General features: G+C 57.7%; 61 protein-coding genes and 1 tRNA gene (2 of these 62 running past the window's edge). 28 read left to right on the plus strand and 34 right to left on the minus strand.

The genetic code is table 11. The annotated features are described in order from the left end of the window. Positions 1–207 carry the 3' end of an oxygen-dependent coproporphyrinogen oxidase gene (gene hemF / locus KZZ06_RS07020; RefSeq protein WP_219579350.1) on the plus strand. 687 nt of this gene lie to the left of the window's left edge, so the window shows 207 of its 894 coding nt (coding positions 688–894); the start codon falls outside the window, past its left edge; it ends in the stop codon at positions 205–207. Positions 208–296: 89 nt separating this feature from the next. Here hemF and hemC read toward each other — a convergent pair whose 3' ends face one another. Then, positions 297–1,250: a hydroxymethylbilane synthase gene (gene hemC / locus KZZ06_RS07025; RefSeq protein WP_219579351.1), complete on the minus strand. Its 954-nt coding sequence runs from the start codon at positions 1,248–1,250 to the stop codon at positions 297–299. Between the two features lie 110 nt (positions 1,251–1,360). Here hemC and hemE point away from each other — a divergent pair, with 110 nt between their 5' ends. The 15 genes from hemE (at position 1,361) to KZZ06_RS22705 (ending at position 17,780) form a co-directional block, all read left to right on the plus strand. Next, positions 1,361–2,410, plus strand: coding sequence for a uroporphyrinogen decarboxylase (gene hemE, locus KZZ06_RS07030; RefSeq protein WP_219579352.1), 1,050 nt, complete (start codon positions 1,361–1,363; stop codon positions 2,408–2,410). 62 nt (positions 2,411–2,472) lie between these two features. Next, positions 2,473–2,549: transfer RNA gene (locus KZZ06_RS07035), tRNA-Met, on the plus strand. Between the two features lie 405 nt (positions 2,550–2,954). Then, on the plus strand, positions 2,955–3,989 hold the full coding sequence (locus tag KZZ06_RS07040) for a TRAP transporter substrate-binding protein (protein WP_219579353.1): 1,035 nt from the start codon (positions 2,955–2,957) through the stop codon (positions 3,987–3,989). Between the two features lie 84 nt (positions 3,990–4,073). Further along, entirely contained in the window at positions 4,074–4,655 is a 582-nt protein-coding gene (locus KZZ06_RS07045; protein ID WP_219579354.1) for a TRAP transporter small permease, read from the plus strand. 1 nt (position 4,656) lies between these two features. Beyond that, positions 4,657–5,976, plus strand: a complete 1,320-nt coding sequence (locus KZZ06_RS07050) for a TRAP transporter large permease (protein ID WP_219579355.1) — start codon at positions 4,657–4,659, stop codon at positions 5,974–5,976. 81 nt (positions 5,977–6,057) lie between these two features. Further along, positions 6,058–7,872 carry a feruloyl-CoA synthase gene (locus tag KZZ06_RS07055; RefSeq protein WP_219579356.1) on the plus strand — a complete coding sequence of 605 codons (1,815 nt, stop codon included), beginning with the start codon at positions 6,058–6,060 and terminating at the stop codon, positions 7,870–7,872. Between the two features lie 86 nt (positions 7,873–7,958). Beyond that, positions 7,959–9,503 carry a benzoate-CoA ligase family protein gene (locus KZZ06_RS07060; protein WP_219579357.1) on the plus strand — a complete coding sequence of 515 codons (1,545 nt, stop codon included), beginning with the start codon at positions 7,959–7,961 and terminating at the stop codon, positions 9,501–9,503. Further along, the gene (locus tag KZZ06_RS07065; RefSeq protein WP_219579358.1) at positions 9,503–10,327 is read left to right on the plus strand and encodes an alpha/beta fold hydrolase; all 825 of its coding nucleotides are present in this window, start codon (positions 9,503–9,505) and stop codon (positions 10,325–10,327) included. Before KZZ06_RS07060 ends, KZZ06_RS07065 begins: the two co-directional genes overlap by 1 nt. A 10-nt stretch (positions 10,328–10,337) precedes the next feature. Then, on the plus strand, positions 10,338–10,772 hold the full coding sequence (locus tag KZZ06_RS07070) for a DUF309 domain-containing protein (protein ID WP_308340006.1): 435 nt from the start codon (positions 10,338–10,340) through the stop codon (positions 10,770–10,772). A 125-nt stretch (positions 10,773–10,897) separates the two neighbouring features. Next, the gene (gene boxC, locus KZZ06_RS07075; RefSeq protein WP_219579360.1) at positions 10,898–12,556 is read left to right on the plus strand and encodes a 2,3-epoxybenzoyl-CoA dihydrolase; all 1,659 of its coding nucleotides are present in this window, start codon (positions 10,898–10,900) and stop codon (positions 12,554–12,556) included. A 71-nt stretch (positions 12,557–12,627) separates the two neighbouring features. Continuing rightward, positions 12,628–14,079, plus strand: a complete 1,452-nt coding sequence (gene boxB / locus KZZ06_RS07080) for a benzoyl-CoA 2,3-epoxidase subunit BoxB (RefSeq protein ID WP_219579361.1) — start codon at positions 12,628–12,630, stop codon at positions 14,077–14,079. A 94-nt stretch (positions 14,080–14,173) separates the two neighbouring features. Further along, positions 14,174–15,352, plus strand: a complete 1,179-nt coding sequence (gene boxA, locus KZZ06_RS07085) for a benzoyl-CoA 2,3-epoxidase subunit BoxA (RefSeq protein WP_219579362.1) — start codon at positions 14,174–14,176, stop codon at positions 15,350–15,352. After that, positions 15,353–15,778, plus strand: coding sequence for a thioesterase family protein (locus KZZ06_RS07090; RefSeq protein WP_219579363.1), 426 nt, complete (start codon positions 15,353–15,355; stop codon positions 15,776–15,778). It abuts the gene before it with no gap. A gap of 77 nt (positions 15,779–15,855) precedes the next feature. Further along, positions 15,856–16,746, plus strand: coding sequence for a helix-turn-helix transcriptional regulator (locus tag KZZ06_RS07095; protein ID WP_219579364.1), 891 nt, complete (start codon positions 15,856–15,858; stop codon positions 16,744–16,746). 23 nt (positions 16,747–16,769) lie between these two features. Further along, positions 16,770–17,780 (plus strand): 3-hydroxyacyl-CoA dehydrogenase family protein, encoded by a 1,011-nt coding sequence (locus KZZ06_RS22705; protein WP_219579365.1) that lies wholly within the window; start codon positions 16,770–16,772, stop codon positions 17,778–17,780. Between the two features lie 60 nt (positions 17,781–17,840). Here KZZ06_RS22705 and KZZ06_RS07105 read toward each other — a convergent pair whose 3' ends face one another. From KZZ06_RS07105 to hmgA, 6 genes are all read right to left on the minus strand, one after another. Continuing rightward, entirely contained in the window at positions 17,841–19,508 is a 1,668-nt protein-coding gene (locus KZZ06_RS07105) for an ABC transporter substrate-binding protein (RefSeq protein ID WP_219579366.1), read from the minus strand. 357 nt (positions 19,509–19,865) lie between these two features. After that, a complete protein-coding gene (locus KZZ06_RS07110; RefSeq protein ID WP_219579367.1) occupies positions 19,866–20,060 on the minus strand; it encodes a DUF2783 domain-containing protein in 195 nt (64 codons plus the stop codon). Then, positions 20,057–21,661, minus strand: coding sequence for an FAD-dependent oxidoreductase (locus KZZ06_RS07115; protein ID WP_219579368.1), 1,605 nt, complete (start codon positions 21,659–21,661; stop codon positions 20,057–20,059). Before KZZ06_RS07115 ends, KZZ06_RS07110 begins: the two co-directional genes overlap by 4 nt. A gap of 7 nt (positions 21,662–21,668) precedes the next feature. Further along, positions 21,669–22,619 (minus strand): MBL fold metallo-hydrolase, encoded by a 951-nt coding sequence (locus tag KZZ06_RS07120; protein WP_219579369.1) that lies wholly within the window; start codon positions 22,617–22,619, stop codon positions 21,669–21,671. Between the two features lie 82 nt (positions 22,620–22,701). Further along, complete coding sequence (gene fahA / locus KZZ06_RS07125; RefSeq protein WP_219579370.1) at positions 22,702–23,955, minus strand: fumarylacetoacetase; 1,254 nt, start codon at positions 23,953–23,955, stop codon at positions 22,702–22,704. A gap of 46 nt (positions 23,956–24,001) precedes the next feature. Next, positions 24,002–25,315 carry a homogentisate 1,2-dioxygenase gene (gene hmgA, locus KZZ06_RS07130; RefSeq protein WP_219579891.1) on the minus strand — a complete coding sequence of 438 codons (1,314 nt, stop codon included), beginning with the start codon at positions 25,313–25,315 and terminating at the stop codon, positions 24,002–24,004. Between the two features lie 118 nt (positions 25,316–25,433). On the opposite strand from hmgA, the gene KZZ06_RS07135 reads away from it, so the two are divergent. After that, positions 25,434–25,883, plus strand: a complete 450-nt coding sequence (locus KZZ06_RS07135) for a MarR family winged helix-turn-helix transcriptional regulator (RefSeq protein ID WP_219579371.1) — start codon at positions 25,434–25,436, stop codon at positions 25,881–25,883. 26 nt (positions 25,884–25,909) lie between these two features. Continuing rightward, entirely contained in the window at positions 25,910–26,779 is an 870-nt protein-coding gene (locus tag KZZ06_RS07140) for a DMT family transporter (protein WP_219579372.1), read from the plus strand. On the opposite strand, the gene KZZ06_RS07145 is transcribed toward KZZ06_RS07140, so the two are convergent. The 10 genes from KZZ06_RS07145 to phnG all read right to left on the minus strand — a co-directional run bounded on the left by KZZ06_RS07145 (position 26,769) and on the right by phnG (position 34,500). Next, positions 26,769–27,578: a division plane positioning ATPase MipZ gene (locus KZZ06_RS07145; protein ID WP_219579373.1), complete on the minus strand. Its 810-nt coding sequence runs from the start codon at positions 27,576–27,578 to the stop codon at positions 26,769–26,771. The two genes, KZZ06_RS07140 and KZZ06_RS07145, sit on opposite strands and share 11 nt — an antisense overlap. Before the next feature lie 183 nt (positions 27,579–27,761). Further along, complete coding sequence (locus tag KZZ06_RS07150) at positions 27,762–28,031, minus strand: hypothetical protein (RefSeq protein ID WP_219579374.1); 270 nt, start codon at positions 28,029–28,031, stop codon at positions 27,762–27,764. A gap of 167 nt (positions 28,032–28,198) precedes the next feature. Further along, a complete protein-coding gene (locus KZZ06_RS07155; RefSeq protein WP_219579375.1) occupies positions 28,199–29,344 on the minus strand; it encodes an alpha-D-ribose 1-methylphosphonate 5-triphosphate diphosphatase in 1,146 nt (381 codons plus the stop codon). Between the two features lie 192 nt (positions 29,345–29,536). Further along, positions 29,537–30,079 carry a phosphonate metabolism protein/1,5-bisphosphokinase (PRPP-forming) PhnN gene (gene phnN, locus KZZ06_RS07160; RefSeq protein ID WP_219579376.1) on the minus strand — a complete coding sequence of 181 codons (543 nt, stop codon included), beginning with the start codon at positions 30,077–30,079 and terminating at the stop codon, positions 29,537–29,539. Continuing rightward, positions 30,076–30,759, minus strand: coding sequence for a phosphonate C-P lyase system protein PhnL (gene phnL / locus KZZ06_RS07165; RefSeq protein WP_219579377.1), 684 nt, complete (start codon positions 30,757–30,759; stop codon positions 30,076–30,078). The genes phnN and phnL overlap by 4 nt, the downstream gene beginning before the upstream one ends. A gap of 4 nt (positions 30,760–30,763) precedes the next feature. Then, positions 30,764–31,534: a phosphonate C-P lyase system protein PhnK gene (gene phnK, locus KZZ06_RS07170; RefSeq protein ID WP_219579378.1), complete on the minus strand. Its 771-nt coding sequence runs from the start codon at positions 31,532–31,534 to the stop codon at positions 30,764–30,766. Beyond that, positions 31,531–32,400, minus strand: a complete 870-nt coding sequence (locus KZZ06_RS07175; RefSeq protein WP_219579379.1) for an alpha-D-ribose 1-methylphosphonate 5-phosphate C-P-lyase PhnJ — start codon at positions 32,398–32,400, stop codon at positions 31,531–31,533. The genes phnK and KZZ06_RS07175 overlap by 4 nt, the downstream gene beginning before the upstream one ends. Beyond that, entirely contained in the window at positions 32,397–33,485 is a 1,089-nt protein-coding gene (locus KZZ06_RS07180) for a carbon-phosphorus lyase complex subunit PhnI (protein WP_219579380.1), read from the minus strand. The genes KZZ06_RS07175 and KZZ06_RS07180 overlap by 4 nt, the downstream gene beginning before the upstream one ends. Then, on the minus strand, positions 33,485–34,045 hold the full coding sequence (phnH, locus tag KZZ06_RS07185; protein WP_219579381.1) for a phosphonate C-P lyase system protein PhnH: 561 nt from the start codon (positions 34,043–34,045) through the stop codon (positions 33,485–33,487). Before phnH ends, KZZ06_RS07180 begins: the two co-directional genes overlap by 1 nt. After that, the gene (gene phnG, locus KZZ06_RS07190) at positions 34,045–34,500 is read right to left on the minus strand and encodes a phosphonate C-P lyase system protein PhnG (protein ID WP_219579382.1); all 456 of its coding nucleotides are present in this window, start codon (positions 34,498–34,500) and stop codon (positions 34,045–34,047) included. Before phnG ends, phnH begins: the two co-directional genes overlap by 1 nt. Positions 34,501–34,593: 93 nt before the next feature. Here phnG and phnF point away from each other — a divergent pair, with 93 nt between their 5' ends. Beyond that, on the plus strand, positions 34,594–35,307 hold the full coding sequence (gene phnF / locus KZZ06_RS07195) for a phosphonate metabolism transcriptional regulator PhnF (protein WP_219579383.1): 714 nt from the start codon (positions 34,594–34,596) through the stop codon (positions 35,305–35,307). 13 nt (positions 35,308–35,320) lie between these two features. On the opposite strand, the gene KZZ06_RS07200 is transcribed toward phnF, so the two are convergent. The 15 genes from KZZ06_RS07200 to KZZ06_RS07270 all read right to left on the minus strand — a co-directional run bounded on the left by KZZ06_RS07200 (position 35,321) and on the right by KZZ06_RS07270 (position 47,300). Continuing rightward, complete coding sequence (locus KZZ06_RS07200) at positions 35,321–35,935, minus strand: chloramphenicol acetyltransferase (protein ID WP_219579384.1); 615 nt, start codon at positions 35,933–35,935, stop codon at positions 35,321–35,323. Continuing rightward, entirely contained in the window at positions 35,935–37,233 is a 1,299-nt protein-coding gene (gene phnE, locus KZZ06_RS07205; protein WP_219579385.1) for a phosphonate ABC transporter, permease protein PhnE, read from the minus strand. The genes KZZ06_RS07200 and phnE (KZZ06_RS07205) overlap by 1 nt, the downstream gene beginning before the upstream one ends. After that, positions 37,230–38,051, minus strand: coding sequence for a phosphonate ABC transporter, permease protein PhnE (gene phnE / locus KZZ06_RS07210; RefSeq protein WP_257884280.1), 822 nt, complete (start codon positions 38,049–38,051; stop codon positions 37,230–37,232). Before phnE (KZZ06_RS07210) ends, phnE (KZZ06_RS07205) begins: the two co-directional genes overlap by 4 nt. Positions 38,052–38,182: 131 nt before the next feature. Beyond that, positions 38,183–39,091, minus strand: a complete 909-nt coding sequence (gene phnD, locus KZZ06_RS07215; protein WP_219579387.1) for a phosphonate ABC transporter substrate-binding protein — start codon at positions 39,089–39,091, stop codon at positions 38,183–38,185. A 59-nt stretch (positions 39,092–39,150) separates the two neighbouring features. Continuing rightward, positions 39,151–39,969 (minus strand): phosphonate ABC transporter ATP-binding protein, encoded by an 819-nt coding sequence (phnC, locus tag KZZ06_RS07220; RefSeq protein ID WP_219579388.1) that lies wholly within the window; start codon positions 39,967–39,969, stop codon positions 39,151–39,153. A gap of 395 nt (positions 39,970–40,364) precedes the next feature. Beyond that, positions 40,365–40,586: a 50S ribosomal protein L31 gene (rpmE, locus tag KZZ06_RS07225; protein WP_219579389.1), complete on the minus strand. Its 222-nt coding sequence runs from the start codon at positions 40,584–40,586 to the stop codon at positions 40,365–40,367. An 11-nt stretch (positions 40,587–40,597) separates the two neighbouring features. Then, positions 40,598–40,981 carry a 50S ribosomal protein L19 gene (gene rplS / locus KZZ06_RS07230; protein ID WP_093917553.1) on the minus strand — a complete coding sequence of 128 codons (384 nt, stop codon included), beginning with the start codon at positions 40,979–40,981 and terminating at the stop codon, positions 40,598–40,600. A 236-nt stretch (positions 40,982–41,217) separates the two neighbouring features. Next, a complete protein-coding gene (locus tag KZZ06_RS07235; RefSeq protein WP_219579390.1) occupies positions 41,218–42,177 on the minus strand; it encodes a phosphoribosylaminoimidazolesuccinocarboxamide synthase in 960 nt (319 codons plus the stop codon). Beyond that, positions 42,174–43,013: a tRNA (guanosine(37)-N1)-methyltransferase TrmD gene (gene trmD / locus KZZ06_RS07240; RefSeq protein WP_219579391.1), complete on the minus strand. Its 840-nt coding sequence runs from the start codon at positions 43,011–43,013 to the stop codon at positions 42,174–42,176. The genes KZZ06_RS07235 and trmD overlap by 4 nt, the downstream gene beginning before the upstream one ends. Positions 43,014–43,109: 96 nt before the next feature. Beyond that, positions 43,110–43,631, minus strand: coding sequence for a ribosome maturation factor RimM (gene rimM, locus KZZ06_RS07245; protein ID WP_219579392.1), 522 nt, complete (start codon positions 43,629–43,631; stop codon positions 43,110–43,112). A gap of 301 nt (positions 43,632–43,932) precedes the next feature. Beyond that, positions 43,933–44,334, minus strand: a complete 402-nt coding sequence (gene rpsP, locus KZZ06_RS07250) for a 30S ribosomal protein S16 (protein WP_219579393.1) — start codon at positions 44,332–44,334, stop codon at positions 43,933–43,935. 43 nt (positions 44,335–44,377) lie between these two features. Next, positions 44,378–44,674, minus strand: coding sequence for a chorismate mutase (locus KZZ06_RS07255; RefSeq protein ID WP_219579394.1), 297 nt, complete (start codon positions 44,672–44,674; stop codon positions 44,378–44,380). Beyond that, complete coding sequence (locus tag KZZ06_RS07260) at positions 44,674–45,006, minus strand: NIPSNAP family protein (RefSeq protein ID WP_219579395.1); 333 nt, start codon at positions 45,004–45,006, stop codon at positions 44,674–44,676. Before KZZ06_RS07260 ends, KZZ06_RS07255 begins: the two co-directional genes overlap by 1 nt. After that, positions 45,003–46,502, minus strand: coding sequence for a signal recognition particle protein (gene ffh, locus KZZ06_RS07265; protein ID WP_219579396.1), 1,500 nt, complete (start codon positions 46,500–46,502; stop codon positions 45,003–45,005). The genes KZZ06_RS07260 and ffh overlap by 4 nt, the downstream gene beginning before the upstream one ends. A 204-nt stretch (positions 46,503–46,706) precedes the next feature. After that, positions 46,707–47,300: an FMN-dependent NADH-azoreductase gene (locus KZZ06_RS07270; RefSeq protein ID WP_219579397.1), complete on the minus strand. Its 594-nt coding sequence runs from the start codon at positions 47,298–47,300 to the stop codon at positions 46,707–46,709. A gap of 131 nt (positions 47,301–47,431) precedes the next feature. Here KZZ06_RS07270 and KZZ06_RS07275 point away from each other — a divergent pair, with 131 nt between their 5' ends. Together KZZ06_RS07275 and KZZ06_RS07280 are read left to right on the plus strand one after the other, a co-directional pair. Further along, positions 47,432–48,307 carry a LysR family transcriptional regulator gene (locus KZZ06_RS07275; RefSeq protein WP_219579398.1) on the plus strand — a complete coding sequence of 292 codons (876 nt, stop codon included), beginning with the start codon at positions 47,432–47,434 and terminating at the stop codon, positions 48,305–48,307. Continuing rightward, a complete protein-coding gene (locus tag KZZ06_RS07280) occupies positions 48,307–49,209 on the plus strand; it encodes a DMT family transporter (protein WP_219579399.1) in 903 nt (300 codons plus the stop codon). The genes KZZ06_RS07275 and KZZ06_RS07280 overlap by 1 nt, the downstream gene beginning before the upstream one ends. Positions 49,210–49,415: 206 nt before the next feature. On the opposite strand, the gene KZZ06_RS07285 is transcribed toward KZZ06_RS07280, so the two are convergent. Then, positions 49,416–49,772 (minus strand): helix-turn-helix transcriptional regulator, encoded by a 357-nt coding sequence (locus KZZ06_RS07285; RefSeq protein ID WP_219579400.1) that lies wholly within the window; start codon positions 49,770–49,772, stop codon positions 49,416–49,418. 254 nt (positions 49,773–50,026) lie between these two features. Between KZZ06_RS07285 and KZZ06_RS07290 the strand changes: the two genes are divergently transcribed. From KZZ06_RS07290 to KZZ06_RS07310, 5 genes are all read left to right on the plus strand, one after another. Beyond that, complete coding sequence (locus tag KZZ06_RS07290; protein WP_219579401.1) at positions 50,027–50,356, plus strand: AtpZ/AtpI family protein; 330 nt, start codon at positions 50,027–50,029, stop codon at positions 50,354–50,356. A 1-nt stretch (position 50,357) separates the two neighbouring features. Beyond that, positions 50,358–51,116 (plus strand): F0F1 ATP synthase subunit A, encoded by a 759-nt coding sequence (locus KZZ06_RS07295; RefSeq protein WP_219579402.1) that lies wholly within the window; start codon positions 50,358–50,360, stop codon positions 51,114–51,116. Between the two features lie 67 nt (positions 51,117–51,183). After that, the gene (locus tag KZZ06_RS07300; protein ID WP_008227326.1) at positions 51,184–51,420 is read left to right on the plus strand and encodes a F0F1 ATP synthase subunit C; all 237 of its coding nucleotides are present in this window, start codon (positions 51,184–51,186) and stop codon (positions 51,418–51,420) included. Between the two features lie 86 nt (positions 51,421–51,506). After that, complete coding sequence (locus KZZ06_RS07305) at positions 51,507–52,058, plus strand: F0F1 ATP synthase subunit B' (RefSeq protein ID WP_219579403.1); 552 nt, start codon at positions 51,507–51,509, stop codon at positions 52,056–52,058. Between the two features lie 3 nt (positions 52,059–52,061). Beyond that, entirely contained in the window at positions 52,062–52,622 is a 561-nt protein-coding gene (locus tag KZZ06_RS07310; protein ID WP_219579404.1) for a F0F1 ATP synthase subunit B, read from the plus strand. A gap of 52 nt (positions 52,623–52,674) precedes the next feature. On the opposite strand, the gene KZZ06_RS07315 is transcribed toward KZZ06_RS07310, so the two are convergent. Further along, positions 52,675–53,445 carry an FCD domain-containing protein gene (locus tag KZZ06_RS07315; RefSeq protein WP_219579405.1) on the minus strand — a complete coding sequence of 257 codons (771 nt, stop codon included), beginning with the start codon at positions 53,443–53,445 and terminating at the stop codon, positions 52,675–52,677. Between the two features lie 106 nt (positions 53,446–53,551). Here KZZ06_RS07315 and KZZ06_RS22500 point away from each other — a divergent pair, with 106 nt between their 5' ends. Next, positions 53,552–53,959: a hypothetical protein gene (locus KZZ06_RS22500; RefSeq protein ID WP_257884250.1), complete on the plus strand. Its 408-nt coding sequence runs from the start codon at positions 53,552–53,554 to the stop codon at positions 53,957–53,959. Positions 53,960–54,076: 117 nt separating this feature from the next. Further along, positions 54,077–55,801, plus strand: partial view of a chromosome segregation protein SMC gene (gene smc / locus KZZ06_RS07325; protein WP_219579406.1) — the 5' end (the start) only. It continues 1,731 nt past the right edge of the window; only the first 1,725 of its 3,456 coding nucleotides appear in the window; its start codon is at positions 54,077–54,079; its stop codon lies off the right edge, out of view.

Consider the following 55,801-nt stretch of genomic DNA (forward strand, 5'->3'; position numbering starts at 1 on the left):
GCGTTTTTGCCTGCCTATGTTCCCTTGGTGGAAAAGCGCACAGCGCAGGGCTGGGATGACGCGGATAAGGATGCCCAGCTGGTGCATCGTGGGCTCTATGCTGAATACAATCTGGTCTATGATCGCGGGACGAAATTCGGGCTTGAGACCGGGCATGATGCCAATGCCGTATTGATGAGCCTACCGCCCCTGGCCAAATGGGTGTGATGGTCTGAGAGGGTGCAGGGGGCCAGCCCCCGTCCTTGCGGACTCCCCCGGGATTTATGACCATTTGGAATTGAGCTAGGGCCGGGGGATTAGCCTGCGGTGTGCCAATCGAAGAAATGCGGACCGGCTTGGGCGAGCAGGTCTTGGGCCAGATCGACGCCCATTTTTCCGCCATCCGAGATAGGGCCGCTGCGGGTGCCTGCGATCACTTCTGATCCATCGGGGCGCAAAACTTCGCCGCGCAGGTGCAGGGTGTCGCCGTCAAGTGTGGCGAGCCCTGCGATGGGCGTTTCGCAAGAACCATCCAGTGTGAGCAGGAAGGCGCGTTCTGCGGTCAGGCGTTGGCCTGTGGGGGTGTCGTGGATGGCGGCCAGCAACGCTTGGGTGTCCGCGTCACCTGCGCGACGTTCGATGCCAATCGCGCCTTGGGCGACGGCGGGCAGCATGTCGGTGTCGTCAATCGGGGTGGCGGGGACGTTTTCCATGCCCAGACGGTTTAGGCCCGCCATGGCGAGGAAGGTACATTCGGCCACGCCCTCGGCAAGTTTGCGCAGGCGGGTTTGGACGTTGCCGCGGAATTCGACGACCTGCAAATCGGGGCGTTTGTGCAGCAGTTGTGCCCGGCGGCGCAGGCTTGAGGTGCCGACAACCGCACCTTGCGAGAGTTGATCAAGGGCCGAGAGCAGGGGGGCGACAAAGGCGTCGCGCGGGTCTTCGCGGGGCAGGAACGTATCCAGCAGCAGGCCGCCGGGTTGGATTGTGGGCATGTCTTTCATGGAATGCACAGCGATGTCGATCTTGCCCGCAAGCAGGTCTTCTTCGATTTCGCGGGTGAACAGGCCCTTGCCGCCGATTTCCTTGAGGGGGCGATCCTGGATCAAATCGCCGGTTACCTTGATCACGACAACCTCGAACGCGGTCAGGGGCAGGTTAAACGCCTCTGACAGCCGCGCGCGGGTTTCAACCGCTTGGGCCAGTGCGAGGGGGGAACCACGGGTGCCGATGCGCAAGGGGTTCTGAGGGGTAGGCAAGGTCAGGGTCATGAAGTTCTCTTTGGGCCAAGTCAAATTTGTGCAACAATGAGGCACCCGCGCCTTGACTTCCAGCCCCCACATCTTGACCAAAGGCAAAAGATTACCTGAGGAGCCGACACATGGCGCAGACAACACCCCCAACCAAAACCATTTTGCGCGCTTTGGCGGGTGAAACGCAGGCGACACCGCCGATCTGGATGATGCGTCAAGCGGGGCGGTATCTGCCCGAGTATAAGGCCACGCGGGCGGAGGCGGGCGATTTCCTGTCGTTATGCTATAATCCTGATCTGGCGACCGAGGTAACTTTGCAGCCGATCCGCCGCTTTGGATTTGATGCGGCGATTCTGTTTGCGGATATTTTGCTGGTGCCGCAGGCGCTGGGCGCTGATTTGTGGTTCGTCACGGGCGAAGGGCCGCGATTGTCGACTGTCACCACGCAGGCCGATTTCGACAAGCTGAAGCCCGTCGACGTTATTCACGAGACGCTGAACCCGATCTATCAGACCGTGCGCAACCTTGCGGGGGCCTTGCCGCCGGAAACCACGTTGATCGGCTTTGCGGGCGCGCCGTGGACGGTGGCGACCTATATGATCGCGGGGCAGGGTACCAAAGACCAAGGGCCCGCGCATCAGTTGCGGATTGAGGACAACCCGTTGTTCGAATCCCTGCTGAACCTGATCACCAAGGCGACGATCGAATATATGTCGGCGCAGATCGAGGCCGGTGCCGAAGTCATGAAGATTTTCGACAGCTGGGCGGGGTCGCTTTCGGGCGAGGCCTTCCAGAAATATGCGTTGGAGCCAGCCCGCGAAATCACCCAAGAGCTGAAGAAGCGTCACCCCGGTATCCCGATCATCGGTTTCCCCCGCGAGGCGGGCGACCAGTACATCGGTTTCCACAAGGCAACCGGTGTGGATTGTGTCGCGTTGGATAATTCCGTGTCTGCTGAATGGGCTGCGGCAAATGTTCAGGTGGATGGCTGTGTGCAGGGCAACCTTGCGTCACGCCATATGGTCACAGGCGGGCAGGATTTGATCGATGAAACACGCACCATCGTAAAGGCGTTTTCCAAGGGGCCGCATATTTTTAATTTGGGTCACGGCATCACGCCAGACGCCAATCCTGACAACGTTCAATTGATGATTGATACGGTTCGCGACGCAGGTTGATGACATTAGATTGGTTTTGGCCCTTGACGGGGGCCAAGGCCCGTCATATTCGAAGCGCCGATGGCGTTATAGCTCAGTTGGTTAGAGCGAACGACTCATAATCGTTAGGTCCCTGGTTCAAATCCAGGTAACGCCACCATCACCCACCCTTAGAATTTTGCCGAGTAGCCCGATATACAACGGGCATGTGAATTATTTTGCATTACCTGGGCATTTCGTTTGACGGTTACAAACTCAGAGGCGCTAAGTTGCACGAAAGTGCGAATTTTGCAGCTGCGCATATGCCAATGCGATATAGCCCAAAAAGAGCGCCGAAAAGATAATGACAAATATTGTTAGATGGCCTAACAATATTTGTAAGAAACGCTGCGTTGCCTGATCCGTTCGGGCACATGCGATTCAGGGGAGGAAGACGGATGTATTTGGGAGCGCATCACATCTGTGATGGTAGTGCATCTGTCGTTTTTCCCCCGAATTAAGCGACCCCACGGAAAGCCCACGTTGAAGTGGGCACCGTTACGATCAACTAAAAGGGAGAGACACAATGATGATGAGAAGAACCATTATGGGTGCCGCTGCGGCCGCGCTTGCCGTCGGGATGAGCGCGACAGGCGCGCTGGCGCAAGATGTCACACTGCGCATGCACCAATTCTTGCCGCCTCAGGCGAATGTACCCAAGCAGGTCTTGGACGTTTGGGCCGACAAGGTTCAGGCAGACAGTGGCGACCGGATCAAGGTTGAACGCTATCCGTCCATGCAGCTTGGCGGTAAGCCACCAGAGCTGATGGACCAAGCGATTGATGGTGTGGCCGATATCGTCTGGACAGTTGTTGGCTATACGCCGGGCCGCTACCCATCGACCGAGGTGTTTGAACTGCCGTTCATGGTGACCGACGCGCGTGCGGCCAGCTCTGCCTATTGGCAGATGTTCGACAAGCACATGAAGGACACTGAATTCAAAGACGTGCACATCTTGGGCACATGGGTTCACGGCCCCGGATTGCTGCACACTAACAAAGAAGTGCGCACACCTGCCGACATGCAAGGTCTGAAAATCCGTGGCGGTTCGCGTCTGGTGAACCAGCTTTTGGAAACCACGGGTGCGACGCCTGTTGGTATGCCTGTGCCAGCCATCCCCGAAGGTCTGTCCAAAGGTGTGATCGACGGGACAACCATCCCGTGGGAAGTCACCACAGCCCTGAAAGTGTCGGAACTGGTCAAGAACCACACCGAATTCTCGGGGTCTGCGCTGTATACGCTGACATTTGTTCTGGCGATGAACAAAGACAAATATGAAAGCCTGCCGGACGATCTGAAAAAGGTCATCGACGACAACTCCGGTCTCGAGTTTTCGGTCTTTGCGGGTGGTACGCAAGCGGATGCCGATGGCCCTGCGCGTCAGATCGCCGTTGATCTGGGCAACAACATCGTGACCCTGTCCGATGAGGAAACGCAGGTTTGGCGTGAAACCGCCCAGCCGATCTATGACGCGTGGGTTGCTGACATGAACGGCAAAGGCATCGATGGTCAGGCGCTGATCGACGAAGCCAAGTCCCTGATGGACGCTTACGGCAAATAAGCCGAAGCTGATAAAGCCGACCTGTGGCATGGTGAATGCCGCAGGTCTTCCGCCTTAAAGATTTCCAAATATAAGAGATGTTACATGCGCCGGCTGATCCAGTTTCTTGCCCGATTTACCGCGGTTATCGGGGGGCTCGTTCTGACGGTGCTGATCCTGATGACAACGTTTTCGATCATTGGGCGCACCATCAACAAAGTGCTTCATAGCGAATATTTCCAAACCCAACTCAATGGTCTGTCACAGGGTCTGCTTGATCTGGGGATCGGAGAAATCAACGGAAACTACGAATTGCTCGAGGCGGGGATCGCGTTTGCCATCTTCTCGTTCCTGCCGATTTGCCAGTTCTACGGTTCGCACGCCAGCGTCGATATCTTTACCTCGTTTCTGTCGCGCCGGGCCAACCGTTGGATCGCGGCCTTCTGGGAGCTGGTCCTTACTGCGGTGATTCTTTTAATCATCTGGCGCCTGTTCGAGGGGATGCAGCGCTATATCGGCAACGGCGAGACGACGTTGTTCTTACAGTTCCCGGTTTGGTGGGCCTATGCCGCCAGCTTTGCCGCCGGAATCGTGTCGTGCATCGTGGCGGTCTATTGCGCCGTGATCCGGGTGATCGAGGCAATCAAAGACGAAAATATTCTACCCAGCGAACAAGGGGCGCATTAACGTGACCAATCTAGAACTGGGCTTTTGGTCCTTCCCCGTGCTTTTGTTGATGATCTTTTTGCGCGCGCCGATCGGGTTGGCGATGTTGCTTTGCGGATTTGGCGGCTGGTATTTCGCGATGGGCGGTAATCCGACCCCGCTGCTGGCCAAGCTGAAATCCGAAACATACACAACATTCTCAAGCTATTCGTTGTCGATCATTCCGATGTTCCTGCTGATGGGGCAATTCGCGACCCTGTCTGGCATGTCCTCGGCACTGTTCAAAGCGGCAGAAAGCTTTCTGGGGCATCGTCGTGGCGGTGTTGCGATGGCGGCTGTGGGGGCCTGTGCGGGCTTTGGCGCGATCTGTGGCAGCTCGCTGGCAACAGCGGCGACCATGTCCAAGGTCGCCTTGCCAGAGCTGCGCCGCTATGGCTATTCGGGTGGTTTTTCCACCGCCACGTTGGCAGCGGGCGGCACCTTGGGTATCCTGATCCCGCCATCGGTGATCTTGGTGATCTACGCGATCCTCACCGAACAAAACATCGCCAAGCTTTTCCTCGCCGCGTTCATTCCCGGCATTCTGGCAGCACTTGGGTACATCGTCACGATTTCGATCTATGTGCGCCTGAACCCGAATTCTGCGGGCACGCGCCCCGCGGTGCCCATGGCAGACCGGTTCAAGGCCTTGGCAAATACATGGCCGGTTCTGGTGATCTTTTTCGTTGTTGTGGGCGGTATCTATCTTGGGTGGTTCACCCCGACCGAAGGGTCCGCCATCGGTGCGGCTGGCACAGGACTAGCGGCGTTGCTGTCGGGCAGCCTGAACTGGTCGGTTCTGCGCGAGAGCTTGCTGGGCACCGCGAAAACGACAGGCATGATCTTCTTTATCGTGCTGGGGGCGGGGTTCTATAACGGGTTTCTCGCGCTATCGGGCGTTCCGCAGTTCATGGCCGACTGGGTTGTCGGGCAGGGCTATAGCCCGTGGCTCGTGTTGACGATCATCTTGGTATTCTACCTGATCTTTGGTTGCCTGATGGACAGCTTGTCGATGATCCTGCTGACGGTCCCGATCTTCTTTCCCGTCATCTCGGCGATGGATTTCGGGATGAGCACGGAACATCTTGCGATCTGGTTTGGTATCTTGGTGCTGATTGTCGTCGAGGTGGGGCTGATTACGCCGCCGGTTGGGATGAACCTGTTCATCATCAACTCGATGGATCGCGAAACGCCCATGACCGAAACCTATAAGGCAGTCATGTATTTTGTCGGGTCCGACATCGTTCGCGTGATTATTCTGGTGATGTTCCCCGCGATCACATTGTTCCTGCTACCCAGCTAGATTTGGCCCTTTCCCCACGCCCCGGCGCGTGGTGCTAACGTTTATCAGGTCCGCCTTGTCCGGCGCGGCCAAGGAGGATTCATGACCAATAGTTCCAATTTGATACCGCATAAGGTCACCAGAACCGATCGGCCTGACGGGTCCATTTTGTTGGAGTCGGGTTATGATCTGGGGCCCGTTGCCCGCTGCACAGGCGACTGGTTGCATGAATGGGCAGCATCGGCCCCCGACAGGGTGTTTCTGGCAGAGCGGTCAGGCAGTGGTTGGCGCACCGTCAGCTATTCTCAGGCGCTGGACATGGTGCGCAGCATTGCGGGGCATTTGTTGTCGCGCGATTTGGGGCCGGAAAAACCCATTCTGATCATATCGGGCAACAGCATCGACCACGGATTGCTGTCGCTGGCGGCGCAATATGTCGGTGTGCCGACCGTCCCCGTGGCCGAGCAATATTCGCTGATCCCTGCCGCCCTGCCGCGTCTGGATTATGTGGCCAAGCTGGTAAAGCCCGGCATGGTCTATGCGTCGGATGCCACCCAATATGCAGGTGCCTTCGGGCTAGAGAGCCTGAGCGGGGCTGAAAAACTGTCGTCCTTGCCCGGTGCCACGGGGGCAACTGATTTCAACAGCCTGCTGACCCCAAGCGATGCCGATGTCGCTGCGGCCTTTGCGCAGATCACGCCGGATACCTTGGCGAAAATCCTGATGACCTCGGGGTCTACCTCGGATCCCAAGGGGGTGCTGACAACGCAAAAGATGATGACCACGAACCAAGCGCAACTTGCGCAAGCCTTACCGTTTGTGACCGCCCGCCCCCCGCAACTGGTGGACTGGCTGCCGTGGAACCATGTCTTTGGCGGATCGCATAACTTTAACCTGATGCTGGCAAATGGCGGCAGTCTGTACATCGACGAAGGCAAACCTGCCGCGGGGATGTTTGATAAAACCCTTGCCAACCTGCGCGAGATTTCCGGCACAATCAGCTTTAACGTGCCGGTTGGATTTGCCCAGTTGGTCACGGCGTTGAAGGCAGACAAGCAATTGCGCGAACGCTATTTTGCGCAGCTGGATATGATCTTTTACGCGGGTGCGTCGCTGCCGCAGGCAACCTGGGCTGAACTTGAACGGCTTGCCATGGAAACGCGCGGCAAACTGCCGTTGATCAATTCATCATGGGGTCTGACGGAAACCGCGCCCGCCGCTTTGTTGCAGCATGAACCGGCAAAAGGTGCGGGTATTGTGGGCGTGCCGTTGCCCGGCGTGAAGGTGAAATTGATCCCCGACGCCGACGGGCGCTGCGATGTGCGCGTGGCGGGGCCGACGATCACCACAGGCTATCATCACAACCCCGAAAAATCCGCTGATGCATTCGACGAAGAAGGGTTCTTTGTCACTGGCGACGCGATGCGTTTCGTCGACCCGAACGACCCTACGCGGGGGCTGATGTTTGACGGGCGCATGTCCGAAGATTTCAAGCTGATGACCGGCACATGGGTGCGCGCGGCGCAGTTGCGGTTGGATCTGCTGGCGGCTTTGGCCCCCTATGTGACAGATCTGGTGCTGACAGGTCAGGGCCGCGAGGAAGTGGGCATGTTGCTGGTGCCCAACCACGCCACGATCAAGGCGCAGGGTTGGACGGTGTCGGATGATGCGGGCGCAATGATTTGCGCGCCCCTGATGGAAAAGATCGGCGCTGTGATGAAAGGCTTGGCCGCGAAAAACACAGGCAGCGCGTCGCGTGTGACCGGTGCTGTTATCCTGACCGATCCGCCCTCGATGGGCGACGGAGAGGTCACGGCCAAAGGCAACCTGAACTTTCCCAAAATGCTGATGCGCCGGGCGGCATTGGTGGGCCGGATTTACGACCCCGCAGACGCCGCACGTATATCGGCGAATTAGTGCAATAAATTGCCGAATTAAGCGAGTTACCTTGCGACATCATTCTGTAGATGCACAATAAAGCATCGACGTTTGGGAGGACCGAGATGACCGCTGCCAACACAATAGCTAATGCAGTCACATATTTCGTAGATCGTCACACCGAGGAGGGCCGCCGCGACAAAGTCGCATATCGAGAAATTGACCGGGGCCGAACATTAACCTACGGCGATATGGCTGTGGGGGCCGGGCTAGTTGCGGGGGCGTTGGCGCGGGCCGACATTCGGGCCGAAGAACGCGCAGCGATACTGGTCTTGGACCAGATCGAATTTCCGCAAATCTTTTGGGGTGCGATGAAATGCGGTGTCATTCCCGTGCCCATCAACACGCTTTTGTCCGGGGCGGTCTATGATGCGATCTTGCGCGACTCGCGTGCTGCGATCCTTTTCGTATCGGCCGAACTGTGGGATGTTGCCAAGGACGCCGTCGCGGGCAACCCCTATTTGCGCCATGTGGTTGTGATCGGCGATCCTGTCGATGGCACCACCGGTTTTGACGATTTTCTAACGGGCGTGCGGCCCCGCGACACCTTGCCGGTCAGCCCGGACGAGGTTGCGTTCTGGCTGTATTCATCGGGATCAACGGGCCAGCCTAAGGGCGTGGCGCATGTGCATTCCGCCTTGCGGGCGACCTCTGACACTTACGGGAAACAGGTGCTTGAGATCGCCGAGGATGATGTCGTGTTTTCCGCGGCCAAGTTCTTTTTCGCCTATGGGTTGGGCAATGCCATGTCGTTTCCGCTGTCGGTCGGGGCAACCACCTTGCTGCTGGCAGGGCGGCCCACGCCTGATGGTGTCGTGGAATTACTGAACGCGGAAAAGCCGACGGTATTTTGCGGTGTGCCCACGCTTTATGCCGCGATGGTCGCGCATATGGACAGTGCGGGTGGCCTGACGGCACCGCCGCGCACCTGCATTTCGGCGGGCGAAGCCCTGCCCGAAGAGGTGGGACTGAGGTGGGAGAAACACGCGGGCACCAGCATTCTTGACGGTGTCGGATCGACGGAGATGCTCCATATCTTTTTGAGCAACCGCAAGGATGATCTGGTCTATGGCACATCGGGTGTTGCGGTGCCCGGCTATACGCTGCGTCTGGTGGATGAACTGGGCGAAGACGTGCTGCCCGGCGGCGTGGGTGAATTGTTGGTGAACGGGGCCTCGGCTGCGAATTCATATTGGAATCAACGTGATAAATCCCGCAGCACCTTCGAAGGCGTCTGGACCCGGACGGGTGACAAATACGAGCTGGGCGATGACGGGCGGCTGACCTACTGCGGGCGCACGGATGACATGTTTAAGGTGTCAGGCATCTGGCTGTCCCCCTTTGAGGTCGAGGGCGCGCTGGTCAGCCATCCGCGGGTCCTTGAGGCCGCCGTGGTCGCTGCCGAGGACGCGGACGGGTTGGAGAAACCCAAAGCCTTTGTCGTGTTGAAAGAGGGCGGTGCCGACGATGCCCTGCTGGCCGAGCTGAAAAGCCACGTCAAAGAAAAGATTGGCAAATGGAAATATCCCCGCTGGATCGAGGTGGTCGAAGAACTGCCCAAAACGGCGACGGGAAAAATACAACGGTTCAAATTACGAGAGGAAAAGTGATGAGTGTGACATGGTCGAACGAGGCGGGCCAACGCCTGACCGCTGGCGGTAAATCACTGGAATATGCCGCATGGGGGCCCAAGCCCGCCGATGCCCCGACGCTGGTGCTGTTGCACGAAGGGTTGGGCTGTATCGAGCTATGGCGTGATTTTCCGCAGGCGTTGGTCGATGCCACGGGTTTTGGCGTGCTGGCCTATTCACGGGCGGGCTATGGTGGGTCTGATCCCGTCGATCTGCCGCGCCCGCTGGATTACATGACCCTCGAGGCCGAGCAATCCCTTGGGGATGTGCTGGACGCTGCGGGGATCGAACACGCGATTTTGCTGGGCCATTCCGATGGTGCCACGATTGCCACGATCTATGCCGGGTCGGTGTCAGACATGCGCATCCGGTCGCTGATCCTGATGGCCCCGCATTTCTTTACCGAACCGGGCGGGCTGGCGGCGATCAGATCGGCTGGCGACGCCTATAACAACGGTGGGCTTAAGGACAAGCTGGCCAAGTATCATGCCAATGTCGATGTCGCCTTTCACGGGTGGCACGATGCCTGGACCGATCCGAAATTCGAGGCATGGAATGTCGGCGACAGCATCGATCATCTGCGCATTCCGGTTCTGGCCATTCAGGGGCGCGATGACCCCTACGGGACGCTGGCCCAGATCGAAGAGATCGAAACGCGGATTTATTCACCCGTTGAAACTGCGATTTTGGACAAGTGCGGACATGCGCCGCATCTGGATCAGCCCCATGCCACATTGGAAGCAATCCGTGAATTCTGCGCCCGTCTGGACCGGATCGAGCGTGAAATCGTTCAGATGGCCTAGGGTGCGCGCTGTGGTCCCACCGCATGCACATGTGCCGGGCCTGAACGCACGTCACCCCGAGGATTGGTTTGATCACATCAAGGCAAGTGTCACCGGGGAAACGCCGCTTGCGCTGCTGGGCCAGACCGAGGCGTGGCAGATTGGATTGACCTATTTTCATGACGGATATTTCTGGGAATGCCACGAGGTTCTTGAGGCGGTTTGGATGCGTGCGCCTGATCCGTCACCGGAACGGGCATTGATCCAATCCATGATCCAACTGGCCAATGCGCGGCTGAAGCTGCGGATGGATAAACCGAACGCGGCCCGCAGGCTGTGCGCTATGGTGGACGATCTTTTGCGGCAATGCGGGGCAGCTGAAACGATTCTGGACGTGAAGCTGCGCGATATTGACGCGTGGGTGAATGACACCCGAGACATGATAAATCTGCGATATGATGCATAAAGTGCGCATATCGTGAGGGTAAAACCAGAAATATATGGCAGTATTATGCCATATTACGCATCTATCTATCAAACGGCCGGGGCTATGATGCAACATCAGACCGGGCCTGCAAGGGGGGACAACCTGTGACCAAGATTATCGATTTTCAAACTGATCCGTCCAAATACCGTCATTGGAAGATCGAATATGACGGTCCCATTGCGAACCTTTATATGGATGTGGATGAAAAAGGCGGGCTGTTCGAAGGCTACGAGCTGAAGCTGAACTCCTATGATCTGGGCGTTGATATCGAATTGGCCGATATTGTGCAGCGGATGCGGTTCGAACATCCGGAGGTCAAAGTCGTGGTGATGCAATCGGCCAAGGACAAGGTATTTTGCGCAGGTGCCAATATTCGCATGCTGGGCGGGGCTGCGCATAGCCACAAGGTCAATTTCTGTAAGTTCACCAACGAGACGCGCAATACCTACGAGGCGGCGCTGGCGGACAGTGGCCAGAATTATATTTGCGCTGTCAAAGGGGCCTGCGCGGGCGGTGGCTATGAGTTGGCGCTGGCGTGCAATCACATCATGCTGACCGACGACAGTTCGTCATCTGTGTCCCTACCCGAAGTGCCCTTGCTGGCGGTTTTGCCGGGTACGGGTGGTCTGACCCGCGTCACCGATAAACGTATGGTACGCCGTGACCGCGCCGATGTTTTCTGCTCGATCGAAGAAGGGGTGAAGGGCAAGCGCGCCAAGGAATGGCGTTTGGTCGACGAGGTGATCCCGAATTCAAAGTTTGACGAAACAGTTGTCGCGCGTGCCCGCGAGATGGCCGCCAGTTCGGACAAAGCAGATGTGGCGCAGGGGGTCGATCTGACGCCCCTTACGCGGACATTCGCGGCGGATGGCGTCACATATTCCACCGTCGAAGTGGTGCTGGACCGCGCTGCAAAACGCGCGACGGTAACGATCAAAGGGCCGGATGCTGAGGCCCCGGTCGATATGGCTGCGCTGACGGCCCAAGGCGCAGACGCATGGATTTTGCGCTGCGCGCGTGAATTGGATGATGCCATCCTGCACCTGCGCAACAACGAAAAGGAATTGGGCCTGATTGAATTCCAGACCCAAGGCGACCCGGAATTTGTCATCGCCCACGAGGCGCTTTTGCTGGCCAATAAGGACCACTGGCTGGCCAATGAAATCCTGCAATATTGGAAACGTGTGCTGAAACGGGTCGATATGACCTCGCGTAGTTTGGTCGCGATTGTTGAGCATGGCTCGTGTTTTGCCGGTCCCTTGGCTGAACTGCTGTGGGCGGTGGATCGCAGCTATATGATGCTTGAGGAATTTGACGGCGACAACCGGCCCCTTGCGACGGTGACCCTGAGCGATGGCAACTTTGGCACCTATAAAATGGGCAATGACCTGACCCGGCTTGAAACGCGTTTCCTGGGCACGCCCGAAGATGTCGCGACGCTTGAGGGGCTGAAAGGTCAGCCGCTAGAGGCTGATGCCGCCGATGAGGCGGGGCTGGTCACTTATGTTTACGACGACATCGATTGGGAGGATGAGGTGCGCCTGTTTATGGAGGAGCGCGCCAGCTTTAGCCCCGATGCAATGACGGGGATGGAGGCGAACCTGCGCTTTGCCGGCCCCGAAACCATGGAAACCCGCATTTTCGGCCGTCTGACTGCATGGCAAAACTGGATTTTCCAGCGGCCCAACGCAGTAGGCCCAGACGGCGCGCTGCAACGTTATGGCACAGGCGTGCGCGGTGAATACAACATGGAACGTGTGTAACGGGCGTGGATTTTTTCAAAAAATCCGACCCAAAATCTTTGAAAGATTTTGACCCCACGAGGAGGAAAACAATGATCGACCTAATCAACGTAAGCTACGACACCCAGATCCCCAATAACGTGAACCTGAGCCAAGACAAAAAGGTGCTGAAGGCGCTGGAAAAGTGGCATCCGGGCTACATCAACTGGTGGAATGATCTAATCCCGCAGAACTTTCAGGAATCGATGGTGTATCTGCGCACGGCCGTGTCGGTTGATCCAAAAGGCTGGGCAAAATTCGATTACGTGAAGATGCCGGAATACCGTTGGGGTGTTTTGCTAGCCCCCGCCGTGGAAGATCGCAAAATTCCGATGGGTGAGCATTACGGCGAACCCGCGTGGCAAGAAGTGCCCGGCGAATACCGCAACATGCTGAAACGTCTGATTGTGATCCAAGGTGATACAGAGCCGGGATCGGTCGAACAGCAGCGTTTCCTTGGGCTGACCGCGCCGTCGCTTTATGACATGCGCAACCTGTTTCAGGTAAACGTCGAAGAGGGGCGGCACCTTTGGGCGATGGTCTATTTGCTGCAAAAATACTTTGGCCGTGATGGCCGCGAAGAAGCGGATGATTTGCTGGTGCGGTCCTCGGGGTCGGATGACAGCCCGCGCATGCTGGGTGCGTTTAACGAGGAAACGCCAGATTGGTTGTCGTTTTTCATGTTCACCTATTTCACCGACCGTGACGGCAAGATGCAGTTGGAAAGTCTGGCGCAGTCCGGTTTTGACCCGCTGTCGCGCACCTGTCGCTTTATGCTGACCGAAGAAGCGCACCATATGTTTGTCGGTGAAACCGGCGTGGGCCGCACCATTCAAGCCACGCTTGAGGCGATGAACAAGGCGGGTATCACCGACCCCTATGACATCAACAAGATCCGCGATCTTGGCGTGATCGACCTGCCCACAATCCAGAAAAAGCTGAACCTGCACTATACCTTGTCGCTGGATCTGTTCGGCCAAGAGGTGTCGACCAACGCGGCCAATGCGTTCAACTACGGCATCAAGGGCCGGTATATGGAGCAGCGGATTGACGACGATCACAAGCTGCAAAACGATACCTATGCGGTGACGTCGGTCAAAGATGGCAAGATCATCACCGAAGACGTGCCCGCCCTGACCGCGATCAACATGCGTCTGCGCGATGATTATGTGCGTGACGCTGCGGGCGGTGTTGGCCGCTGGAACAAGCAGATTGCCAAGTCCGGCGTTGATTTCGAATTCAAGATGCCGCACGAAGGGTTCCACCGTCAGATTGGTGTGTTTAGCGCCGTGGCTGTTGACCCAGACGGCAACATCATTTCATCGGATGAATGGCATAAACGCAAAGACGAATGGCTGCCGACCAAGGCCGATGGTGACTTTATCCAATCGTTGATGGTGCCGTGCTATGAGCCCGGTAAATACGCCAGTTGGATTGCCGCACCAAAGGTTGGCATCGATAACAAGCCGGGCGACTTTGAATATGTAAAGTTGCACATGGCCTAAGGCGCGCGGTGGGTTACACCCACCCTACGCAGATAACACAGGTGGGTGGGCTTTGGTCCGCCCATCCGCACATAAAGCCGCAGGAGCATTCGCCATGAACCAGCCCGTCAAACAGCACCTCATCGACCCCGAGATCTGTATCCGGTGCTATACCTGCGAAATGACCTGTCCTGTGGGCGCGATTGAACATGACGACAACAATGTCGTGGTGAATTTCGACACCTGCAATTTTTGCATGGATTGTATTCCCGTCTGCCCCACAGGGTCGATTGACGAATGGCGCGTGGTCAACACGCCCTACACATTGGAACAGCAATTCGAGATGGACGAACTGCCCGATCAGGAAGATATCGCAGCGCCCGCCCCGTCGTCAGACGAGGCTACCGTGGACCCGATCGCGGCATTGCTGGCCGAAGCGCATAAAGGTGCAGGCGGCAAGGCCAAGGCCCCGCTGACGGCGAGCAAGCCAGCGGTAAATATGTACAACCTTGGCAAACCCGCCAAGATGAAGGTGCAGGGCAATTACCGTCTGACAGATGACCCGGACCATGACGTGCGCCACATCATCCTTGATCCCGGCCCGCTGCCGTTTCCGGTGCTCGAAGGGCAATCTGTCGGCATCATTCCCCCCGGTTCCGATGCCGAGGGCAACGCACATTTGCCGCGGCTTTATTCGATCTCAAGCCCGCGGGACGGTGAACGCCCCGGCTATCACAACATCTCGCTCACGGTGAAGCGCGAGGCGGGCGGCCTTGCGTCAAACTATCTGTGCGATCTTGAAACCGGGGCCGAGGTCGAGGTGACAGGCCCCTTTGGCGCGACATTCCTGATGCCAAGCGATCCTGGGGCGCATTTGCTGCTGATCTGTACGGGAACCGGTTCCGCGCCGATGCGTGCCTTTACCATGCAGCGCCAGCGCAGTGGTGCGACAGGTGGCATGACGATGTTTTTTGGCGCGCGTACGCCGCAAAGCCTGCCGTATTTTGGGCCGCTCAAGAAGATACCGGAAAGCTTGATGAAGCAGCATCTGGTGTTCAGCCGCGAGGCGGGCAAGGATAAGGAATATGTGCAGGATCGCATTATCGCCGAACAGGACACCGTCGCGGAATTGTTGGCGGATGACCGTACCTATATTTATATCTGCGGGTTGCGGGGCATGGAGGAAGGTGTTGAAAGGACGATGACTTCAATCGCCGAAAGCATGGGGCAGCAATGGGAAGCGTTGCGCGACACCATGCGCGAAGACGGCCGCTATCACGTGGAAACCTACTGAATGACCGACACGCCTTTTGTCCATGAAATTCGCGTAACTTGGGGCGATTGTGACCCCGCGCGAATTGCATATACTGCCCGTTTGCCGTGGTTTGCCCTAGATGCCATCAACGCGTGGTGGGAAGAACATTTTGACGGGGAAGGTTGGTTCCAGATGGAAATCGACCGCAATATGGGCACGCCGTTCGTAAACCTGTCGATGGATTTCAGCAGCCCCGTCACCCCGCGCCACCGTCTAATGTGCGAGACATATCCGACCCGGCTGGGCGAGAAATCGATCACATTCGGGATGAAGGCATATCAGAATAATGTGCTGTGCTTTACTGGCAGTTTCACTTGCGTGTTTACCCAAGCGGACGTGTTCAAAAGCATGCCGGCACCTGATCGTATTCGCAAAGTCGTCGAACCGTTGATCCGCGACGCTTAGTGCACTTTTTTGCAGATTTGTGTTGATCCTGTCAGGTTCAGGGTTAATCTTGCATTATTGTTCATTAATGGATGCTTATGCCTGATACTTCCAACCCGACCACCCCCGGCGAAGAGCTGATAAAGCGGATTGCTGTACGGGTGCGAGAGGCGCGAAAGTCTCGGGGTTTGCCACGCCGCGTTTTATCCGAGATGTCTGGCGTATCGCCGCGCTATCTTGCCCAGCTTGAGGCAGGAGAGGGTAATATCTCGGTTATTTTGCTGCAACGGGTTGCTGGTGCGCTTGATCTCAAGATCGAGGCGTTGCTGGCAGAGAGCACACCGCTTGATCGGGATGCGGAGCGAATTGCGCAGGTTTTCAGCAACGCAAACCCCGAGGTGCAGCAGCAGGTGCGCATGCTTTTGTTTGCACAAAGCCAAACGGAATTACGGGCGGGCCGGATTTGTCTGATCGGTTTGCGCGGCGCTGGAAAGTCGACATTGGGAAAGCTGGCAGGCGACGCGCTGGGGCTGCCCTTTGTCGAGCTGAACAAAGAAATCGAGGCCGCATCGGACATGCCAATCGCCGAGGTGATGGCGCTGTATGGCCAAGAAGGATACCGCGAGCTTGAGGCCGAAGCGCTGGCGCGGGTTAATGCCAAGCATGACAAAATGATCCTTGCTGTTGCGGGCGGTATCGTCGCCGAGCCGACGACCTATACCCGGCTTTTGCAGCGGTTTCACACGATCTGGGTCCACACCAGCCCTGCGGAATACATGCAACGTGTGCGTGCCCAAGGTGATGTGCGCCCGATGGCAGGCAACCCCGCCGCGATGACGCAGCTCAAGAACCTGCTGGATACCCGCACCCCGCTTTACGAGCGTGCAGATGCGCAGATCAACACGTCAAACCGCCCGGTCAAGACATCGCTCAAGGATTTGCTGCGCATTATCGAAAAGCGGCGTTTTCTGGATGTTCTTGACGGGTGACCGTACCGGCACATAGGCATGTGGTGTTATACGATCTGGGCACGGCAAGCGCGGACCTGATCCAAGCACTGTGTAAATCCGGTTTTGCCGTCAGCGTGATAGAGCCTGATCCGGATGATGCGGCCCGTGTGGGTGCGGTTCTTAGTCGGCTTTTGCCTGATCTGGATATACGCGTGGATAGTGACGTGCCGGGGCAATGCGACGTGTTTATATGCGGGGCCAATGAAGCGGGCCAAGCGCCGGGGCGCGCGTTGGTTATTGTTCTGAATGGACCGCAGGGGCTTTCTGGCATTCCCGATTCGGCGCGTACAGTTGCGATGGATTTACTTGATCCGCGATTGGTCGAAATCAGCTTTGGCCGCGCGTCAGCGGATGCGCGGTCACGCGCTGTTGAATTTGCGAAAACGTTGAAAGTGCCGTTTATGCAAAGCAAGGGGGACGCATTTGCCGGCGCCGTTTTGCAAGATGCGGCCCTTGCATTGGTGGATCGGCTTTTGCTTGTCGGCGTGACCCCGTGGGAGCTGGACGAGGCATTGGAAGACGCGGGCTTTACCGAAGGGTTGTTGAAGGCGCAGGACCACATCGGGTTGGACGTCGCCTTTGCGCGGCGCAGGGCGGCTGGCGTCGATCTGCTGGTGGCAGACCGTATGGTACGCGAGGGCAGATTGGGCCGGTCTATTGGTGTCGGATGGTATCGCTATCCGGGCGGGGGCGGCGCGGTGATCGATCCGTTGATGGAAGACATGATCGTCGAGGAAGCCCGTTTTGCCCGGATTGATCCGATGCCCGTTTCGGCCAGCGACGCAGCAGACGCTTTGATTGTCGGGGTGATGAATGCAGCCAGTGATCTGCTGCAAAGCGGTGTGACGCAGCAAGAGCTGGATCAACTGGTATTCTACAAATTGGGACTGCCTGAAATGACGCCGCGTGCGCAGGCGGCAGGGCACGCAGCGGTGACGCAGCAGTTGCGAAACCTGCAAGCGATCCACCCCGAACTTTGGGCACCGTCGCCGGCTTTGTCGTTGCTTTTCTAACGCGCAACGAAAAAGGGCCACGACAAATGCGGCCCCTTTCCCAAGATTATATAGACAAGATTACATGGTCCACGCCATACGCGCCGGGTGGTATTCGAACCCGATGTGGTGGTTCGCGCCAACCAGACCTTCTTTGGTGTGGTTATACAGCGACCGCCAATATGGCTGGATTGTCACGCCTTCGCTTTGGATCAGCGCTTCGCCCTCTGCCATGATCGCGCGGCGTTTTTCAACGTCAGCAACCGACAGTGCTTTGGTCAGCAGGGCATCGAATTCAGCGTTGGCCCAGCCAAATTCGTTCCATGCTTCGCCCGACCGATAGGCCAATGCCCAGATTTGGACGCCCAAAGGCCGCGCGTTCCAGTTGGTCGAGGAGAACGGGTATTTCGTCCAGTCGTTCCAGAAGGTCGAACCGGGCAGGATCGTCCGCTTTACCTTGATCCCCGCATCACGCAGCTGCGCGGCAACCGCGTCGGTCGTGTCTTTGCGCCACGCATCGTCGATCGAGAACAGCTCGTGCTCGAAATCGGCCATGCCTGCTTCTTCCATCAGCGCCTTGGCTGCTGCTGGGTCAACCTTGCGTGGGGGCAGTTCGGCATATGCGGGGTGCATCGGGCCAACATGGTGGTTTTCCGCAACCAGACCGCGCCCGGCATAACCTAGTTCCAGCAGGACGGCGTTATCAACGGCCATCGTAAGCGCCTGACGTACACGCGCATCGGCGTATGGCTTCATGCCATCAACTTCGGCCAGCTGGTTGGGGCGGATAACGATGGTCGCCGCTGTGGCGATTTCGTTTTCGTTCCAGCCATCAAGCGTACCGAACACGTCAATGAATTCACCCTCGATTGAATAGGTCGCATCGATTTCATCTGCTTCGGCTGCTGCAACAAAGGCGGACGGGTCCGTGCCGTAATCGATATATTCCAGACGGTCGATATACGGGCCGCCATACACTTCGGTGCCCCACCATGTGTGGTCCGCGTTCTTAACCAGAACGCTTTTAACACCAACCTCAAGGGATTCAGGCAGGTAGGCACCTGTGCCAACAGGGTTATCCAGCATGGTTTCTGCGTCGAAACCTTCGGGGACGATTGCGGCTGGGTAATCGGCCATGCCGGGGATCAATGTGATGTCCGGACGCGGCAGCATCAGCTTGATCGTGTGGTCATCAACAAGAGTGATCGCCCCTTCGATTGCTTTGCCTGTGGCTTCGTCGACCAGGGTCGCGAAACGGCCCGCCATCGAGTTACCCTCGACGGATTTGTCACACCAGCCTTCGATGTTGCGCACCACGTCGGCGGCAGTAAAGGCGGTGCCGTTGTTCCAGGTCACGCCCTTGCGGACATGCAAGGTATATTCCGTCGCGTCGTCGTTGATTTCCCAGCTTTCCAGCAAGGCAGGGGTGAACGTGCCGTCGTTTTCCCAGATCGCGAGGTATTCCAGCCACCCGCGCGAGAAATTCGCGATTTGTGACCAGTCATAGGTACGCGGATCTTTGAGAGCGCGCACTTCCATTTGCATGCGTACTGTACCGCCTTCTTTGTGGGCAGCAGCACTGGCGGGGGTGGGCAGACCAATCATGGCATATGCAGTGGCAGTGGTTGCGCCAAATGCGCTTGCCAGTGCCAGAAATTCGCGTCGATTTACCGGATCTGCCTTGGCGGCCTCGGCTGATTTTAGAATGGCCTCTGGCAGCGGTTTACCGGTGCGGGTCAAAAAACTCATGATCTTCCTCTCTGTTGGTGTGGCTGCGCGCATTGTCGCTTTCCACTATCGCCCCCGTGACAGTGGCCGCAGGGGTGGTGATGCAGTTGATCTGCGGTTGTTGCCTAGTTGAATCTAAGCTTGGTCGGTTGAGTGTCAACTTTGAGGTGCCATGCGTCAAGGCTGTAGCCTGCGATTACCGTTGAGAACTGAGGTAAATCGGGTAACGAAGTGGTGGGGGCTTGACACGGCGTAGTTGTATCCCGCCGCCATACGCGTCGCCGGAGAGATTGAGAGCCACGAGGCGCTAGTGGATATTTTGGCATCTGCCAAGGGCAGATGCGTGCCTCCGGCGGGGATATTTATGAGCCAGAGAAGTCAGGACGGGGTGTTTTGGCGTGCTGTGGCAAGCAGGTTTTCGAGTGTTTCCAGATCACCGATCTGGTTTGCGAAGATCAGCACAAGCCGCGCGTTGAGGGCATGGCTTTCTGCTTCGGTCAGGCCTGCGTGGGTGTCCATCAGCGCGGTGTAAAAACTGTCGGCATCAGGGCCGAGTTTATCTTCAAGTATCATAGCATTGCTCCGAGGGCGCGATCGCGGGCTGCGGTGATTGCGATGGGGTCGGCCGTATCAAAGACGGCGCAGACATGGCCGTCGGGGCGCAGAAGATAGATTTTATCTGTACCATAGCGGGTTTCGATATGCCCGCCTTCGGAGCGGTAGCAGGGGTAGTCGGCGGATTGATTGATGCCAATGCGCGCGATGCCCGCGATATCAGGCAGGTGCAATGCGCTGGCGGTGATAAGGGTAAAGCCGCCGTGCGCCGCGGTCAGCAGCCATGTGGGCCCCTGCGTGTCATAAAGCGGGGCGTCGATCAGCGGTGTGCCGGGCGGTATCGGCGCGGCCCCCGGGGTTTGCAGCGCAGAGGCCGAGAGGTTGCAGGGTTGCGACAACCGGCCCGAGTTGATCAGTTTGCGGGCAAAGGGATGATCCGCTGCTAGGTGAAGGACCTGATCGCGAAACAGTGCCTCGATCGGGGATTTGGGCGTCATGAAGTTGGTGGCGCGTGACGAGTTGAGGATGTTTTCGGCGGAGCCGTGGACCCGTTCGATGTTGTAGGATTCGAGAAGCGGCTTTCCGGCCTTGCCTTGCAAGACGGCGGCGAGCTTCCAGCCCAGATTATCCACGTCTTGGACGCCACCATTGCCGCCACGTGCGCCAAAAGGGCTGACCACATGGGCGCTGTCGCCGACAAAGATCACGCGGTTATGTACAAAGCGGTCCAGCTTGGCGCAGCGGAATTTATAGACGCTCATCCAGTCGAGGCGGAACGGGGTGTCGCCGACGATGGCCTTGATGCGGGGGATGACTTTGGCTTCGGTCGCTTCTTCTTTCGGGTCGGTATCGGGCCCCAGTTGCAGGTCGATCCGGTAGATATTGTCGGGCTGTTTGTGCAGCAGCGCGGATTGGCCGTTATGGAACGGCGGGTTAAACCAGAACCAGCGTTCGGGCGTGTCATGGTTGCCAAAGGGCGAGGTTTCCATTTCCACATCAACGATTAGGAAGTGTTCCTCGAAGGTTTGGCCGTTGAAGGGGAGGTTCATACGTTTGCGCGTGGCCGATCCTGCGCCGTCGCAGGCGAGATAGTAGTCGGCTTCGAGCGTGTAGTCGCCATCGGGGGTGGTGATATCGAGCGTGACATGGTCGCCGTGATCGATGTGACCTGTGACCTTGTTGAGGAAACGCAGGTCGATCAGGTCGGGGAAATCCTGGGCGCGCTCGGCCAGATATTGTTCGACGTAATATTGCTGCAGATTGATGAACGCGGGGTATTTGTGACCCGGTTCCGGTAGCAGATCGAAAGCGTAGACTTGATTTTCACCGTGGAAGTTACGCCCGACTTTCCATGTCACGCCCTTGGCCAGCATCTGTTTGCCAATGCCAAGGCGGTCAAATATCTCTAGGCTTCGCTTGGCCCAGCAGATCGCGCGCGAGCCGATGGACACAACGTTATTGTCATCCAGCACAACCGACGCGGTGCCGCGTTGGGCCAGATCAATGGCCATAGCCAACCCGATGGGGCCTGCGCCGACGATCACGACGGGATGTCGCGGTTCGGGGCGCGTCAGGCCGGCAGGGGGCGTATAGGGGAAGGGCGCGTAATCATATGCCATGGCGCGCTTAGCTTTGCAGCTCTTCCCACATTGCGATGTCTCGTTTGTCGGTCCAGATGCGGGGGTGGCTGATACCGCGCGCTTCGTCATAGGCGCGGGCGACGTTGAAGGGCAGGCAATGTTCGTAGATCGCATAGTCTGCAAATTTCGGATCACATTCGGCGCGCACGGCATCCCATGCGTCTTTCAGCGTGCCGTTACGCGCAGCGACGCGGGCGGCCGGGCGGTAGGTGCTTTCGACGAAATCGCGGGTGTTCTCGATGGCGGCGTTTACCATGTCACGGCCAACCAGCGCGTCACCGCGCCCGGGGGCGATGGCATCTACATCATATGCTTTGATCGCGTCCAGCGTGTTGCCCCAATCGTTGAAATATCCGTCGCCGCAATAGCAGGCCGAGTGGTATTCGACGATATCGCCGGTGAACATGACGTTTTCATCGGGGACATGAACGACGATATCGCCAGCGGTATGGGCGCGGCCCAGATGCATCAGGTCGACGCGGCGGTTGCCGAGATACACGGTCATGCGGTCGTTGAACGTGGTCGTGGGGTAGGTCAGGCCGGGAATGGATTCGTGCCCCTCGAAGAGGCGGGGGAAGCGTTGGAATTCGCTGTCCCAGTCTTCCTGGCCGCGCTCGTTGACCATGCCGCGTGCCATTTCAGACATGATGATCTGGTCTGCGTTGAATGCCGAGGCACCGAGGACGCGCACGGCGTGGTAGTGGGTGAGTGCGACATGCGTGATCGGCTTGTCGGTGACTTCGCGGACCTTTTCGATGACCTTACCGGCCAGACGCGGGGTCGCCTGTGCCTCGATGATCATGACGCTGTCATCACCGATGATCACACCTGAATTTGGGTCGCCTTCGGCGGTGAAAGCCCAGAGGTCTTTGCCGACTTCTGTGAAGGAGATTTTCTTTTCGGTCATGTCCCCTTGGGAGGCGAATTTCTTAGACATCTGTATTCCTTTATCGACTGTCACTGCGCGGGGCGATTGCGGGAGCCTCCGGCGGGAGTTTATTTGGCAAAATGAAGCGGGATTAGGATTGGACTTTGGCAGGTAGGATCGTACCTGAGCACGCGCCAAACCCGATGCGGTAGCCGTCACCTTGGGCGTGGCCGGTTAGGATCATGGTATCGCCGTCCTCGACAAAACTGCGGGTGGTGCCGTCTGACAGGGTGATCGGTTCTTTGCCGCCCCAGCTGAGTTCGAGCAGGCTGCCGCGTTGATCCTTTTCAGTGCCCGAGATGGTGCCGGAGCCGAGCAGATCACCAGCGTTCATGGAGCAGCCAGAGGACGCATGATGTGCCAGTTGTTGCGGCGCGGAATAGTACATTGTGTTGTAGTTGGTCCGCGCGAGGACTTCTTGCGTGCCGCCCTCGGGTTGGATCAATACGCTTAGGTCGATGTCATAGAGCATCGGTTTGGGTTCTTGCAGGTAGGGGAGGAGTTCCTTTTCACGTTCCGGCGTAGAGGTGCGGAATGGTTTAAGCGCTGCGGTTGTCACGATCCAGGGCGAGATCGACGTTGCAAAGGCTTTGGCTTGGAACGGGCCGAGGGGTTGATATTCCCATGCTTGAATGTCGCGGGCGGACCAGTCGTTTAGCAGGACATAGCCAAAGATCATTTCATCCGCTTCGGCCACGCTGATGGTGTCGCCCATGTCGGTCGAGGTCCCGACGATGGCACCCATCTCAAGCTCGATATCTAGGCGCTTGCAGGGACCAAAGGTCGGCGCATCGGCATCGGGCGCTTTTAGTTGGCCGTTGGGGCGGTGGATATCAGTGCCTGAGACAACCACTGTCGAGGCGCGGCCGTTATAGCCGATGGGAATGTGCAGCCAGTTCGGCGGCAGCGCGTTTTCGGCACCGCGGAACATGGTGCCGACGTTGGTGGCGTGGTGACGGCCTGCATAGAAATCGGTGTACTCGGAGACGACCAGTGGCATGTGCAGGCGAATCTCGGCCATGGGCACAAGATGTGGCGCGACTTTGGCTTGATCGGGGCTGCCGGACGCGAGAAGGTCGGTGAGTTGCGACCGCAACTTGGCCCAAGCTTCGGGGCCCAGATCCATCACGTCGTTCCAATAGGGCACGTCAAAGACGGGATCGAAATGCAACAGGATCAGATCTTCGGCCTCGACCGCGGCCATATCCAGTACCATGTCGCCAATCGCGACACCGCAACGTGGTTCAAGGCTGTCCGTCGAGAACACACCGTAGGGCAGGTTATTGAGCGGAAAATCAGTGTCGGCGCTGTTGGCGCTTTCCACCCATGAAGTGAGCAATGTCATAGTCTGTCCTTGAATTAATATGTCTGCGTGACCCTTGGGTCAGTGTCTATTTCTTGCCCGGTGTGCCGTCGAACTTTTTCTCAAGGCTTTCCCAGCAATCGATGTAGTCATCCTGCAGGGGGGCCTCGTTTGCTGCGAATTTAGTGAGGTGCTGCGGGAAGCGGGTTTCGAACATAAACGACATGGTGTTGTCGAGCTTTTCCGCCTTGAGGTCAGCGTTCGACGCACCCTCGAATGCATTTTTGTCGGGGCCGTGGGGCAGCATCATATTGTGCAGCGACATGCCGCCCGGAATGAACCCTTTGGGTTTGGCGTCGTACTGGCCATAGATGTTGCCCATCAGTTCGGACATGACGTTTTTGTGGTACCATGGCGGGCGGAACGTATCCTCGGCGACCATCCAGCGTTCGCGGAACAGTACAAAGTCGATATTCGCGGTGCCTTCGACGCCCGAGGGGGCGGTCAACACGGTAAAGATCGACGGATCGGGATGGTCGAACAGAACCGCGCCGACGGGGCAATAGGTGCGCAGGTCGTATTTGACAGGCGCGTAATTGCCGTGCCACGCGACGACGTCCAGGGGGGAATGGCCGATCGTGGTCTCGTGAAATTGACCGCACCATTTGATTGTGACGGTTGAGGGGGCATCGCGGTCTTCGAACGCGGCGACCGGTGTTTTGAAATCACGGCGGTTGGCCATGCAGTTCGCACCGATGGGGCCACGACCGGGGAGTTCGAATTTCTGACCGTAGTTTTCGCAGACAAAACCGCGCGCTGGGCCTTCAAGCACCTCGACACGGTAGACCAGACCGCGTGGGATGATCGCGATTTCCTTTGGCTCAAGGTCGATCACGCCCAATTCGGTGCAAAACCGCAACCGGCCTTCTTGGGGGACGATTAAAAGCTCGCTGTCGGCGGAATAGAAATAGGCGTCGACCATGCTTTCTGTGACGAGATAGATGTGACTGGCCATGCCGACCTGGGTGTTCACATCACCTGCGGTGGTCATGGTGCGCATACCGGTCAGCCATGTGAGGCTGTCGGTCGAGTGCGGCACCGGATCCCAGCGATACTGGCCAAGGCTGGTCACATCCTGCGGGATATGCGGTGCGGATTTCCAATAGGGCAGATCGATTTTTTCATAACGGTGTGAATGCTTTACCGAGGGGCGGATGCGGTAGCACCATGTGCGTTCGTTCTGGTGGCTGGGGGCAGTGAACGCCGTGCCGGACAGCTGTTCGCCATACAGACCATAGTTGCATTTTTGCGGGCTGTTCATGCCTTGGGGCAGGGCACCGGGCAGCGCTTCGGTTTCGAAATCATTCCCGAAACCGGGCATGTAGCCGATGGTTGTCCCCATCGGGCTGGTGGCCGTGGTCAGGTCGGATGGGGTCACTTGGCGGTTCACGAAAGCCTCCCTTGCATAATCTGTTGCGTTTGTAATAGTTGTTTTTGTAACTAACAAGCGGTACGCTTTCATGTCTGACGATAATTTCGACCTCGCGCAGTTTCTGCCCTATCTTCTGAACCAAGCCGCCGAGGCAAGCAGTCTGGAATTCCAGCAGATCTATAAGGACCGCTATGGGATGCTTAGAACCGAATGGCGGGTGCTGTTTCATCTGGGGCTTTACGGGCGCATGACGGCGAGCGAGATCGGCGCGCGTGCCAATATGCATAAGACCAAGATCAGCCGCGCGGTGCAAAAGCTGACCGAGCGCCGGTTTGTGACCCGTGCCCGCGATGATGCTGACCGCAGGGTCGAACATCTGGCCCTGACGGTGCAGGGGCAGGCGGCGTACGCCGATCTGCATCAGGTTGCCCGGCGCTATGATGGGGATTTGACCGCTGACCTGAGTTCGACCGAGCGGGCAGCGCTGAAAAAGATGCTCTTGAAACTTTCGGTCAAACGTCCTGCGGGCTTTACTTGAGGCTTGCTTGGCGTCACCGATAGCGGATGAATGATCAAGCGCGCGGCCTTTTGATTACCCTGATCGGCATCCTGTGTGTGGTGCCGGATTCGCTGTTTGTGCGGCTGATCGATGCGGCCCCGCTGACCATCGCGTTCTGGCGGCTGGCACTGGCAGGCGGTCTGATTTGCTGTTGGATATTGCTAACCAAAGGGGTGGGGCCGTTTCAGGCGGTGCTGAAAACAGGCCGCTATGGTGTGGTTTACATGGTTGGCACCGGGGCAAGCGGGGTTTTGTTTGTGCTGGCGGTCAGCCTGACATCGGTCGCAAATGTGGTGTTTATTCTGGCCTCACTGCCGGTTTTTGCCGCGGTCTATAGCCGCATCTTTCTGGCCGAGCCGATCAGCCGAAGGATGCTAATCACAATCGCCGCTGTGGCGGTGGGGATTGCGATCATCGCCTATGGGTCGGGTGAGACAGCCCATGCAAGCTTGACCGGTGATCTGCTTGCGCTTGCGGTGTCAGCCTTGTTTGCTGCGGGCCTGACGGCTGCGCGCCATGCAAAGGCCATTTCCATGGTGCCGGGGGTGGGCATGGCTTATCTGATCGTTGCCGCCTTGATCGCGCCGTTTGCGCACCCGCTTGCGATGCCCGCAGACCAAGCACCGCTTGTGCTCAGCCACGGCGTGTTCATCATGTTCAGCTCGATATTCCTCGCGCTCGGCCCGCGCTATATCACGTCGGCTGAGGTCGGATTGCTGGTGTTGCTGGAATCAGTGCTTGCGCCGTTGCTGGTTTGGGCCGTCGTGGGCGAAGACCCGGGTCGCTATGCGTTGATCGGCGGGGCAGTGGTCATTGCAACGCTATTCGCGTCGAACATGATCGCACTGACCCGCCGGAAACGGGTCAGAAGTTGATTTCAACACCCGGCAGCTTGAGCGCTTTCATCAGGTCGCGCAGTTCCTGACGTGCTGCCACGTTCGAGATGTTGAGCTGTTTGACGCCAATGTCTTTGAGGTCGAGAAGGGTCAGCCCGCGCGGGAACAATTCGCGGAAAATGACACGCTCATTAAAGCCGGGCGCAATCCGAAAGCCGATGCGCTTGCTGAGATTAAGGATCGCGCGCTCCATCTTGTCTTTGTTGACCATCCGCTGCGCGCCCATGCGGTTGCGCACAACGATCCAGTCAATCGGGGCAAGCCCGGCTTGCGCGCGCAGTTGCCGCGCATTCCAGACCATTTCGGAATAGACCGAGGGGCCGGTGATTTTGTCGCCAGTCGCATCCGTATGGGCCAGCAGGTCAAAATCGATAAAGCTGTCATTCAGCGGTGTGATCAGGGTATCGGCCAGCGAATGCGCGACCTGGCTTAGCCGTGTGTGCGATCCTGGGCAGTCGATCAGGATGAAATCGCTGACGGGTTCCAGTTCGGCGATGGCGGCGCTGAGACGATGATCATAGATGTTCTCACCGGGTTTGAGGGCCTCGGCCTCGACCTCGGGCAGTTCGTGCATTGACGGCGATGGCAGATCAAGTTCGGCCGACGCAAGAAATGCTTTGCGATTGTCGATATACCGCCCGAAGGTGCGTTGGCGCAGGTCAAGATCCAAGACACTGATCTTGTGACCCATCCGTGCGAGGGCGGTCGCCACATGCATTGAAACGGTTGATTTCCCCGCTCCGCCTTTTTCATTTCCGACGACGATAATATGCGCCATTGCTAGCTGTCCCTTCTACTCCCCCGCTTTTGCCGGGGCCACATTGGGTCGAACCATATGGCAGATATGGTGCTTTTGAAAGGACTAGCGCGCCTAGATTGTGGTTAATGTATCAGGGCTTTGTTGCGGTTCCATCCAGCGGTGGGTTTGCGGGTACGGGGCTTTTGGAGCGTTTGAATAGGCTTAGGCCGAGGCACCCAGATGGCCACGGCACGTTGTGATCATCTGGGTAAGTTCATACCGGTCGCCATAAAGCCGTTTTAACGCAGCGGCCAAAACCAATGCCTGACGATATTGCCTGCTGCGCACGAGGTTCTGGGCGGCTGACAGGTCTTGGGTCCAAAGGTTTTTCTGGCCCGTATGTGTTTGCTTTGGCACGAGGGGCAAACTGCGGATTGCTGATACTTTGTTCGGTTTCTGGGACGGGCGACGGGACAGGCAAGATGTGGTCATCAGCGAACCTTTCTAGGAGTGCTGAGATGAAATTGCCTTGAAATCCTTTTCAAAACCTAAACGCAGCTGCGCTGGTCCCTAAAAATTTTTGCGAGCGCTGTGTTGATCCGTGCGCAGACAGATTGCGCACGGATTGCATCGTCATTTCTGTCCACTTTAACGCGCTGTCAGGAAACGCGTTTTCCGGCGCTCCAGGTTTCTTGCAACACCGGTGTGCCGTCGGTGATGGCAAACCGGATAATATCCGCCCGCTGGCCAATCTTTAGCGTGCCGCGATCGGTCAAATCGACCGCCAGTGCGGGTGCCGCTGTGACCGTCCGCATCCCACGCGCAAGGTTTCCCCAGATATCGCCAAGCTGGACTGCCGCCATGAGCAAACCCGCAGGCACATAATCCGACGACAAGATGTCCAGCCGGTCCATCTCCGCCAGATCAGCCGCAGCCACGTTACCAGAGTGAGACCCGCCGCGGATCAGATTGGGGGCCCCCATGATCGTCGCAATGCCTTGGGCATGACAGGCATCCGCCGCGGCGACGGTCGTCGGGAACTCGGCGACCCGCACGCCGTAAGAATGGCTGGTGGCTACCTGGTCTGTGGTGGTGTCATCGTGGCTGGCCAAGGTCGCACCCAGCCGCTTGGCGGCGGCCACCGTCGCAGCCTCGTGTTTTGTGCCAAGGCGTGCCTGAAGCTCGTAGAGAAACTCAACATAGGCACCCCATTGTTCATCCGAGTAAGACCGTTTTCCACGGATATAGGTCTCGAATTTAGAGATATCTACAAATTGGCGCTGCCCCGGCGTGTGATCCATCATCGACACGATCCCGATGCGATCCTCGGTCGAGAATTCATCAAGCTCTTCGATCAGGGTTTCGGAACACACCTCGGCGCGCAAATGGATGTGGTGGCTGATCCGCAAAAGACCCGCAGCGCGGGCACCCATGATCTCGTCCGTCATTTGGCGGGCATATTTTGGATAACCCGACCCCGCATCCGACACGATTGACCCGACGCGGATCGCATCGAATACCGTGGTGATACCGGCACCGGCCAATTCGCGATCATGGGCCAGAATAGCCGCGCGAAAAGGCCAGCTTACTTTCGGACGCGGTTCCAGATGACGCTCAACATTGTCGGTGTGCAGTTCCACCAGACCGGGCGACAGGTAATCACCTTGCAGGTCGATTGCACCGTTTGGCACGCTGGCACCTTGGGCGATGTCTGTGATGACGCCGTCCGTCACAACCAAAGAGCCTGCAAGCACTTCGTCGTTCAAGATCAGGCGGGCATTTGCGAAAATAGTCTGGTCTGTCATCTGGTTGTCACGCTGATTTGGCAGATGAATGCATCTGCGGAGGGAAAAAATAATTAAATGATATGCCGTCTTCCACACGCCAGCCGGACGCCGGAACCGCTGTGGAAGGCTTGCACGATTTTGCTGTGGTTACGGGGGCAGTGAATGGCCGGTTTTGCGTATCCTTGACGCTGTTTGTCATCAAATCCATCGCTAGGCCCTGACCGGATAAAGACGGTCACGAATATCCTGTACCGTCATGTTCAGTGCGCGGCTGTTGTCGATGTTGTGGACCTGAAGATTGGCGGGCAAGGCGGGCACCACACGGTCAAGCCGGGCTGAAATTTGCGCGTCAGTTTCGCGGCCACGTCCGGCAAGGCGCGCGGCAAGAACATCACGTGTAGCGGTCAGGTTGATCACATCAAACCGGGAAAAATCGGCCTGCGCCTGAGGCAAAACAGACCGCGACAGGTTCGCCAGCACGTCTTTGCCTTGGGCTAAACTGTCGTCGACAGATCGTAAAATGCCATAGCGTAGCCCGTGGGCCGACCAATGCAGGGCAAAGTCTCCGGCCTCGGCGCGCTGCTGAAACTCAGCCTCGCTTACGCCATCAAAAGCTTCGCCGCCTGCGTCGCTGGGCCGTGTAATCACACGACGCGCAAGAACGATACGCGGCTCGGCTGCGGCCATGGCCTCCATCACGCTGTCCTTGCCCACGCCGGACGGGCCAACAATAGCGATGAAGCGCCCCATCATGCGGCAAGCCCCGGTGTGAATTCGGTCACGTCAAACTGACGGTCGCAGATTTCATCGCGGGCGGCGTGGTCGTGGAATATCCCGATGATAGCGGCACCACGGGCTTTGGCCTCGCTGATCATGGCAAGCACGGTCGCACGATTGGTCGGATCAAGGCTGGCCGTGGGTTCATCCAGCAAAAGCGCCGGATAAGGAAAGGCAAAGCCACGTGCGATGTTGACGCGCTGTTGTTCACCGCCGGAAAAGGTTGTCGGGCTAAGCTGCCAAAGCCGCTGGGGGATGTTCAGCCGTGCAAGCAAGTCTTGGGCTTGGGATTTGGCTGCGTCATGGGGCGTTCCCGTGGCAAGCAGCGGTTCGGCCACCACATCCAGCGTCGAAACACGCGGTACAACCCGCAAAAACTGGCTGACATATCCAAGCCTGTCGCGGCGCAACTGGATGATTTCGCGCGGGGCGGCGGTGGCGACATCCACATCGCCCACCATTATTCGGCCCGATGCGGTCAGGTAATTGCCATAGATCATCCGCATGAGCGTGGATTTCCCCGCGCCGGATGCGCCAACCAAGGCAACGCATTCCCCTGCTGCGACAGTAAGGGAGGCCCCCTCCATCACCGAAATTTCAGCGGCCCCCTGATTGTGTAGCACAAAGGATTTTGAGACATTTTCAATAGAAATCATAGGTTCACACCTGCAAGACAGAGGATACAAGAAGCTGGGTATAGGCGTGCTGCGGATCGTCCAGCACCTGATCGGTCAACCCCGTCTCGATGACATGGCCGTCTTTCATTACCATCAGCCGGTCCGCCAAAAGCCGCACAACGGCAAGGTCATGGGTGACGATAATCGCGCTCAGGTTCATCTCGCGCACAAGGCCGCGCAGCAAATCCAAAAGGCGTGCTTGTACGGACACATCAAGCCCGCCGGTGGGTTCGTCCATGAACACCAGTCGCGGACCCGTCACCAGATTACGCGCGATTTGCAGACGTTGCTGCATCCCGCCGGAAAAGGCTGTAGGGCGGTCATCAATCCGGTCTTCGGTGATTTCGACACGCCCCAGCCAATCGATGGCCTCGGCGCGAATGTCGCCATAGTGACGCGCATTCACCGCCATCAGCCGTTCACCGACATTGCCGCCGGCGCTGACATTCATCCGCAGCCCGTCACGGGCATGTTGATGTACAAAGGCCCAGTCGGTACGCCCCAGCATCCGCCGTTCAGGTTCGGACATGGTGATCGTATCGCGCAGCCCATCGGCACGGGTGTCAAAGCGCACCGCGCCGCGATCCGGCGTCAGATGCCCTGCCAGACAATTCAGCAAGGTGGATTTGCCCGAGCCGCTTTCGCCCACGATGCCCATGACTTCGCCGGGATAAAGATCAAACGACACATCCGTGCAGCCGATCCGGGCACCATAGAGTTTCGCGATGTTTTCAACCTGCAACAGCGGGGTCATGCCGCGTCCTCCTTGTATGGCACACCTTGCGCGCCCACGTGCCCGTCTTTGCGGCGGCTCGTGCAGTAATCGGTGTCCGAGCACATGAACATGCGCCCGCCTGCGTCATCCACGATCAACTCGTCCAGATAGCTGTCGGTCGCACCGCATAGGTCACAGGCGTGGTCGGCTTTGGTCGGCTGAAACGGGTAGTCGTCAAAATCAAGGCTAACGACCTGCGTATAGGGTGGGATCGCATAAATGCGCTGTTCACGCCCCGCGCCGAAAAGCTGGATACCCGCCATTTCCAGCTTGGGGTTGTCGAACTTGGGGATCGGGGACGGGTCCATGACATAGCGTCCCTCGACCTTCACGGGATAGGCATAGGCCGTCGCGATATCACCATGCTGGCTGATGTCTTCGTACAGCTTCACATGCATCAACCCGTATTCCTCAAGGGCGTGCATCTTGCGGGTTTCAACCTCGGACGGTTCAAGAAAACGCAAGGGTTCGGGGATAGGTACTTGGTACACAAGGATCTGGTCGGCGCGCAGTTCTTCCTCGGGGATGCGGTGGCGGGTCTGAATCACGCTGGCCTGTGATGTGGCTTCGGTGACAGCCACCCCTGCGGTCTTTTGAAAGAACCGCCGGATCGACACAGCGTTGGTCGTGTCATCTGCGCCTTGGTCGATAACCTTGAAGGTATCATCGGGCGTCAGCACCGCTGCCGATACCTGCACACCGCCTGTGCCCCAGCCATAGGGCATCGGCATTTCGCGGCTGGCAAATGGCACCTGATAACCGGGGATCGCCAACCCCTTGAGGATCGCACGACGGATCATGCGTTTGGTCTGTTCATCGAGATAGGCAAAGTTGTAGTCGCTCATTCCGCTGCCTCCCGGCTGATGTTGTCCTGCGCTTCGCGGCGCAGCTTGCGGATCAGTTCCAATTCGGATTGGAAATCGACGTAATGGGGCAGTTTGATATGCTCCAGAAATCCCGTCGCCTGAATATTATCGCTATGATACAGCACAAATTCCTCGTCCTGCGCCGGTGCGCCAAGGTTGTCTTCGCCCAGCTCTTTCCAGCGCAATGCACGGTCCACCAAGGCCATGGAAATCGCCTTGCGTTCGGTCATGCCAAACACCAGCCCATAGCCCCGCGTGAACTGCGGCGGTTGCGTTTTTGAGCCTTGAAACTGGTTCACTGTTTCGCATTCCGTCACGGTGATCTCGCCAATCTCGATGGCAAAGCCCAGTTCGGGGATATCCATTTCGACCGCTACGGCACCGATGCGCAATTCAGCGACAAAAGCGTGGTTGCGCGCATAGCCGCGCTGCGTGGAATAGGCCATGCCGAGGATAAATCCTTCGTCCCCGCGGGTCAGGGATTGCAGGCGCAAGGCGCGGCTGGCGGGTAATTCCAACGGGGTGCGGGTCAAGTCGTCAGGCACAGCTTCGCCCGTAGGCTCGGTCTGGATCAATTGCTCGCGGTCCAGAAACGACATGATATGCGGCGTCGGAGCCTGAGATGGCGCGGCCGTCGGCGCATCTGCTGCCTCACCATCGGCGGCCAGCTTGAAGTCAAGCAGCCGGTGGGTGTAGTCGAATGTCGGCCCTAAAATTTGCCCACCCGGCGCGTCCTTGAACGTTGCCGAGACGCGCCGGTCGCATTGCATGTTCTGGGTTTCGATCGGGTTCGACCCGCCAAAACGCGGCAGCGTTGTGCGGTAGGCACGGATAAGAAAGATCGCTTCGATCAGATCACCACGTGCCTGTTTGATCGCAAGGGCGGCGAGGTGAGGATCATATAGCGACCCTTCGGCCATGACGCGGTTAACAGCGAGCGACATTTGCTCGCGGATTTGGGCGACGCTCAGCTCGGGGATGTCAGTATCGCCGCGCCTTTCCTCGGCCAGCCAAGCGTGGGCGTTATCAATAGCGCGCTCGCCGCCCTTTACAGCAACATACATCAGGACACCTTTGTCGTGCGTGGCAGCGCCGCAAGACGGTCTGCACAAGTGAATATGAAATCTAATCCCAGAGGGAACAGCGCTGCGTTGTTTTGAAACGCTCGCGTTTCCGGCAGGGACAACGCGGCACGGTCCTTGATGCCCGGACCACGCAAGGCAGCCCCTTCATTTGACAGGGTCAGGCTTTCGACAATCAATGTGGCTGATCTGTCGGGGTATTCGGCAGTGCCAGTCGAAAAATCCGCCAATGGCAGGTCGTCCCACGCGCCGAGCGCAAACATCGCATCCTGCGGCTGGGCAAAGGGCGCACCAGTGTGAAAGGTGATCCAGTCACGCAGCTGCGGCGTGTCATGGCCCGGGGCAAGATAGATCGGCGTTTCGGGATCACAAAGGGTCAGTATCACAACACCCGCGGCCGCGCTAAGCGGCAAAGGAGGTTGCGCGCCGGTCACGCTGACGATCTCGCCGGGGCGTGCCATTGCAGTCATCACCGCACGAAAAGCATGGGATGCATCGATAGGAAGATCGGTAAAACCACCTTCAAGAATTTGCGTCTGCATCAGTCTTCCCCCCGCACCATCGTAAAGAAATCGACCTTGGTTGCGGCGGCCTTGGCTGCGCGGTCGGTCGCGCCTTGCTTTAGTCCATCGCGCAACGGGGCCAACAAAGCGGTGTCGATTGCAGCGGCCATTTTGGTCTGCATCAGCGCATCAACGAGCGCTGCGTGAAGCGCGTGACCCTTGTCGCGGCCTTGAACATAGCCATGTCCAACGGTCCCATCGGACAGCTTTACGGAGGCCCGGGTGACTGTCATCTCGCCCAGGTTAAACGCCGCGCCGACGGCACCCGCCCGACCGCGCACCATGACGCCGCCAATCTCGGGGCTGCGCAAAACCGTGTGGACAGGTTCTATGCTCAAGTCCGTCCATAGCTTTGACAGCTTGGCTGCCGGTGACTTGGCCAGCAGGCTTAGCCAGTCTTTTCGCTTGGCATTTGGATCGCTCATCATATTCATCTAGACACCTTCTGAAGTTGTATATACAACTAGACAAATACTAACTGGTGACCCGAACTCTGCCAATCCCTCAAAGTGTGAAGTTTTAATGACATGACACCCCGCACTCCGATCTGGAAAGCCATTGCCACATCCGTGCGCCGCGACATTGCCGAAGGTGTTTACCAGCAGGGCGACAAGCTGCCGACCGAGGCGGTTCTGGCCGCGCGCTTTGGGGTGAACCGCCACACGGTGCGCCAGGCGTTGGGCGCGTTGGCAGATGAAGGTATCGTTCACGCCAGACGCGGTGCCGGGGTTTTTGTAACGACGCCGCCAACCGATTATCCCATCGGTCGCCGTGTCCGGTTTCACCAGAATCTGACCGCCGCAGGCCGCACACCGGCAAAAAAGGTTCTTTTGTTGGAAACCCGCGTCGCACATGCATCCGAGGCCGAAGCGCTGCAGCTTGAAAGCGGCGCAAAGGTACATGTCTATGAGGGCCTGTCGCTGATGGAGAATCGACCGATCGCATTGTTTCGTAGCGTTTTTCCCGCCGCGCGGTTCCCCGACCTGTTGACCCACCTGCGCGCAGATCCATCTGTGACGGCGGCGTTGGCGCGGTCCGGGGTGGATGACTATACGCGGGCCTCGACACGGGTGAATGCAAAGCTCGCGACAGCGACGCAGGCGCTTCACCTGCGAATCGCTGAGCACGCGCCAATCCTGCGCACGATCAGCGTGAATGCGGCCGCTGATGGCTGCCCGATCGAAGTCGGGCGCACGTGGTTTGCCGGAGACGTGGTCACGCTGACGCTTTCGGACGCTTAGGGCCGCGCGCCAATCATTCATAGCGCTCCAGAAAAGCTTCGGCACCGAGGTTGCGGAAATCCTCGAGCGCCTGCCGTAGCTGGTCATGAGGCCAGTCCCACCACGCCAACTCCGTCAAGCGGTCCGCAATATGGGGTGCAAAGCGCGACCGCAGCGGGACGGCAGGGATACCTGCAACAATCATATAGGGGGCGACGTCCTTGGTCACGATTGCCCCGCCTGCGACGACGGCACCATGGCCGATTGTCACCTCTGGCCTTAGTTGTGCACCATGCCCCAACCACGTGTCGTGCCCAATGACCGTTCGCCGCGTGCGCCTGTGGGCGAACCAAGCCTCATCGTGACCCGCATCTTCGAAATAGTCGCCAGACCGATAGTGAAAGTGATGCAGGCTCGCTTTTTCCATCGGGTGGTCCGTGGCACCGATCCGCACGAAAGCTGCGATATTGGCGAATTTGCCCACGGAGGCATTGGCAATGTCACAATACCGGTCGCAATAGGAGTAGTCGCCGACGTGGCTGTGTGCCAATCGGGTGCCGCGCCCGATCTCGACATAGGCTCCGAAGGTTGCATCATTCACCTCGCAATCGGGATGGAGAAAGGGTTCGTTTGCCGTAAGTCGCGTCATCAGTGTCCACCCTCATCGCCTTTGATCAATTTGCGCCGCGCCCAGCCTGACAACGTGTCCATGGCCATGACCAACAAGATGATCAAAACGATGTAATAGGTGACTTCTTCCCAGTCTTTCTGGGTCGCAATCGCTTGGGTCAGCAGCAAACCGATACCGCCGCCGGTGATCGCGCCGATGATTGTGGCCGACCGCGTGTTGGATTCAAAATAATAGAGAACCTGACTTAGCAAAACCGGCATGACCTGCGGGATCACCCCGAAGCGGTAGCGCTGCATCGGCTTGGCGCCTGTGGACGTGATCCCTTCGATCTGTTTCTCGTCGACGTTTTCCAACGCCTCCGAAAACATTTTCCCGAACGATCCCGTATCCGTCAGCAAGATCGCAAGCGCACCTGTCAGCGGCCCCGGCCCGAATGCCCGGCTTAGGACGATGGTCCAGATCAACCCGTCGACACCGCGCAGAAAGTCGAACACGCGCCGTGCGGCAAAACGGAAAGCACCCAGCGGGGTGAAATTGCGCGCTGCCAGAAATGCCAGAGGCAGGGCAACGATAGCCGCACCAAACGTGCCCAGAAACGCCATCAGCAGGGTTTCGAACAAGGCCCAAAGCACATCGCCGTGCCGCCACATCTTGTTGGTCCAGAAATCGTGCAAGATTGCGCCCGCTTCGCCACTGAATGCGCGCGACACCAGCTGTGCCGGACCCATGCCGTAATACGGGCTATCGAGCGTGAAGAAGAACAGCTCCCAGCCGTAGCTGTATTTGAACACCTCGGCGCGGGCGCGGGTGATGGTAAACCGCCCCGCATCGGTCACGATTGTGACCCGGTTTTTCGACGCGTTGATATAATCTGGCAAATCGCCGGCAGGAAGCACCGCATTGACGCCGGTGCCATCGGGGCGCGCTGTGACAACCCCGTAGCCCGGAATGTTATAGCTGACCTCGTCGCCAAGCGTGATCACGTGCCCGTCGCCCAAGTCGACGATGGTGGTGTCGCCCAAGCTGACCCAGTCGGGCGCAGAGCCGTCTGGATATTCGCCCTTGCGCTCGCCTTCGACTGAAACGGCGATGGTGCCGTCGCGGTTGTTCTGTGTCACGTGGGTTTTATAGCTGTAGCTGTCAGACACCAAGGTGCGCGCGTTGTTCAGATTGATCCGTTCGCTTAACCCAGCCACATCAAACGACACGAAAATATAGGCGAGGTAGGCCAGTACCACCAAAGGCACGGCAATGGTGATGCGTTTCTTGCGGCTGAATTGTGCGAGGGTCGCGGCCTGCAGAGTAGCGGTGGTCATAGGGTCACCTGTGTGTTTGCTGCGCCATGTGTCAGACGGTTGCGCAACAAGCTCGAGAGCTGGTCCACAACGACAATGGTCAAAAAGAGAAGGATAAAGATCGCTGCGGCCTCGTCGTATTTGCCGACGCCCCAGCTCATGGTGTTGCGCAGGTCATAGCCGATACCACCGGCACCGACGAAACCCAGAATGGCCGAGGCGCGGATGTTGATCTCGAACCGCAAGAGCGCATAACTCAAATAGTTCGGTGCGACCTGCGGGATCACGCCAAGCCACATCCTTTGGCTCCAAGTGGCCCCGACAGAGGCCAGCCCTTCGACGGGTTTGAGAGAGGCGTTTTCATTCACTTCGGAAAACAGTTTGCCCAAGGCCCCAACCGAATGCAGGGCAATCGCGATCATCGCGGGCACGGGGCCACCGCCCAGCGTAAAGATCAGCACCAGCGCGATGACGATTTCAGGAACGGCGCGCAAGATGTCCAGCAAACGCCGCAGCGGTGTCACCAGCCACGGAACAGGTGCAAAGCCCCGGGTCACCAGCAAGGACATCACCAGCCCCAGCAAAGCGCCGATCAGGGTCGATGCGGCAGCAATATTGATCGTCTCGATCAAAGAGGGGAAGTATTTGACCAGATAGCCCGGCATCAAAGGCGCGCGTTCAATCGCTTCGCTGAACATGGCGGCGGGGAAATCAAAGATATTACCAAGCCCGTCCCAAAACCCGCCCGCATTGCGGCTGTCAGCCACATAAAAACCGGAGACCAGCAGCGCAAGAAACACCACCAAGATAATGAAGTTCATCCGGCGCTTGGTTCTCATCTGCGCGAGATAGGCATCACCGGCTCTGCCGACACCACCGCCATTTACTGCTTCATCTGACATGCTCTACCCCACATAAATGACTGGCCCCGGAAGATCCGGAGCCAGCAGACGCTATAAAATCGCGTGGATTAATTGGATTTTGCCAAACGGGCGGCAACGATGGACGTATAGGCGTCGTGGGTGATCGGGTCGAACCCGCTCACTTCGCCGCCAGCCAGGGCTGCTGCGCACTCTGGGTCTGTTTCGCCCATTGTGTCGATGATGTTTGTCACGGTTGCGCGCACATCATCTGGAAGGGCGTTGCGCAGAACAACAGGTTCGCCTGGGATCAGTTTCGAGCGCCAGATTTCAACCATGTCGTTCATGTCAACCAGACCCGCGTCCACAGCTTTGCGCAGCGCGCCAAAGGTATAGCCGTCTTCCCAGTTGCCCTGACCATCAGTCCATGTCACGCCGCCGTCGACGTCACCGTTGTTTACAGCAACGATGGTCTGCTCGTGACCGCCAGTGAATTTGACCTCACCGAAATAGTCGCCGCTTTCCATGGACGCGCCGGTCAGCACCGGGATCTCAACCGAAGGGATCAGATAGCCAGAGGTCGAGTTCGGATCACCGAAGCCGAATACTTTGCCCTGCATGCCCTCAAGCGAGGTGATGCCGCTGTCAACGCGGGCGAAACCAACAGAGTAATAACCGGTTGTGCCATCTGTGTTCACTTTTACAAGGATCGGCGTCACGGCTGCTTCGTCAGCGATATAAACCGCTGCGTAGGACGATGGACCCATCAGCGACAGATCGATCGTGCCGCCCAAAAGGCCCTGGATCACACCGTTATAGTCCGCTGGTGCGAACAGTTTGGTGGGGACACCAAGGGCGTCTTCGATTGTGCTGCGCAAGCATTCGTTGCTGTTCATGCGGTCTTGGGCATTCTCGCCACCCAGAATACCAATACGGAATTCGTTGATGGCGTGGCTCTCGGCCATTGCGGTGCCGGCCAGTGCCGTGGTCAAAAGTGCAAGTGTGATCGTCTTTTTCATCTGAAGTCTCTCTTGATTGATGCACCCCAAGGGTAGGGCGCGGGGAAAATCGTTGGTGGTTACTGCGCCGCGACGTCAGCCATTGCTTTCGTGGACGGCGCTGTTGTTTCGATCTGGGTCGAGGTCATTGCCTCGGAGAAACCTGCATCCGCGCCATAGATCTCGCGTGCGATGGAGGTGGTCAGCTGTTCGGGCAAACCGTCAAACACAATGCGACCATCACGCATCCCGATGACGCGATCACAATACCGACGTGCGGTATCCAACGTGTGCAAGTTGGCAATCACCGTGCGGCCGTCTTGTTCGTGAATGTCACGCAGCGATTGCATCACGACCTGCGCGTTCATCGGGTCAAGCGACGCAATTGGCTCATCCGCCAGAATGATCCGCGGGTCCTGCATCAAGGCGCGCGCAATGGCGACGCGTTGTTGTTGACCACCCGACAATGCCTCGGCGCGTTTCGGCGCATGCTCGGCGATCCCCAGGCGTTCTAGGATGTTGATGGCACGGTGAATGTCTTCGTCAGGGTACAGATTGAACATGGTCGCCACGGTCGAGCGTCTGTTCAATGTGCCGTGCAGGACGTTGGACACGACATCCATTCTGGGAACGAGGTTGAATTGCTGGAAAATCATTGCGCATTGCGATTGCCAGCTTCGTTTGGCTGCACCGCGCAGAGCTGTCACATTCAGACCGTCAAACGTAATCTCGCCGGAGGATGTATCGGTCAGCCTGTTGAGCATCCGCAAAAGGGTAGACTTGCCAGCCCCAGAGCGCCCGATAATCCCAATCATCATTGGTTTATCGACGACGAAACTCGCCGCATCCACGGCAGTGTTCACACCGAACGTTTTCGTGACTTTATCAAATCGCAACATAGCAGCCCCTTTGGTTGGGGCGATGGCTACGTGGCAAGAGATTCACTTTTGTGTTCGTTTTGCTAATGTTTTGTAACAAGGCCACGGGTGGGCCTTTGCAAAACATGCCTGCACGCTTTCGAAGCGATGAAAGACCTACAGGGGTGTTCCGAATCCGGGTTCGAACGGTGATTTTTTACGGGCAGCCACGCAACCTGATCCGTTCAAACCATTCCGATTCGCCACGGAACAGACATCAAGGACAGTTTCCAAATGACTGCTTCGGGCAGGTTTCTGGCCCGTGGCGCACGTCGTGGCGTGCGACGGCCCTCGATTATTCGTAACGCGGGCACCCAATAAAAAATGGCGCGCCCGATTGGGGCACGCCATCTTTTGTTCGCGATAGGCAGATGGGTTTAGAAGCCCAGACCTGCGTATTTGTTTTTGAACTTGGACACGCGGCCGCCGGTGTCCATCAAGCGGGATGTGCCGCCGTTCCATGCAGGGTGCACGGAGGGGTCAATATCCAACGCCAGCTGGTCGCCTTCTTTGCCGTAGGTCGATTTCATTTCCAAGATCGTGCCGTCGGTCATTTTGACGTTGATCGTGTGGTATTCGGGGTGTGTATCGGCTTTCATGACAGCTCTCCTTACGCGTTCGCGCCAGATTTTGGCTTGTAATGGGCGTTCTCGACGATCCGTGCCGATTTGCCGCGACGGCTGCGCAGGTAATACAGCTTGGCGCGACGAACGCGGCCACGACGTACAACAGTGATGCTTTCGATGTTGGTCGAGTGCAGCGGGAATACGCGCTCTACGCCTTCACCAAAGGAAATCTTGCGCACGGTGAACGAACCGGCAATGCCGTGGCCGTTGTTGCGTGCAATGCAGACGCCTTCGTAGTTCTGAACGCGGGTACGTGTACCTTCGGTCACTTTAAAGCCCACGCGGATGGTGTCACCAGCGCGGAAGTCGGGGATCTCTTTACCCAGTTCGGCGATTTGTTCCGCCTCGATCTGTGCAATCAGGTTCATCTGATCGTCTCCTATGAATGCTCGCGGTTAGTCCACGAAGTTTTGCGCGATCCCATAGCTTCGGTCTGTCTGGCGGGCCTGCCGTAGCACCCCATCGAAGGTAGCATCATCTTTGCTTTGAATTTCTGCGGATGCAGAAAAGGCTGGAGCCGCAAAAGCGATTCCAGACGTGAGGGTCGTATAGGTCGGATGCTCCCTTGGATCAAGAGGATATCACACCCTAAGTTCGCCGTCTGTTAGGCTGTGAAATACGGGGCCAGATTGCTGCGCACGCGGTCCAGCACGGTGTCGCCATCCATGTTGGGCACAAACGTCTGGCCAGTGATCGCCTCAAAGGCGTCGATATAGACCTGCGAGGTTGCCGCGATCAGATCCGCCGGGATCTCTGGAATGTCATCCTTGTAAGGATCGCAACGCGCATCGACCCAAGACCGGATCACGTCCTTGTCAAAGGACGGGGGGCGGGTGCCGTTCTCAAGTGCCGACTGATAGCCATCGACCAGCCAGAAACGCGAGCTGTCAGGCGTGTGAATTTCATCGGCCAGCATCAGGTTGCCATCTGCATCGGTGCCGAATTCATACTTGGTATCGACCAGGATCAACCCGTTCTTGGCGGCCATTTCCTGACCACGGGCAAATAGCCGCAAGGCGATATCGCTGATCTGGTCCCACTGTGCTTGGGTTAGCAGACCCTGTTCAACGATTTCGGTCGCCGTCAGGGGGGCATCATGCCCGCCATCGAATTCTTTGGATGTCGGCGTGATGATTGCATGGGGCAGCGCCTCGTTATCGCGCAGCCCGTCGGGGAAAGTATGCCCGTACATCTCGCGTTGGCCCTTTTTGTACAGCGTCAAAACGGATGTGCCAGTGGAACCGGCAAGATACCCGCGCACCACAATCTCGACCGGGAGGATCGTCAGACGTTTGCCAATCACCACGTTGGGATCAGGATATTCAAGCACGTGGTTGGGGCAGATGTCAGCGGTGTGATCAAACCAGAACCGTGCGGTTTGGGTCAGAACCTGACCTTTGAACGGGATCGCCGTCAGGATGCGGTCAAATGCCGATATCCGGTCCGATGATATCAGGATGCGGCGGTCATCGGGCAGATCATAGCAATCACGCACTTTGCCGAAATACGGGTTTGGCAGCTCGTCAATGCGGGCGTGGTCAAGGGTACGGCTGAGGTCTGTCATGATTTGCCCTTTGGTTTTGGCGTGTATTTTGCCCACATATCAGGGCGGCGCTGTTCTGTCAGCCGTTCGCCTTGGGCCAACCGCCATTTCGCGATTTCGCCGTGGTTGCCCGACATCAGAACGGGCGGTATCTCGCGCCCCATCCATTCAGCGGGGCGGGTGTATTGTGGATGTTCCAGCAGGCCCGAGGAATGGCTTTCCTCGACCGTGCTGTCTGCGTTGCCCAGCACACCGGGCAGCAGCCGCACTGTGGCATCGATCATCGCCTGCGCGGCCAGTTCGCCGCCGGTCATGACAAAATCACCCAAGGAAACTTCGGTAATGCCGTAGTGTTCGATCACGCGTTCATCGACGCCCTCAAAACGGCCACACAGCATGGTAACGCCTGAACATTGGGCCAGATCGGCAGCCATTGCCTGATCAAAGCGGCGTCCGCGCGGCGACATGTACAGGATCGGCCAACGCCCTGCGGCCCCTTGCATTGCTGTCTCGATCGCGGGGCCGACCACGTCGGCGCGCATCACCATACCGGCACCGCCACCTGCGGGCGTGTCATCGACATTGCGGTGTTTGCCAATTCCATAGTCGCGCAGATCGTGGGTACGCAGCTGCCATTTACCCTCTTGCAGGGCGCGGCCTGTCAGGCTGGCCCCGAGCACGCCGGGGAAAAGTTCGGGGAATAGCGTCACGATCTCGGCCCGCCAGACGCCTGCATAATCGGGGGTGTCTTGCAGCAACTCGCGTGGTTTCAACGTCGCGCGGACAGATTGGCGACCGTGGGACCGTGCAGGTGTAGATCGATCAGGGGTGTTTGTTTTACTGGGCGGTGTTGTCATGTCACATTGGCCTTTTCCAGAGCCGCTTTTTCAGGGCCACGCGGCATTCGGGGGCTGTGCCAGTTCTGGAAATCCGCCCCATTTTGCAGGCGCGGCTTAGTCAGCCTTGGCATCGGGGAGTATCCCGTCGGGGGGATCGGCAATGATGCGACCCGTGGCCAGATCGACCGTGGGAACCGCCGCCTTGGTAAAGGGCAGGAATACCGTTGCCGAGGTGCCAGCAAGCTGCGTTTCCAGCAGATCGTCCGCGCCGTGATTTTGAACAGTCTTGACCTTGCCGATCAATGTACCGCCGGTGTCGAACACCTGAAGTCCGATCAGATCGGCGTGATAGAATTCATCATCGGGCAACGAGGGCAGCTGGTCACGGCCTGCAAAAAGCACTGTGCCGCGCAGGGCGTCCGCTTCCTCCTTGGAGGTCACATCAGTGATGCGGGCCACAAAGCCGTTCTTGATCGGGCGGACGAGGGCGATTGCAAAGCTGCGCTTGCCATCTTCAGAGGTCAGGGGGCTGTAGTTTTCGATGTCTTCGGGAACCGCACAATAGCTTTTGATGCGCAATTCGCCGCGCACGCCATATGACCCCGCAATCGCGCCTACGGATACTTTGTCGTTCATTGCAATAACTCCGAATTCACACAAATTGTGCCGGTCCATTGACCTTCGCCAGCCTTACATTCGCTTTTCATCAGCGCACGTTCAAACCAGATACCAATGGCAATACCTAAACCAAGAATAATGACAAGACGCAGCAATCGGAACATGATCGGCTTTCGGGTCGGGGACGACGTCAGGGCGCGGTCGGTGTCAGACTGATGAGAAAGTACATCGGACAGCCCGCATTGGCAAAGTGATGCCAGCTGTCGAATATACCTGAAGCTTCCCGGCGCAGCAAAGACCGCGCCGGGGAACCGTTTGATTATTCTGCTGCGGCTTCGTCTGCTGCAGGCTCTTCCGCTGGTGCTGCTGCGGCTTCTGCTGCTGCGGCGGCCTTGGCGGCTTTCTCTTCAACACGCTCTTGGGCTTTCTTGCCCGGTGTACCCTTCTTGGGGTTGTTGCGCTCTGTTTTTGGTGTCACGCCAGCGGCTTCCAACATACGTGCAACACGGTCTGTTGGCTGTGCGCCTTTGCTCATCCAGTACTGAACGCGCTCAACGTCCATTTTCACGCGCTCTTCGCTGTCTTTGGCCAGCAGTGGGTTATATGTGCCCAGCTTTTCAATAAAGCGGCCATCGCGTGGCATGCGGCTGTCGGCAGCAACGATACGGTAGAACGGGCGCTTTTTGGAACCGCCACGGGCGAGACGAATTTTCATGGACATGATGTATTTCCTTTAGGTTTAGGCGTGGTGGGTTTCACCCACCCTACGACTGGTGTTGTTTGTGGTGCTGAATGACTTCAGCGATGATGAAGTTCAGAAACTTCTTGGCGAATTCGGGATCGAGGTCAGCCTCTTTCGCCAAATCTTCGAGCCGTGCGATCTGGTCCGCTTCGCGGTTGGGATCGGACGGGGGAAGGTCGTGTTCGGCTTTGAGTTTCCCCACAGCCTGAGTGTGTTTGAACCGCTCGCCGAGCGTGTAGACGAGGATCGCGTCCAGACGGTCGATGGAGGCGCGGTGTTCCTTGAGGACCTCTGCGGCCAGTTTAACGGTATTGGTCATTATAGCCCCAATTCATCTACTGTCGCGCCGTCCAGCAGCGGTTTCGTGAACGACCGGTCATAGCGGCGGATGCATTTGGTGCGTTTGGCGTGTTCGTAGGCGCGCAGACATTCAGGATCGGCCCACATCTTTTCGCGGTACGCCTCGTAATCGGCCAGCGTCGGAAAGGAAAAATGGCAATAGGCGATGTCGTTGGGCCCTTCATGCGGCATATGATAGCCGTGATGGATGCCGCCCAGCTTCACCACAAGGTGCAGCCATGCTTTTGCATAGATTTCGAACTCCGGCAGTTTGTCGGGGTCGATTTCATATCTGACTGTGCAACTGATCATTTCTTTTTCCCAAAGCCTGACAGGCCGCCGGGCAGGCCCATGCCGCCGCCCATACCGGGAAGTTTACCGCCCATTTGTCTGGCCGCCGCTTCAAGCGCTTTGGGGTCCATGCCTTGGGCCATTGCGGCTGGATCCATGCCGCCCTTGCCGCCCATCATGCCTTTCATGGCTTGTTTGAGCATGCCGCCTTTGCCCATTTTGCCCATCTTTTTCATCATATCGCCCATCTGGCGTTGCATCTTCATCAGCTTGTTCAGCTCGGACACTTCAAGGCCGGCACCCTTGGCGATGCGCTTTTTGCGGCTGGCTTGCAGCAGCGCGGGGTTGGCGCGTTCTTTTTTGGTCATCGACTGGATCAGGGCGATCTGGCGTTTGAGGACCTTGTCGTCAAAGCCCGCTTCTTCGACCTGCTTGGCCATTTTACCCATGCCGGGCATCATGCCCATCATGCCCTGCATGCCGCCCATCTTGAGCATCTGTTCCAGCTGCATCTTCAGGTCGTTCATGTTGAACTGACCCTTGGCCATGCGGCGCATCATCTTTTCGGCTTGTTCGGCCTCGATGGTTTCTTGAGCTTTTTCAACAAGGGCAACGATGTCACCCATGCCAAGGATACGGCCCGCGATACGTTCAGGTTCGAACGTCTCAAGCGCGTCCATCTTTTCGCCGAGACCGACGAATTTGATCGGTTTGCCAGTGACGGCGCGCATGGACAGGGCCGCGCCACCGCGACCGTCGCCGTCCATACGGGTCAGAACGACGCCGGAAATGCCGATACGGTCGTTGAAGTTTTCAGCCGTTTGCACGGCGTCCTGACCGGTCAGGCCATCAACCACCAGCAGGGTTTCGCGCGGGTTGGCGACGTCACGGACGGCTTCGACCTGCTGCATCAGCTCTTCGTCGATGGACAGGCGGCCCGCAGTGTCGAGCATATAGACGTCATAGCCGCCCATGGCTGCCTGGGTCTTGGCGCGCTTGGCGATCTGGACGGGGTTTTCGCCTTTGACGATGGGCAGCGTATCAACGCCGATTTGCACACCGAGAATGGCAAGCTGTTCCATCGCGGCGGGGCGGTTAACGTCAAGCGATGCCATCAGCACGCGTTTGCCGTCGCGATCTTTCAGACGTTTTGCCAGCTTGGCAGTCGTTGTGGTTTTACCGGAGCCTTGCAGACCGACCATCAGGATCGGGGCAGGGGCGTTGTCGATTTTGAGGGAGCCGGGCTCTCCTTCGCCGCGCAGTACCTCGATCAGGGTGTCGTGGACAATCTTGACGACCTGTTGACCGGGGGTGATCGATTTTGTGACCGCTTGGCCTGTGGCTTTGTCTTGGACGGCTTTGACAAAATCACGGGCGACGGGCAGGGATACGTCAGCCTCAAGCAAGGCAACGCGGACTTCGCGCAGGGCGGTTTTGACGTCTTCTTCGGACAGCGCACCTTGTTTGGTGAGGCGGTCAAAGACGCCGGAAAGGCGTTCGGATAGGTTCTCAAACATGGGCCATGGCCCCCTTCGGTCGGTTGCGGATGATCCTAATTTAGGAAGCCCGCGTTAAATACACAAATGCCCCCACGGGCGTAACACGCTGGTGGGGGGCGATCTCTGGCCGCGCCAGAGACCGGAAGGCATAATGCTCCCGGGATTTGTGGGTCGTTTAAGTGACGGGCAGGTTTGAGTCAACCCGCCCGTCATATCATGTGGTCAGGCTGCTTTGGCGGTGACAGCCAGCGCATCAATCGCGTCATTGGCGCGCGCGATGGTGCCTTCGGGGTCTTTGGCCAATGCGTCAGCAGAGACGATTGTGACATCGGTCATACCCATGAAGCCAAGAACAGCCTTGAGATAGCCGGTGTTGAAATCCGCCTCGGAACCAGCTGGAACGCCGCCCGATGCCATGGCGACGATCACGCGCTTGCCTTTAACCAGACCCTCGGGGCCGGTTTCGGTGTAGCGGAATGTTACGCCTACACGGGCAACCAGATCGATCCATGCTTTCAGGGATGCAGGCACGCTGAAGTTATAGATCGGGGCACCAATGACGATGGTATCAGCGGCCAGCAGTTCGGCCACCAGTTTGTCAGATTCGACCAGTGCGGCGGCTTGTTCGGGGGAACGGTCCGCCTCAGGCGTGGCGCGGGCGACGGCCCAAGTTTGGGTGATCTGAGGCAGTGGTTCATGTGCAAGGTCGCGCACTGTCACATCAGTGTCGCCCAATTTGGCAATGATGCGGTCGGTTAGGGCGCGGGTTACGGAATCTGTCGTGTTTGCAGAAGAGTCGATGCGTAGAACTGACATGGGAGGATGTCCTTTCGTAGGGGTTTCAATACTGTCCCATAGATGCGCCTTGCATGGGCGAACACAACTTGCGAAAAATGCGGGTGATGTGTTCGATTTTGCACATATCTCCGTTTGAAAAGGGTGCCGCAGTGGACAATTGGGACGAGATAAAGACAGCCTATCAAGTGGCGCGGATGGGGACCGTCAGCGGCGCTGCTGAAGTTCTGGGCGTGCACCATGCGACAGTAATCCGCCATATTGATGCATTAGAGGCCCGCCTGGCGGTCAAGTTGTTCCAGCGTCACGCCCGTGGCTACAAGGCAACCGAAGCGGGTGAGGACCTGTTGCGGGTGGCGCAGGCGACGAACGACCAGTTCAGCCAGCTTGCCAACCGCATCAAGGGCCGCGGTGAGAATGTATCGGGCGAACTGGTCGTGACATCCTTGTTGGAGATCGTCGACTGGGTGACACCTGTGCTTGTCGATTTCCAGAAGCAGAACCCGGAAATTTCCATACGTTTCCTGACCGGCGAACGTTTGTTCCGACTCGAGTATGGCGAGGCGCATGTCGCGATCCGGGCGGGCAAAGTGCCCGAGCAGCCGGATAATGTTGTGCAGCCCTTTATGCCGCTTAGGGTCGGGCTGTTCGCGCACCGCACCTATATCGAGAGGTTCGGAATGCCATCGGGTGTCGAGGATTACGGCAACCACCGTTTTGTCGTTCACGACGATATGGAAATGCGGGCACCTTTCTTTAAATGGGTGCAATCAGTGGTCCCGAAAGACGCGATGGCGTTTCGCGCGCTCGATACGAAGGCACTGACGGCGGCCATTCTCAGCGGTGCCGGTATCGGGTTTGTCGGATATGAATATGGGCTGAATGATCCCGATCTGATCGAGGTTCATCCACAATTGCCCGAATGGGATTCGGCGCTTTGGCTTGTCACTCATGTGGATCTGCACCGCACGCCCAAGGTGCAGGCGTTGTTGAAGTTCCTGAAAGACAGCGCGAAGGCGGCCGCCTAATGCGGCCCGATATTCAGGGGCATCTGGCAATGCTCACTTTTTCGGCCCTCGTGGCGGGGTCGTTTTCGTTGGGGTCGATGTCGGCGAACATGATCTCGCCTGCGGCTTTGAATGCGGCGCGGTTTGTTATTGCTGGCGTCGTGATTGCAGTCGCTGTTGCCGCGACAACAGGGATCACGCGCGAAGCTACCCGGGCACCGTGGCGCTATGTGGTTTTGGGCGGGTTGTTCGCGATCTATTTTGTGCTGATGTTCGAGGGCTTGAAAACCGCGCGACCTGTCAGCGCTGCGGCAGTTTTCACGCTGACGCCTGTCATCGCCGCGGGGTTCGGCTGGCTTTTGCTACGGCAAAGAACCACGCTGCGGATGGCATTTGCCCTTGCGATCGGGGCCGCCGGGGCGCTGTGGGTGATTTTCAGGGCAGACCTGGCCGCCCTGCAACGTTTCGAGGTAGGCCGCGGCGAGGCTGTGTATTTCATCGGCTGTGTCAGCCATGCGCTTTACACGCCGATGGTGCGCAAGTTGAACAGGGGGGAGCCCGCCGTGGTGTTCACGCTGGGGACGCTCATTGGGGGCGGTACGCTGTTGTTTATTTACGGGTGGCGGGATGTGTTGGGGACGGACTGGCTGGCGCTGCCACCTATCGTCTGGATCACGATCCTTTACGTCTCGGTGGCGGCGTCTTCGGCCACTTTTGTACTGCTTCAATTTGCGTCGCTGCGGCTGCCCTCGGCCAAGGTTATGGCGTACACGTATTTGACGCCAAGCTGGGTGATACTGTGGGAGATCGCGTTGGGTAATGGTGCGCCATCGCCGATTGTGTTGGGGGGCGTGTCCCTGACCATTCTGGCGCTGTACCTGCTGCTGCGAAATGATCAGGATGCCAGTAACCATGGTAAATAAAAAAATAATATTTCGGAACCAACCGCGTCTAGGCGGCGTTTAGATCACGGAAAGTTCATAAAGGAATCGTTACATGCGTAGCATTATTTATCTAATTGGTCTGGTCGTAGTTGTTCTTGCCATCTTGCGTTTTGCGTTCGGCATTATCTAACTACATCAAGCATGGCTCTTTCGTGTAATACCTCGTCATGGAAGAGCCAGCAAAACTACTCTTGCTCAACTGATCCAGCGTCTGACGATACCGATTTTATCTCCGCTGCCAGAAACTTTTCAAAATCATCCAGATTTACCGGGTCAAACTGACCAAACCCTTGCATCCACACCGATGGCGATTGCAGTGCAGAGGGTTCGAGTTTGCACCACTTAAGCCGCCCGCGCTTTTCCTGCGCGATCAGGCCCGCCCGTTCCAACACGATTAGATGTTTCGAAATCGCAGCAAGCGACATATCGAACGGTTCGGCAACGTCTGTGACGGCCATGTCATCCTCTAGCAGCATCGACAAAATGGCCCGACGGGTCGGGTCAGCAAGGGCTGCGAATATTGCGTCTAGCTGGGCGGACATGGCACTGCTTTGTTATCGTTGGAGGGACGTGGATTATGCGTCAAATACTCATAACGGATCTGACCCTCAACCAAAAGGTTGAATAACAATCGCGCCCAATTCGGACCCGTTTGGGGCGCTTGACCTATGGATTTCCTCTGGTTGAGCTTCGCAAGTCTCAATAAAAACAATGACATACACAAAAACTCTATCCTGTTGACTCGGGTGGGCAGTAAAAGTAGCTAAACATCAACACATCTACGGGGAGTTTTGGCGTGACCGATCCGGACCAACAGCAGCGATTAAAGCAGCTTGAGGCCAAGATCGCAGCGGCGAAACAAGCGCAAGCACCGAAACCCCGCGTTGATGAGCATTATTCTCAGGCATCGCTTGCCTGGCGGATGGTGATTGAACTTTGCGCCGGTCTTGGGATCGGTTTTGGCATCGGATACACGTTGGATTGGTTCTTTGGAACGCTCCCGGTATTCATGGTGCTGTTTGTAATGCTGGGCCTTGCGGCCGGGGTAAAGACGATGCTCCGCTCTGCGCAAGAAATCCAGGAAAAGAAGATGGCCGAAACGGTCGAAGAAGATAAAGGGCCCTGACATGGCGGCAGAAGCACACGGCGAAGAAGCGGGCGGCTTGGTTTTCCACCCGATGGATCAGTTCATCGTTAAGCCGTTCTTTGGCGATGGCGCTGTTTCTTGGTACACGATCACCAACGCAACTGTCTGGATGGCGCTGGCCGTTCTTGCTGTTTTTGCCTTGCTGGTTCTCGGCACATCCAAGCGTTCGGTAATTCCAACGCGGATGCAGTCGGTGGGCGAGCTTGCTTATGGCTTTATCTACAAGATGGTCGAAGACATCTGCGGTAAAGACGGGGTCAAGTATTTCCCCTACATCATGACTTTGTTCATGTTCATCGTCTTTTCGAACTTCCTTGGCCTGCTGCCAATGGCGTTCACGCCAACGTCGCACATCGCTGTCACTGCGATCATGGCTTTTGCAGTATTCTTTGCGGTCACCATTCTGGGCTTCGTCAAAAACGGCGCGTCTTTCTTGGGCTTGTTCTGGGTTTCCAGCGCACCGCTTGCGTTGCGCCCCATTCTGGCGCTGATCGAAGTTATCTCGTATTTCGTGCGCCCCGTCAGCCACTCCATTCGTTTGGCGGGTAACATGATGGCCGGTCACGCCGTGATCAAGGTTTTCGCAGGCTTCGCCGCGATTGCTGCCATCGCACCTTTGTCCATCGTCGCGATCACCGCGATGTATGGCCTCGAAATCCTGGTGTCCTTTATCCAGGCCTACGTGTTCACCATTCTGACGTGTGTCTATCTGAAAGACGCGCTTCATCCGCATCACTAACAACGGGCGTGGGTCATTCTGACCTGCCCCACTTCATCACCTCAATTCCATCGTAAGGAGAATTCTCATGGAAGGCGATATCGTACAAATGGGCGCATACATTGGCGCGGGTCTGGCATGCATGGGCATGGGCGGCGCGGCAGTCGGTGTGGGCAACGTTGCAGGCAACTACCTTGCCGGCGCACTGCGCAACCCTTCGGCAGCTGCTGGTCAGACTGCAACACTGTTCATCGGCATCGCGTTTGCAGAAGCCCTGGGGATCTTCTCGTTCCTCGTTGCTCTGCTGTTGATGTTCGCCGTTTAAGCGTCAGACTGACACTTCCTTACGCTTCGGGCAGCGCGTTACGGCGCGCTGCCCAAGGGATTTGAACGTTTTGACAGGAGGCCATAATGGCAACTGAACCAATTGATATGGAAGTCGCTGGCATGTGTGTCAACGAATTCGGCGGTGCCATTGGCATGCCCCAACTTTGCGGCGAATGGTTCGGCAACCAGATCTTCTGGCTGGTCGTAGCGCTTGTTGCGATCTACTTCATTCTGTCCCGTATTGCGTTGCCACGTATTGGATCGGTTTTGGCTGAACGCCAGGGCACAATCACCAATGACATCGCTGCTGCCGAAGACCTGAAGGTCAAAGCAACAGAGGCAGAAGCCGCATATGACAAAGCGCTGATCGATGCCCGCGCCGAGGCGCACCGCATCGTTGCAGCCGCAAAAGCAGATATTCAAGCTGATCTGAACAAGGCGATTGCGCAAGCAGACGTCGAGATTGCCGAGAAAGCTGCTGAATCCGAAAAAGCCATCTCTGAAATCCGCGCAAGCGCCATGCAAAACGTCGAAGAGGTGGCCAAAGACACCGCTCAGGCTATTGTGGCAGCCTTGGGTGGTTCCGCTGATGCGAAAACTGTTTCCGCGGCCGTCGAAGCCCGGATGAAAGGATAAGCCATGCGTTTGACTTTCTCAGCCTTGATTGCAGGCATGGTGGCATCACCAGCTTTCGCAGCAGGCGACGTTTTCTTTTCGCTGAAAAACACAGACTTCATCGTCTTGTTGGCGTTCATCTTGTTCGTCGGTGTTCTGTTCTATTTCAAAGTGCCTTCGCTGTTGTCGGGCATGCTCGACAAGCGCGCAGACGGGATCAAGTCCGAGCTGGACGAAGCCCGCGCCCTGCGTGAAGAAGCGCAGACACTGTTGGCCAGCTACGAGCGCAAGCAGCAAGAAGTCAAAGATCAAGCCGACCGGATTGTGACAGCTGCAAAAGCCGAAGCAACCGAGGCTGCGGATCAAGCGCGCGCCGATCTGGCGAAATCCATCGAACGCCGGTTGGCTGCTGCCGAAGAGCAAATCGGTTCGGCTCAGGCTGCTGCTGTTAAAGAAGTACGCGACCAGGCAATCGTGATTGCCGTTGCCGCTGCAAAGGATGTCATCGCCAAGAAGATGACCGCCGCAGAAGGCAATGCATTGATCGCAAGTGCAATCGACGATGTAGATTCCAAGCTGCACTAAGCTTACCAAACTTCACGAAAGGCCTCGGATCATCTCCGGTGCCTTTTATCGGTCAGTCTTGTTGCGTCTCATGCTGCAATCGTTGATGCGCAACAACTTCGTTGCGCTCAGCCCGTTGCTGGTCACGCAGGGCGTTCTCGACGTAATTCAGATGTGCTTCGACCGCTGAACGCGCGGCAGCCGGATCGCGGGCTTGTAATGCGTCGTTGATGGCGCGGTGCTGGTCCAACAGGGCCGACCGGGTGGTTCGTTGTTTGAACATCACTTGGCGATTATAGAACACGCCGCCTTGCAGCAGATCGTACATCGACCGCATCATATGCAGCATTACCACGTTATGGCTCGCTTCGATGATCGCCATATGGAACTGCGCATCCAGCTGTGCTTCGTCCTCGGTCGTGCGCGTCTCTTGGGCGGCTTCCATTTTGCGAAAAGTGGTATCGACAACCTTCAGGTCCGTGTCCGAGGCCAAGCGCGCGGCGCGCTCTGCGGCAAGTCCCTCCATATCGCGGCGGAAGGAAAGATAGTCGAACACGGCCTCGTCGTGACGGGCGAAAAGTTCGATAAGCGGCGGGGAAAAGGCCCCCCCCAGCACATCAGCCACATAGACACCGGCACCCGGTTTTGCGATCAGCAGGCCCGACTTTTCCAGCCGTGCAATCGCATCGCGCAGTGACGGGCGGGACACATCAAGCCGCTTGGCCAGTTCACGTTCCGCCGGCAAGCGTTCGCCGGGGCGAAGGATGCCACGCAAGATCAGCTGCTCGACCTGTCGAACGACTGCTTGCGATAGCTTTTCGGACGAGACGGGTTGAAATGGCATGAAACGATCCCTTGAATTGGTCAAATTATATGACCGGCAGGGGGTGACGACAATATCTTTGTCCGTGTTTCATGGGCTGTTAATCGCAGTGCCCTAACGATTGGGCATGAAAAACCTATATTTGCTCGTTCTCATGCTCCTTAGTCTATCCGCCTGCAACACAGCAGGTCCGCATTTCAGGGGGCTGACCGCGACCCGGATCGAAGTTGACGGTTCGGTGTTTGATGTGCGGACGCGGGGCAATCTGGCCGAAGCGATGCGGATCAATCCGGAATACGCGCCCCGCTTTGGCCCAATCAGGGATCGCGCTGCCTTTGCGATGTCTGTTGTCAGCGGGTGTGACGTGACCGATGTTTTAGGGGATCAGGCATTGGCCACAGGTGTTCTGGCGTGCCCGCCGCCATTGACGGGCAATACGATGGTTACGCCCATAGGGTGCCGTTTGACGATGAAACAACCGGCAAGAATACATGATCCGCCGTTTCGCAATCTTTCGTGCAATTCCGCGCCATAGCTCAATATCTTGTGGATAAGCGGCGGCCCGCCTCTTTCCCTAGCGTCTTTAGATTGACAGCACGCGATGCATCACGCCTACTTGCATGCATCTTGGGAATCAGACCAGTGAGGGCAATTGCGGTTTTCCAAACTCAGACTGACGGGGTTCAAAAGCTTTGTTGATCCAACTGACCTGATCATCGCGGATGGTCTGACAGGTGTGGTCGGCCCCAATGGCTGTGGTAAATCGAACCTGCTCGAGGCGCTGCGTTGGGTGATGGGTGAAAACCGCCCTACCGCAATGCGCGGCGGGGGTATGGAGGATGTCATTTTCGCCGGGGCATCGACCCGTCCGGCGCGTAATTTTGCCGAAGTCGCTTTGCATATCGATAACACCGAACGGCTGGCCCCCGCTGGTTTCAACGACGCGGATCAGATCGAAATCGTGCGCCGCATCACGCGTGACGTTGGCAGTGCCTATAAGGCGGCAGGTAAAGATGTGCGCGCCCGTGACGTGCAGATGTTGTTTGCCGATGCATCCACCGGCGCACATTCCCCCGCGTTGGTCCGGCAAGGGCAGATTTCCGAACTGATCAACGCAAAGCCCAAGAACCGCCGCCGCATTCTGGAAGAGGCGGCAGGGATTTCCGGCCTATACGCACGGCGCCACGAGGCAGAGCTGAAACTGAACGGCGCAGAGGCAAACCTTGCCCGTGTGGATGATGTTATTGAACAGCTTGCGGCACAATTGGCACAACTCGCACGGCAAGCACGGCAAGCGGCGCGTTACCGTGAGATCGGCAATGATCTTCGCAAATCCGAGGGGATGTTATTATATCGTCGTTGGCGCGAAGCGGATGACGCACGTGCTGCTGCCGCCGACGAACTGCGTACCCGCGTGACAGAGGCCGCGCAGGCCGAAGGGGCGGTGCGTCAAGCCGCCAAAGCGCGCCAGATCGCCGAAGACGCATTGCCACCACTGCGTGAAGAGGATGCGATTGCCGCCGCCGTCGTTCAGCGGCTTGGGGTTCAACGTGACACGCTTGCCGATCAAGAAGCCCGCGCGCAGGAAACCATCGACGCTTTGAGCAAACGCATTGCGCAATTGACCCGCGATATCGAACGCGAAGCAGGGTTGAACCGCGACGCGGGGGAAACCATTGAGCGGCTTGAATGGGAAGCAAAAGAGCTTGAAAAAGCCGGGGCTGGCCATGGTGCCGCCTTGGAAGCTGCCGCCGAGCTGGCCCGCGAGGCTGCATCGGTTTTGCAAACACACGAAGCGTCGCTATCGCAAATGACCGAGGACGTTGCCCGCCTTGCGGCGCGGCACGGATCGGCTGAACGCCTGCTGGGCGACAGCCGCAAAACATTGACCAAGTCAGAGAGCGAGGCTGAAAAAGCCCGCGACGCAGTGGCACAAAGCAAAGCTGCCTTGGTGAAAGCTGCGGCTGATTTTGATGCCGCCACAAAAGCCGAGGCCGCTGCCGCGCAACAGGCTGCGGATGCGGAGACCGCCCTGAACGAAGCGGAAGAGGTACGCGCACTGACACAAAGCCGCGAAGCCGAGGCCCGCGCCGAGCGGTCCGAAGCCGAAGGCGAAATGAATGCCCTGCGCGCCGAAGCGGGCGCACTGGCCAAGCTGGTGGAGCGCGATACTGCTGAAGGCGGCCAAATTCTAGACCGTTTGCAAGTCGAACACGGGTTCGAAAAGGCGCTTGGTGCGGCATTGGCTGACGATCTTCGCGCGCCTCAGGTGGACGAGGACGGCCCGTCGGGCTGGGCCGTACTGCCGGCATATGACGTCGTGCAACCGTTGCCGGACGGGGTAACTGCCCTTACGGCGCATGTGTCTTTGCCCGAT

Origin of the sequence: Sulfitobacter sp. CW3, from assembly GCF_019392245.1 — a bacterium.
Classification (GTDB): Bacteria; Pseudomonadota; Alphaproteobacteria; order Rhodobacterales; family Rhodobacteraceae; genus Sulfitobacter.

Bases quoted from the DNA above. Each gene is read 5' to 3' on its own strand.
- KZZ06_RS07055 (WP_219579356.1), top strand. From the start codon at position 6,058: ATGACCAATAGTTCCAATTTGATACCGCATAAGGTCACCAGAACCGAT.
- KZZ06_RS07045 (WP_219579354.1), top strand. From the start codon at position 4,074: ATGCGCCGGCTGATCCAGTTTCTTGCCCGATTTACCGCGGTTATCGGG.
- KZZ06_RS07140 (WP_219579372.1), top strand. From the start codon at position 25,910: ATGAATGATCAAGCGCGCGGCCTTTTGATTACCCTGATCGGCATCCTG.
- boxB (WP_219579361.1), top strand. From the start codon at position 12,628: ATGATCGACCTAATCAACGTAAGCTACGACACCCAGATCCCCAATAAC.
- ffh (WP_219579396.1), bottom strand. From the start codon at position 46,502: ATGTTTGAGAACCTATCCGAACGCCTTTCCGGCGTCTTTGACCGCCTC.
- KZZ06_RS07175 (WP_219579379.1), bottom strand. From the start codon at position 32,400: ATGAGCGACTACAACTTTGCCTATCTCGATGAACAGACCAAACGCATG.
- KZZ06_RS07120 (WP_219579369.1), bottom strand. From the start codon at position 22,619: ATGTCTAAGAAATTCGCCTCCCAAGGGGACATGACCGAAAAGAAAATC.
- hmgA (WP_219579891.1), bottom strand. From the start codon at position 25,315: ATGGGGACAACCATCGGCTACATGCCCGGTTTCGGGAATGATTTCGAA.
- trmD (WP_219579391.1), bottom strand. From the start codon at position 43,013: ATGACAACACCGCCCAGTAAAACAAACACCCCTGATCGATCTACACCT.
- KZZ06_RS07295 (WP_219579402.1), top strand. From the start codon at position 50,358: ATGGCGGCAGAAGCACACGGCGAAGAAGCGGGCGGCTTGGTTTTCCAC.
- KZZ06_RS07105 (WP_219579366.1), bottom strand. From the start codon at position 19,508: ATGAGTTTTTTGACCCGCACCGGTAAACCGCTGCCAGAGGCCATTCTA.
- KZZ06_RS07310 (WP_219579404.1), top strand. From the start codon at position 52,062: ATGCGTTTGACTTTCTCAGCCTTGATTGCAGGCATGGTGGCATCACCA.
- KZZ06_RS07285 (WP_219579400.1), bottom strand. From the start codon at position 49,772: ATGTCCGCCCAGCTAGACGCAATATTCGCAGCCCTTGCTGACCCGACC.
- rpmE (WP_219579389.1), bottom strand. From the start codon at position 40,586: ATGAAAGCCGATACACACCCCGAATACCACACGATCAACGTCAAAATG.
- KZZ06_RS07305 (WP_219579403.1), top strand. From the start codon at position 51,507: ATGGCAACTGAACCAATTGATATGGAAGTCGCTGGCATGTGTGTCAAC.
- KZZ06_RS07255 (WP_219579394.1), bottom strand. From the start codon at position 44,674: ATGACCAATACCGTTAAACTGGCCGCAGAGGTCCTCAAGGAACACCGC.
- KZZ06_RS07110 (WP_219579367.1), bottom strand. From the start codon at position 20,060: ATGATACTTGAAGATAAACTCGGCCCTGATGCCGACAGTTTTTACACC.
- KZZ06_RS07260 (WP_219579395.1), bottom strand. From the start codon at position 45,006: ATGATCAGTTGCACAGTCAGATATGAAATCGACCCCGACAAACTGCCG.
- phnH (WP_219579381.1), bottom strand. From the start codon at position 34,045: ATGCAGACGCAAATTCTTGAAGGTGGTTTTACCGATCTTCCTATCGAT.
- phnL (WP_219579377.1), bottom strand. From the start codon at position 30,759: ATGATTTCTATTGAAAATGTCTCAAAATCCTTTGTGCTACACAATCAG.
- KZZ06_RS07315 (WP_219579405.1), bottom strand. From the start codon at position 53,445: ATGCCATTTCAACCCGTCTCGTCCGAAAAGCTATCGCAAGCAGTCGTT.
- KZZ06_RS07200 (WP_219579384.1), bottom strand. From the start codon at position 35,935: ATGACGCGACTTACGGCAAACGAACCCTTTCTCCATCCCGATTGCGAG.
- boxA (WP_219579362.1), top strand. From the start codon at position 14,174: ATGAACCAGCCCGTCAAACAGCACCTCATCGACCCCGAGATCTGTATC.
- rpsP (WP_219579393.1), bottom strand. From the start codon at position 44,334: ATGTCCATGAAAATTCGTCTCGCCCGTGGCGGTTCCAAAAAGCGCCCG.
- KZZ06_RS07090 (WP_219579363.1), top strand. From the start codon at position 15,353: ATGACCGACACGCCTTTTGTCCATGAAATTCGCGTAACTTGGGGCGAT.
- rimM (WP_219579392.1), bottom strand. From the start codon at position 43,631: ATGAACGACAAAGTATCCGTAGGCGCGATTGCGGGGTCATATGGCGTG.
- phnC (WP_219579388.1), bottom strand. From the start codon at position 39,969: ATGTTGCGATTTGATAAAGTCACGAAAACGTTCGGTGTGAACACTGCC.
- hemC (WP_219579351.1), bottom strand. From the start codon at position 1,250: ATGACCCTGACCTTGCCTACCCCTCAGAACCCCTTGCGCATCGGCACC.
- KZZ06_RS07040 (WP_219579353.1), top strand. From the start codon at position 2,955: ATGATGATGAGAAGAACCATTATGGGTGCCGCTGCGGCCGCGCTTGCC.
- phnF (WP_219579383.1), top strand. From the start codon at position 34,594: ATGACACCCCGCACTCCGATCTGGAAAGCCATTGCCACATCCGTGCGC.
- KZZ06_RS07060 (WP_219579357.1), top strand. From the start codon at position 7,959: ATGACCGCTGCCAACACAATAGCTAATGCAGTCACATATTTCGTAGAT.
- KZZ06_RS07135 (WP_219579371.1), top strand. From the start codon at position 25,434: ATGTCTGACGATAATTTCGACCTCGCGCAGTTTCTGCCCTATCTTCTG.
- KZZ06_RS07270 (WP_219579397.1), bottom strand. From the start codon at position 47,300: ATGTCAGTTCTACGCATCGACTCTTCTGCAAACACGACAGATTCCGTA.
- KZZ06_RS22500 (WP_257884250.1), top strand. From the start codon at position 53,552: ATGAAAAACCTATATTTGCTCGTTCTCATGCTCCTTAGTCTATCCGCC.
- phnD (WP_219579387.1), bottom strand. From the start codon at position 39,091: ATGAAAAAGACGATCACACTTGCACTTTTGACCACGGCACTGGCCGGC.
- KZZ06_RS07115 (WP_219579368.1), bottom strand. From the start codon at position 21,661: ATGGCATATGATTACGCGCCCTTCCCCTATACGCCCCCTGCCGGCCTG.
- KZZ06_RS07150 (WP_219579374.1), bottom strand. From the start codon at position 28,031: ATGACCACATCTTGCCTGTCCCGTCGCCCGTCCCAGAAACCGAACAAA.
- phnK (WP_219579378.1), bottom strand. From the start codon at position 31,534: ATGACCCCGCTGTTGCAGGTTGAAAACATCGCGAAACTCTATGGTGCC.
- rplS (WP_093917553.1), bottom strand. From the start codon at position 40,981: ATGAACCTGATTGCACAGATCGAGGCGGAACAAATCGCCGAACTGGGT.
- fahA (WP_219579370.1), bottom strand. From the start codon at position 23,955: ATGACATTGCTCACTTCATGGGTGGAAAGCGCCAACAGCGCCGACACT.
- hemE (WP_219579352.1), top strand. From the start codon at position 1,361: ATGGCGCAGACAACACCCCCAACCAAAACCATTTTGCGCGCTTTGGCG.
- KZZ06_RS07095 (WP_219579364.1), top strand. From the start codon at position 15,856: ATGCCTGATACTTCCAACCCGACCACCCCCGGCGAAGAGCTGATAAAG.
- phnN (WP_219579376.1), bottom strand. From the start codon at position 30,079: ATGATGGGGCGCTTCATCGCTATTGTTGGCCCGTCCGGCGTGGGCAAG.
- KZZ06_RS07145 (WP_219579373.1), bottom strand. From the start codon at position 27,578: ATGGCGCATATTATCGTCGTCGGAAATGAAAAAGGCGGAGCGGGGAAA.
- KZZ06_RS07280 (WP_219579399.1), top strand. From the start codon at position 48,307: ATGCGGCCCGATATTCAGGGGCATCTGGCAATGCTCACTTTTTCGGCC.
- phnE (WP_219579385.1), bottom strand. From the start codon at position 37,233: ATGACCACCGCTACTCTGCAGGCCGCGACCCTCGCACAATTCAGCCGC.
- KZZ06_RS07065 (WP_219579358.1), top strand. From the start codon at position 9,503: ATGAGTGTGACATGGTCGAACGAGGCGGGCCAACGCCTGACCGCTGGC.
- phnG (WP_219579382.1), bottom strand. From the start codon at position 34,500: ATGAATATGATGAGCGATCCAAATGCCAAGCGAAAAGACTGGCTAAGC.
- KZZ06_RS07300 (WP_008227326.1), top strand. From the start codon at position 51,184: ATGGAAGGCGATATCGTACAAATGGGCGCATACATTGGCGCGGGTCTG.
- KZZ06_RS07235 (WP_219579390.1), bottom strand. From the start codon at position 42,177: ATGACAGACCTCAGCCGTACCCTTGACCACGCCCGCATTGACGAGCTG.
- KZZ06_RS07155 (WP_219579375.1), bottom strand. From the start codon at position 29,344: ATGACAGACCAGACTATTTTCGCAAATGCCCGCCTGATCTTGAACGAC.
- KZZ06_RS07180 (WP_219579380.1), bottom strand. From the start codon at position 33,485: ATGTATGTTGCTGTAAAGGGCGGCGAGCGCGCTATTGATAACGCCCAC.
- phnE (WP_257884280.1), bottom strand. From the start codon at position 38,051: ATGAGAACCAAGCGCCGGATGAACTTCATTATCTTGGTGGTGTTTCTT.